52 protein-coding genes and 1 other annotated feature (1 of these 53 running past the window's edge) are annotated in these 57,671 nt (G+C 45.2%); of the genes, 6 read left to right on the top strand and 46 right to left on the bottom strand.

The annotated features are described in order from the left end of the window. From G588_RS21400 to rpmG, 18 genes are all read right to left on the bottom strand, one after another. Positions 1-591 carry the 5' portion of a GNAT family N-acetyltransferase gene (locus G588_RS21400; protein ID WP_022778073.1) on the bottom strand. It extends 336 nt beyond the left edge of the window, so only the first 591 of its 927 coding nucleotides appear in the window; the start codon lies at positions 589-591; its stop codon lies off the left edge, out of view. Between the two features lie 71 nt (positions 592-662). Beyond that, positions 663-1,220 (bottom strand): sce7726 family protein, encoded by a 558-nt coding sequence (locus G588_RS0107155; RefSeq protein WP_022778072.1) that lies wholly within the window; start codon positions 1,218-1,220, stop codon positions 663-665. Between the two features lie 336 nt (positions 1,221-1,556). Further along, positions 1,557-1,709: a hypothetical protein gene (locus G588_RS22445; RefSeq protein WP_022778071.1), complete on the bottom strand. Its 153-nt coding sequence runs from the start codon at positions 1,707-1,709 to the stop codon at positions 1,557-1,559. Positions 1,710-1,743: 34 nt separating this feature from the next. Continuing rightward, complete coding sequence (locus G588_RS0107145; RefSeq protein WP_022778070.1) at positions 1,744-2,208, bottom strand: HIT family protein; 465 nt, start codon at positions 2,206-2,208, stop codon at positions 1,744-1,746. 366 nt (positions 2,209-2,574) lie between these two features. Further along, positions 2,575-3,765 carry an elongation factor Tu gene (gene tuf / locus G588_RS0107140; RefSeq protein ID WP_022778069.1) on the bottom strand — a complete coding sequence of 397 codons (1,191 nt, stop codon included), beginning with the start codon at positions 3,763-3,765 and terminating at the stop codon, positions 2,575-2,577. A 137-nt stretch (positions 3,766-3,902) separates the two neighbouring features. After that, positions 3,903-6,020: an elongation factor G gene (gene fusA / locus G588_RS0107135; protein WP_022778068.1), complete on the bottom strand. Its 2,118-nt coding sequence runs from the start codon at positions 6,018-6,020 to the stop codon at positions 3,903-3,905. 57 nt (positions 6,021-6,077) lie between these two features. Then, the gene (rpsG, locus tag G588_RS0107130; protein ID WP_026516618.1) at positions 6,078-6,548 is read right to left on the bottom strand and encodes a 30S ribosomal protein S7; all 471 of its coding nucleotides are present in this window, start codon (positions 6,546-6,548) and stop codon (positions 6,078-6,080) included. A gap of 180 nt (positions 6,549-6,728) precedes the next feature. Continuing rightward, a complete protein-coding gene (gene rpsL, locus G588_RS0107125; RefSeq protein WP_022770014.1) occupies positions 6,729-7,151 on the bottom strand; it encodes a 30S ribosomal protein S12 in 423 nt (140 codons plus the stop codon). 206 nt (positions 7,152-7,357) lie between these two features. Then, a complete protein-coding gene (gene rpoC / locus G588_RS0107120) occupies positions 7,358-11,086 on the bottom strand; it encodes a DNA-directed RNA polymerase subunit beta' (protein ID WP_051139918.1) in 3,729 nt (1,242 codons plus the stop codon). Positions 11,087-11,138: 52 nt separating this feature from the next. Continuing rightward, positions 11,139-15,008 (bottom strand): DNA-directed RNA polymerase subunit beta, encoded by a 3,870-nt coding sequence (rpoB, locus tag G588_RS0107115; protein ID WP_026668640.1) that lies wholly within the window; start codon positions 15,006-15,008, stop codon positions 11,139-11,141. A gap of 415 nt (positions 15,009-15,423) precedes the next feature. Next, positions 15,424-15,798 carry a 50S ribosomal protein L7/L12 gene (rplL, locus tag G588_RS0107110; RefSeq protein WP_022778064.1) on the bottom strand — a complete coding sequence of 125 codons (375 nt, stop codon included), beginning with the start codon at positions 15,796-15,798 and terminating at the stop codon, positions 15,424-15,426. Positions 15,799-15,858: 60 nt separating this feature from the next. After that, a complete protein-coding gene (gene rplJ, locus G588_RS0107105; protein ID WP_022778063.1) occupies positions 15,859-16,434 on the bottom strand; it encodes a 50S ribosomal protein L10 in 576 nt (191 codons plus the stop codon). A 20-nt stretch (positions 16,435-16,454) separates the two neighbouring features. Next, positions 16,455-16,601 (bottom strand) — a sequence feature (ribosomal protein L10 leader region). Between the two features lie 42 nt (positions 16,602-16,643). Then, the gene (locus G588_RS0107100) at positions 16,644-17,924 is read right to left on the bottom strand and encodes a CapA family protein (RefSeq protein WP_196804960.1); all 1,281 of its coding nucleotides are present in this window, start codon (positions 17,922-17,924) and stop codon (positions 16,644-16,646) included. 98 nt (positions 17,925-18,022) lie between these two features. Then, on the bottom strand, positions 18,023-18,712 hold the full coding sequence (gene rplA / locus G588_RS0107095; protein WP_022778061.1) for a 50S ribosomal protein L1: 690 nt from the start codon (positions 18,710-18,712) through the stop codon (positions 18,023-18,025). A gap of 13 nt (positions 18,713-18,725) precedes the next feature. Further along, positions 18,726-19,151 carry a 50S ribosomal protein L11 gene (rplK, locus tag G588_RS0107090; protein WP_022778060.1) on the bottom strand — a complete coding sequence of 142 codons (426 nt, stop codon included), beginning with the start codon at positions 19,149-19,151 and terminating at the stop codon, positions 18,726-18,728. A 147-nt stretch (positions 19,152-19,298) separates the two neighbouring features. Then, positions 19,299-19,925: a transcription termination/antitermination protein NusG gene (gene nusG / locus G588_RS0107085; RefSeq protein ID WP_022778059.1), complete on the bottom strand. Its 627-nt coding sequence runs from the start codon at positions 19,923-19,925 to the stop codon at positions 19,299-19,301. Positions 19,926-19,941: 16 nt separating this feature from the next. After that, on the bottom strand, positions 19,942-20,223 hold the full coding sequence (secE, locus tag G588_RS23345; protein WP_022778058.1) for a preprotein translocase subunit SecE: 282 nt from the start codon (positions 20,221-20,223) through the stop codon (positions 19,942-19,944). Positions 20,224-20,254: 31 nt separating this feature from the next. After that, positions 20,255-20,404, bottom strand: coding sequence for a 50S ribosomal protein L33 (gene rpmG, locus G588_RS0107075; RefSeq protein WP_013281689.1), 150 nt, complete (start codon positions 20,402-20,404; stop codon positions 20,255-20,257). A gap of 417 nt (positions 20,405-20,821) precedes the next feature. Between rpmG and fliD the strand changes: the two genes are divergently transcribed. Then, positions 20,822-22,123, top strand: coding sequence for a flagellar filament capping protein FliD (gene fliD / locus G588_RS0107070; protein ID WP_022778057.1), 1,302 nt, complete (start codon positions 20,822-20,824; stop codon positions 22,121-22,123). Positions 22,124-22,262: 139 nt separating this feature from the next. Here fliD and glf read toward each other — a convergent pair whose 3' ends face one another. From glf to G588_RS19510, 9 genes are all read right to left on the bottom strand, one after another. Then, on the bottom strand, positions 22,263-23,429 hold the full coding sequence (glf, locus tag G588_RS0107065; RefSeq protein ID WP_022778056.1) for a UDP-galactopyranose mutase: 1,167 nt from the start codon (positions 23,427-23,429) through the stop codon (positions 22,263-22,265). 106 nt (positions 23,430-23,535) lie between these two features. Continuing rightward, positions 23,536-23,871 (bottom strand): hypothetical protein, encoded by a 336-nt coding sequence (locus G588_RS0107060; RefSeq protein WP_022778055.1) that lies wholly within the window; start codon positions 23,869-23,871, stop codon positions 23,536-23,538. A gap of 340 nt (positions 23,872-24,211) precedes the next feature. After that, complete coding sequence (locus G588_RS0107055; RefSeq protein ID WP_022778054.1) at positions 24,212-24,940, bottom strand: zinc ribbon domain-containing protein; 729 nt, start codon at positions 24,938-24,940, stop codon at positions 24,212-24,214. Then, entirely contained in the window at positions 24,937-26,475 is a 1,539-nt protein-coding gene (locus G588_RS0107050; protein ID WP_022778053.1) for a glycosyltransferase, read from the bottom strand. Before G588_RS0107050 ends, G588_RS0107055 begins: the two co-directional genes overlap by 4 nt. A 30-nt stretch (positions 26,476-26,505) precedes the next feature. After that, positions 26,506-27,396: an NAD-dependent epimerase/dehydratase family protein gene (locus tag G588_RS0107045; protein ID WP_022778052.1), complete on the bottom strand. Its 891-nt coding sequence runs from the start codon at positions 27,394-27,396 to the stop codon at positions 26,506-26,508. A gap of 117 nt (positions 27,397-27,513) precedes the next feature. Then, the gene (locus tag G588_RS0107040) at positions 27,514-28,980 is read right to left on the bottom strand and encodes a hypothetical protein (RefSeq protein WP_155830761.1); all 1,467 of its coding nucleotides are present in this window, start codon (positions 28,978-28,980) and stop codon (positions 27,514-27,516) included. Between the two features lie 99 nt (positions 28,981-29,079). Next, positions 29,080-30,450, bottom strand: coding sequence for a lipopolysaccharide biosynthesis protein RfbH (rfbH, locus tag G588_RS0107035; protein ID WP_022778050.1), 1,371 nt, complete (start codon positions 30,448-30,450; stop codon positions 29,080-29,082). Positions 30,451-30,518: 68 nt separating this feature from the next. Continuing rightward, on the bottom strand, positions 30,519-31,565 hold the full coding sequence (rfbG, locus tag G588_RS0107030) for a CDP-glucose 4,6-dehydratase (RefSeq protein WP_022778049.1): 1,047 nt from the start codon (positions 31,563-31,565) through the stop codon (positions 30,519-30,521). Positions 31,566-31,580: 15 nt separating this feature from the next. Beyond that, the gene (locus G588_RS19510; RefSeq protein ID WP_022778048.1) at positions 31,581-32,609 is read right to left on the bottom strand and encodes a glycosyltransferase; all 1,029 of its coding nucleotides are present in this window, start codon (positions 32,607-32,609) and stop codon (positions 31,581-31,583) included. Between the two features lie 198 nt (positions 32,610-32,807). Here G588_RS19510 and G588_RS19505 point away from each other — a divergent pair, with 198 nt between their 5' ends. Beyond that, positions 32,808-33,842, top strand: a complete 1,035-nt coding sequence (locus G588_RS19505; protein WP_196804959.1) for a hypothetical protein — start codon at positions 32,808-32,810, stop codon at positions 33,840-33,842. Between the two features lies 1 nt (position 33,843). Here G588_RS19505 and G588_RS0107015 read toward each other — a convergent pair whose 3' ends face one another. The 3 genes from G588_RS0107015 to G588_RS0107005 are packed head-to-tail and all read right to left on the bottom strand — an operon-like array spanning position 33,844 to position 37,156. Continuing rightward, positions 33,844-35,088 carry a hypothetical protein gene (locus G588_RS0107015; protein ID WP_022778046.1) on the bottom strand — a complete coding sequence of 415 codons (1,245 nt, stop codon included), beginning with the start codon at positions 35,086-35,088 and terminating at the stop codon, positions 33,844-33,846. Between the two features lie 8 nt (positions 35,089-35,096). Then, positions 35,097-36,218: a DUF58 domain-containing protein gene (locus G588_RS0107010; RefSeq protein WP_022778045.1), complete on the bottom strand. Its 1,122-nt coding sequence runs from the start codon at positions 36,216-36,218 to the stop codon at positions 35,097-35,099. Further along, the gene (locus G588_RS0107005; protein ID WP_022778044.1) at positions 36,218-37,156 is read right to left on the bottom strand and encodes an AAA family ATPase; all 939 of its coding nucleotides are present in this window, start codon (positions 37,154-37,156) and stop codon (positions 36,218-36,220) included. Before G588_RS0107005 ends, G588_RS0107010 begins: the two co-directional genes overlap by 1 nt. Before the next feature lie 162 nt (positions 37,157-37,318). Here G588_RS0107005 and G588_RS21395 point away from each other — a divergent pair, with 162 nt between their 5' ends. Beyond that, positions 37,319-38,401, top strand: coding sequence for a GGDEF domain-containing protein (locus G588_RS21395; protein WP_022778043.1), 1,083 nt, complete (start codon positions 37,319-37,321; stop codon positions 38,399-38,401). A 108-nt stretch (positions 38,402-38,509) separates the two neighbouring features. Here G588_RS21395 and prfB read toward each other — a convergent pair whose 3' ends face one another. Both prfB and secA read right to left on the bottom strand, forming a co-directional pair. Further along, positions 38,510-39,652, bottom strand: a complete 1,143-nt coding sequence (gene prfB, locus G588_RS0106995) for a peptide chain release factor 2 (protein ID WP_022778042.1) — start codon at positions 39,650-39,652, stop codon at positions 38,510-38,512. 176 nt (positions 39,653-39,828) lie between these two features. Continuing rightward, the gene (gene secA / locus G588_RS0106990) at positions 39,829-42,393 is read right to left on the bottom strand and encodes a preprotein translocase subunit SecA (RefSeq protein ID WP_022778041.1); all 2,565 of its coding nucleotides are present in this window, start codon (positions 42,391-42,393) and stop codon (positions 39,829-39,831) included. Positions 42,394-42,583: 190 nt separating this feature from the next. Between secA and G588_RS0106985 the strand changes: the two genes are divergently transcribed. Both G588_RS0106985 and G588_RS0106980 read left to right on the top strand, forming a co-directional pair. Next, entirely contained in the window at positions 42,584-43,006 is a 423-nt protein-coding gene (locus G588_RS0106985; RefSeq protein WP_022778040.1) for a hypothetical protein, read from the top strand. A gap of 31 nt (positions 43,007-43,037) precedes the next feature. Then, positions 43,038-44,123 carry a radical SAM/SPASM domain-containing protein gene (locus G588_RS0106980; protein WP_022778039.1) on the top strand — a complete coding sequence of 362 codons (1,086 nt, stop codon included), beginning with the start codon at positions 43,038-43,040 and terminating at the stop codon, positions 44,121-44,123. A 174-nt stretch (positions 44,124-44,297) separates the two neighbouring features. On the opposite strand, the gene buk is transcribed toward G588_RS0106980, so the two are convergent. The 3 genes from buk to G588_RS0106965 all read right to left on the bottom strand — a co-directional run bounded on the left by buk (position 44,298) and on the right by G588_RS0106965 (position 46,949). Next, positions 44,298-45,362, bottom strand: coding sequence for a butyrate kinase (gene buk / locus G588_RS0106975; protein WP_022778038.1), 1,065 nt, complete (start codon positions 45,360-45,362; stop codon positions 44,298-44,300). A gap of 2 nt (positions 45,363-45,364) precedes the next feature. Then, positions 45,365-46,285, bottom strand: coding sequence for a phosphate butyryltransferase (gene ptb / locus G588_RS0106970; protein ID WP_022778037.1), 921 nt, complete (start codon positions 46,283-46,285; stop codon positions 45,365-45,367). 157 nt (positions 46,286-46,442) lie between these two features. Further along, positions 46,443-46,949, bottom strand: a complete 507-nt coding sequence (locus tag G588_RS0106965) for an acyl-CoA thioesterase (RefSeq protein ID WP_022778036.1) — start codon at positions 46,947-46,949, stop codon at positions 46,443-46,445. Positions 46,950-47,099: 150 nt separating this feature from the next. On the opposite strand from G588_RS0106965, the gene G588_RS0106960 reads away from it, so the two are divergent. Then, positions 47,100-48,134 (top strand): glycosyltransferase family 2 protein, encoded by a 1,035-nt coding sequence (locus G588_RS0106960; RefSeq protein WP_022778035.1) that lies wholly within the window; start codon positions 47,100-47,102, stop codon positions 48,132-48,134. Here G588_RS0106960 and malQ read toward each other — a convergent pair. The 11 genes from malQ to G588_RS21385 all read right to left on the bottom strand — a co-directional run bounded on the left by malQ (position 48,131) and on the right by G588_RS21385 (position 57,605). Then, positions 48,131-49,654, bottom strand: coding sequence for a 4-alpha-glucanotransferase (gene malQ / locus G588_RS19495; protein WP_022778034.1), 1,524 nt, complete (start codon positions 49,652-49,654; stop codon positions 48,131-48,133). The two genes, G588_RS0106960 and malQ, sit on opposite strands and share 4 nt — an antisense overlap. 169 nt (positions 49,655-49,823) lie before the next feature. Further along, entirely contained in the window at positions 49,824-50,561 is a 738-nt protein-coding gene (locus tag G588_RS0106950) for a LytR/AlgR family response regulator transcription factor (RefSeq protein ID WP_022778033.1), read from the bottom strand. After that, positions 50,561-51,526, bottom strand: coding sequence for a flotillin-like protein FloA (gene floA / locus G588_RS0106945; RefSeq protein ID WP_022778032.1), 966 nt, complete (start codon positions 51,524-51,526; stop codon positions 50,561-50,563). Before floA ends, G588_RS0106950 begins: the two co-directional genes overlap by 1 nt. Before the next feature lies 1 nt (position 51,527). Then, positions 51,528-52,010: an NfeD family protein gene (locus G588_RS0106940; protein WP_022778031.1), complete on the bottom strand. Its 483-nt coding sequence runs from the start codon at positions 52,008-52,010 to the stop codon at positions 51,528-51,530. A 1-nt stretch (position 52,011) separates the two neighbouring features. Continuing rightward, positions 52,012-52,749 carry a sensor histidine kinase gene (locus tag G588_RS19490; RefSeq protein ID WP_022778030.1) on the bottom strand — a complete coding sequence of 246 codons (738 nt, stop codon included), beginning with the start codon at positions 52,747-52,749 and terminating at the stop codon, positions 52,012-52,014. A 97-nt stretch (positions 52,750-52,846) separates the two neighbouring features. Beyond that, positions 52,847-54,163: a tyrosine-protein phosphatase gene (locus G588_RS22970; protein ID WP_022778029.1), complete on the bottom strand. Its 1,317-nt coding sequence runs from the start codon at positions 54,161-54,163 to the stop codon at positions 52,847-52,849. Positions 54,164-54,201: 38 nt separating this feature from the next. Then, on the bottom strand, positions 54,202-55,206 hold the full coding sequence (locus G588_RS0106925) for a serine hydrolase domain-containing protein (RefSeq protein WP_022778028.1): 1,005 nt from the start codon (positions 55,204-55,206) through the stop codon (positions 54,202-54,204). Between the two features lie 125 nt (positions 55,207-55,331). Further along, the gene (locus G588_RS0106920; RefSeq protein ID WP_026668635.1) at positions 55,332-55,799 is read right to left on the bottom strand and encodes a GNAT family N-acetyltransferase; all 468 of its coding nucleotides are present in this window, start codon (positions 55,797-55,799) and stop codon (positions 55,332-55,334) included. A gap of 15 nt (positions 55,800-55,814) precedes the next feature. After that, positions 55,815-56,237 (bottom strand): nucleotidyltransferase domain-containing protein, encoded by a 423-nt coding sequence (locus G588_RS19480; protein WP_051139916.1) that lies wholly within the window; start codon positions 56,235-56,237, stop codon positions 55,815-55,817. 49 nt (positions 56,238-56,286) lie between these two features. Continuing rightward, a complete protein-coding gene (locus tag G588_RS0106910) occupies positions 56,287-57,312 on the bottom strand; it encodes a phosphotransferase enzyme family protein (protein ID WP_022778027.1) in 1,026 nt (341 codons plus the stop codon). Continuing rightward, the gene (locus tag G588_RS21385) at positions 57,312-57,605 is read right to left on the bottom strand and encodes a DNA glycosylase (RefSeq protein ID WP_022778026.1); all 294 of its coding nucleotides are present in this window, start codon (positions 57,603-57,605) and stop codon (positions 57,312-57,314) included. Before G588_RS21385 ends, G588_RS0106910 begins: the two co-directional genes overlap by 1 nt. Positions 57,606-57,671 lie beyond the last annotated feature (66 nt).

The following is a 57,671-nucleotide window of genomic DNA, read 5'->3' as shown; positions in this document are numbered from 1 at the left end:
ACTATGGAATCCGCTCATTTCTTCTACAAGAAGATATTTAATTGTCCCGTCTTCAACCGTATAAACTATCGCGCCACAAGACTTTTCAAACTTATTATAAAAATCATTTTTACGAAGTTCCATATAGGTATAAACCGCAGGATCTTCTCCCATAGCGATAACATACTCCGGCATTTCTTTCTGTACGAACCCCAGCCTACGGTACAGATTTAGCGCTTTAACATTGGATGGATGTGGATCAACCCACAGGTTTTCAGCCCCATGTTCGAACGCTTCCACGATAGAATTAAGCAGTGCCTGCTTTGCGATCCCACGGCCCCTTGCAAATTTAAACAGCTTGATGTCTAATGATGCATTTTTAGTTGCCTCATCTATGCGATACTGAGTCTCGCCGCAGTATTTGCCATCTTCAAATATTGAATAGTGATTTTGCATTGGTCTGGAATCTATAAATCTATCCAGCCACTGCCGTACACCCTCTTCTGTCTCCTGTAATCCTCCCGGCCAGATGTATTTCATAACATCTTCATCTGCCCAGAGGCTCTGTATATTCTTGATATCCTCGTATGTTGATTCTTTTATAGTTATCATTTATGCCTACATCCTCCCAACAAACACTTATTCAATACTTTTATAGAGTAAATCATTCAGAAATATCTTACCTAGTCCTCAAAAATAGAGTAATCCCTCTCAAAAAGGACTTCCAACATCTGCTTTCTAAGTAGTTCCTTATCCACGCTTGCTATAAGATACTTCTTGCGATACATCTTACTCTTATCAGAGTACTTGTACAGACCATTCTTCTCTTGCAATACGGCAAGTTCACTCCTCCACAGCAGTCCCATCTGGTTGTTCAGCTTTACCTTTGGACTGCGCTGGGGCATACGCATCTCGTAGCAGTCGAGCTTTCCACCGTCATCTTCAACAGTAATGATTCCCCAATGGTCCGGAACATGCTCCCTTATATGCCCTGCATGGCTGCTTCCCACGACAACATAGTTATAGTCAAAAAATCTGTCGTAGTCCCTGACCTGCCTAGTAAGCCTTTCATAGGTATCCGCATCGCTCTTAATCTCTATGCCATACAGCCCCTGATCTGTAACCATGACTATATCTGCTCTTGATCTGCCCATTGTGAGCTCTTCAAAGAAGCGTATCTTTCCATATTTTATTTCAAGATAGTCGCACAGACCATCTCTTATATCCGCATCACGGAGCATAACTCAAATACCTCATTACAATCTCTATCCAACCACTAAACTGCTTCTTGATTTATGCCTGAGACATACGAGATCAAGTTAAATGCATCTTTTAATATGCCTTGCAGATGGCTAAATCTCTTATATTTTAAGTTTTTCACTCACTTATGCATATGAAAACTTCAATTTTCTTCCTCTTCATATGCTTTCCGCCTTTCTCGATTCTCTCCCCAAGCTCTCCCCGGTCACATCCTGCATACTAAAGTCCTTATTAGATACACTTTCATATGCATGTACGCTCTGTAACAGTCCCGTTCTGCTCAGCTTAGCCTATGAAATGCATATTATTGGTTGGCTCTAGAAGTAATTCGTATGCATCAGACCAACTCTTTTGTTTTTATTATGATCCCCTGACATCAAATTAGTCAGCCCGTTTTCATCTACCGGCATATCCCTGACAAATTTCCATTCTTTTTCTGCATCTGTGTTTATCCCCTTTAATTCAAGCATACCAAGCCTCCATTACTATTTTATTATAATGTTATCAATTTAAAGATAAGAATTCTTTCATCCTGACATATATATTTTGCTTATCCTCATCAGTAATCTTACTAGGCTTCTTCAAAGCATAATGATGAGCAAACTCTTCATCGATATAACTGTTGTCACCAATTACTACCGGCTTACTGTATCTTGGTCGACAATGCAAATGAACATGCGGATTTGGATTATCATCTTTGTAGAAGTTATTCAGAAGACATGTCCAGTTACATAGATCTGCTCCAAGAATTGCCTTCAAGCAGGATTCTATCCTTTGAATAATTAGCCGCAAATCAGTCCACTCATCCTCACTAAGCTCTGACAAAGTGCCTACATGCCTCTTCAGTACAAGAATACACCTTCCAATGTAATCCTGTTCATCAGCAAGATATGCCGCCCAGTACTCATCCTCATACAATGTGTATTTTTTATCTTCATCAGATAGATTACACCACTCACAGTTACTCAATAGCGTCCTCCACTTTTGCTTTCTTAAGCATTAGTCCTCCTTACACCGGGGCTAAATAGTTCATCGTTGTTTAGAATAATAAATGAAATCATCATCACGTCTTACTTCCGAGTGTCCCATTTTTGTATAAAAGGAGTTAGTTCTGATACTCCAGATTGGTGTATCAAGCTCCTTTTAACCCCATAGAAAAAGCGGGTGTCTTACCCGCTTGTTGGTGGACCCGGGTCTTTCGACCAGCCCAGAAGGCGTTTGCCTTCTCCTTAATAGAATATTACCATTTTCCGCTTTTAAAAACAAATAAAAAAAGAGCCTCAAGCACAAGGCTTGAAGCTCTTTGAATTCAGTGTTTATGCAATCCGATAAGAATTACTCAACGATTGTAGCAACCTTACCTGATCCAACTGTACGTCCACCCTCACGGATAGCGAACTTAAGACCCTGCTCCATAGCGATAGGGTGAATAAGCTCGATAGACATTGTTACGTGGTCACCAGGCATGCACATCTCAACACCATCAGGGAGGTTGCAGACACCTGTAACGTCAGTTGTTCTGAAATAGAACTGAGGTCTGTAGTTTGTGAAGAAAGGTGTATGACGGCCACCCTCGTCCTTAGTAAGAACGTAAACCTCAGCAGTGAACTTCTTGTGGCAAGTTACTGTGCCGGGCTTTGTGATAACCTGACCTCTCTGGATTCCATCACGGTCAACACCACGAAGAAGAAGACCAACGTTGTCACCAGCCTCGCAGTAATCCATAGTCTTTCTGAACATCTCGATACCAGTACATACTGACTTAGATGTCTCTTCCTTGATTCCAACGATTTCGATTTCGTCGTTGAGGTTAAGGTGACCTCTCTCTACTCTACCAGTAGCAACTGTTCCACGTCCTGTGATTGTGAATACGTCCTCAACAGGCATAAGGAAAGGCTTATCTGTCTCACGAGTAGGTTCAGGGATATACTCATCAACTGTGTTCATGAGCTCGATGATCTTCTCACCCCACTCGGACTTAGGATCCTCAAGAGCCTTAAGAGCTGAACCACGGATGATAGGTGTGTCATCTCCAGGGAACTCATACTCTGTAAGAAGGTCTCTGATCTCCATCTCAACGAGGTCAAGAAGCTCAGGATCATCAACCATATCGCACTTGTTCATGAATACGATGATGTAAGGAACGCCTACCTGACGAGCAAGAAGAACGTGCTCCTTTGTCTGAGCCATAACACCATCAGTAGCAGCAACAACGAGGATTGATCCATCCATCTGAGCTGCACCAGTGATCATGTTCTTTACATAGTCAGCGTGGCCAGGGCAGTCAACGTGAGCATAGTGTCTGTGCTCTGTCTCGTACTCGATGTGAGCAGAGTTGATTGTGATTCCTCTTTCCTTCTCTTCAGGAGCCTTATCGATCTGATCGAATGCTACTGCAGGGCTGAATCCTCTGTCAGCAAGTACTGCTGTGATAGCAGCTGTAAGAGTTGTCTTACCATGGTCAACGTGTCCGATTGTACCAATGTTAACGTGCGGTTTGGTTCTGTCAAACTTAGCTTTTGCCATTTCTAAAAATCCTCCTTAAGTGAAATGTTACTTAAACATTTTCATACATAATTTAACCGACTATATCGATTATATTAAATGTTTGCCACTAAATCAAGCATTTTGCTTGATTTAAGCGGCTCACATTTACTTTTTTATCAGTTGCCCTTGTTAGAAAGGACTTTTTCCTGAACGTTCTTCGGAACAGGAGCATACTTCTCGAAGAACATTGAGTAGTTACCACGTCCCTGTGTTCTGGAACGAAGGTCTGTTGCATATCCGAACATCTCTGCAAGCGGTACATGTGCTCTAACGATCTTACCACCGCCAAGGTCGTCCATACCTTCAACCTGTCCACGACGAGAGTTAACGTCACCGATAACGTCCCCCATGTACTCCTCAGGCATAGTAACCTCAACCTTCATGATAGGCTCAAGAAGAACAGGTGCACCCTTCTGCATAGCATCCTTGAATGCCATAGATCCAGCGATGTGGAATGCCATTTCTGATGAGTCAACCTCATGGTATGATCCATCATAAACTGTAGCATGAACACCAACAACAGGATATCCACCAAGAGTTCCGGCCTTCATAGCCTCCTCGATACCTTCGCTGATAGGCTGGATGAATTCCTTAGGAATAGCACCGCCGACAACTTCGCTATCGAACTGGTAAAGATTATCTCCGTTAGCATCCATGGGCTCGAAACGAACCTTACAGTGACCGTACTGACCACGTCCACCGGACTGCTTAGCATACTTAGACTCAACGTCTACAGCCTTTGTGATAGCTTCTCTGTAAGCAACCTGAGGAGCACCAACGTTAGCCTCAACCTTGTACTCTCTAAGAAGTCTGTCAACGATGATATCAAGGTGAAGCTCACCCATACCAGCGATGATGGTCTGACCTGTCTCAGGGTTTGTATGAGCTCTGAAGGTAGGATCCTCTTCAGCGAGCTTCATAAGAGCCTCATCAAGCTTCTGCTGACCAGCCTTAGTCTTAGGCTCGATAGCAAGCTCGATAACGGGATCAGGGAACTCCATAGACTCAAGGATTACAGGGTTCTTCTCATCACAGAGTGTATCACCTGTAACTGTGTTCTTAAGACCAACAGCTGCCGCGATATCACCTGAATAAACCTTCTCAAGGTCTGAACGCTTGTTAGCGTGCATCTGAAGGATACGTCCAAGACGTTCCTTGCTATCCTTTGTACTGTTAAGTACATAAGATCCGGAATTAGCTGTACCACGATATACACGGAAGAATGCAAGCTTTCCTACGAAAGGATCGCTGACAATCTTGAATGCGAGAGCTGCGAAGGGGCCATCATCTGTTGACTCAACCTCAATCTCGTTGCCATCCATATCTGTTCCCTTACAAGCAGGGATATCAAGAGGTGAAGGCATGAATTCGATAACAGCATCGATAAGCTTCTGGATACCTCTGTTCTTGTGGGCTGAACCACAGCAAACAGGGAATGCCTTACACTCACATGTAGCCTTACGAAGAGCTGCCTTAAGGTCAGCAACTGACGGCTCTTCACCCTCAAGGTACTGCATCATAAGGTCCTCATCAAGATCGCAGATCTTCTCAACGAGCTCTGAGTGATAAAGCTCAGCATCATCCTTGAGGTCAGCAGGAATCTCACCAATCTGAACATCCTCGCCCTTATCACCGTTATAGATGTAAGCCTGCATCTCGAAAAGATCTATAACTCCCATGAACTGATCCTCAGCTCCGATAGGAATCTCGATCATAATAGCATTTTTCTTAAGTCTATTGCGAATCTGCTCAACAGCTCCGAAATAGTTTGCTCCAATGATATCCATCTTGTTGATGAATGCCATACGAGGAACATTAAATCCGTCAGCCTGACGCCAAACGTTCTCAGACTGAGGCTCAACGCCTTCCTTCGCACTGAATACGCCTACGGCGCCATCAAGTACACGAAGTGAACGCTCAACCTCAACGGTAAAGTCAACGTGACCGGGTGTATCAATGATGTTGATACGGTGCTCTAAAGCGCCGGGCTTTGTCTTTCCGTTTTCCTGAAGTGTCCAGTGGCAAGTTGTAGCTGCGGATGTGATTGTGATACCTCTCTCCTGCTCCTGAGCCATGTAGTCCATGGTAGCAGTTCCTTCGTAGGTCTCACCAATCTTATAGTTAACACCGGTATAGTAAAGAATACGCTCAGTAAGAGTAGTCTTTCCTGCATCGATATGAGCCATGATACCAATGTTTCTGGTTCTCTCCAATGGGTATTGTCTCTCAGCCAAAGGTTCTTCCTCCTAAATTATTAAATGAAGCTTAACCTGATAATTCCCAAGTACAGATTAGAATCTGTAGTGTGAGAATGCCTTGTTTGCTTCTGCCATCTTGTGCATGTCTTCTTTTCTCTTTACAGCTGCACCAGTGTTATTGTATGCATCCATAATCTCAGAAGCGAGTCTGTCAACCATAGTCTTCTCGCCTCTTGCACGTGAAAAGTTTACAAGCCAACGAAGTGCAAGAGCCTGACGTCTATCAGGTCTTACCTCGATAGGAACCTGGTAAGTAGCACCACCAATACGTCTAGCTTTTACTTCGAGAGCGGGCATGATGTTGTTCATAGCTCCCTCGAATATTTCAAGAGCAGGCTTACCAGCCTTCTCCTCTACCTGTGCGAATGCTCCGTATACGATCTTCTGAGCAACACCCTTCTTGCCATCAAGCATAACTGTGTTGACAAGCTTGGTTACAACCTTGTTATCGTATAAAGGATCCGCTAATACGTCACGTTTTACAATATGTCCTTTACGCGGCACGGTTCTTCCCTCCTTTAGAATTGCAATGATAGTAATAAAATCACTGCTTACTACAATCATCGGTACTCACTAATTAGTGTTCGTGCGGTTTTCTAACTAATTACTATATTTATAGAATAGAACAGAATCCCAACACTTATTAAATTAGTACTGTTAATAGTTCTGTAATTAAATAATTAATTACTTCTTGGCTGCCTTAGGTCTCTTAGCGCCATACTTAGAACGAGCCTGTTTTCTGTCGGCTACGCCTGCTGTATCAAGAGTACCTCTGATGATGTGGTATCTTGTACCAGGCAGATCCTTAACTCTTCCACCACGGATGAGAACAACGCTGTGCTCCTGAAGGTTGTGTCCCTCACCAGGAATGTAGCTTGTTACCTCAATACCGTTAGAAAGACGTACTCTGGCGATTTTTCTCAGAGCAGAGTTAGGCTTCTTAGGTGTAGCTGTCTTAACAGCTGTGCAGACACCACGCTTCTGAGGAGAAGCTGTAGCAGTTGCCTTCTTGTGAAGAGAGTTGAAACCCTTCTGAAGAGCAGGTGCTGTAGACTTCTTAACAGATGTCTGACGACCCTTTCTAACTAACTGGTTAAATGTTGGCATTCTTCTTACCTCCTATTTTGATAAAAAACTTGAGCATAAAACGCTCATATATGCCCTGTTTCAGAGCATATAGTTATATATGCATACAACAAAGGGGCATAATTTCACCCCTTTGTCGATACACGCAATTATGAATTATAAATACTAACATTTGGGTTGTCAACTAAATTTTTCATTAATATGTACCCAAATCATGCGAATAATAATTATTCCTCGTCGTCGGTAACAACTACTTCATCATCAACAAGATCGATGTCCTCGTCCTCACTGATGAAATCATCATCGAAGTTTCTTCTCTTCTTGAGAATAAGCTTATCAGGATCCTTGAAGTTAGCGTCGGTATTAAGAGCTGTGTTTCTGTATCTCTTCATACCTGTTCCGGCAGGAATCAGCTTACCGATAATAACGTTTTCCTTAAGACCGATAAGTGGATCAACCTTACCCTTGATAGCTGCATCTGTAAGAACCTTGGTTGTCTCCTGGAAGGAAGCAGCTGAAAGGAATGAGTTGGTAGCAAGGGCTGCCTTGGTGATACCAAGGATTACCTGCTTGCCTTCAGCGGGCTTCTTGCCGTCAGAGATAAGTTCTTCGTTGCTGTCCTCGAAATCAAGAACATCTACAAGAGTTCCGGGAAGGAAATCTGTATCGCCGCTCTCGTCGATTCTTACTTTCTTAAGCATCTGACGAACGATAACTTCGATATGCTTATCGCAGATATCAACACCCTGCAGACGATATACTCTCTGAACCTCTCTAAGGAGATAGTCCTGAACGGCTCTGATTCCCTTGATCTTAAGAAGATCATGAGGGTTAACTGAACCTTCTGTAAGTTCATCACCGGCTTCAATTGTTACGCCGTCCTGAACCTTGATACGTGATCCGTAAGGAATAAGGTATGCCTTAGACTCTCCGGTCTCATCGTTGGTAACGATTACTTCACGTTTCTTCTTTGTATCTCTGATCTCAACCTTTCCATCAAGCTCGGAGATGATGGCAAGTCCCTTAGGCTTTCTTGCCTCGAAAAGCTCCTCTACACGGGGAAGACCCTGTGTGATATCGCCACCGGCAACACCACCGGTATGGAAGGTTCTCATTGTAAGCTGTGTTCCGGGCTCACCGATTGACTGAGCAGCGATGATACCAACTGCCTCGCCGACCTGAACAGCCTCACCTGTTGCCATGTTTGCACCGTAGCACTTAGCGCAGATACCGTTGTGTGAACGGCAGGTAAGTATTGTACGGATCTTAACAGCTTCAATAGGCTGACCCTTTGCGTTAACACCAACTGAAAGGATCTTAGCAGCACGTGAAGGTGTGATCATGTGGTTCTTCTTAACGATCACATTTCCATCTTTATCCTTGATAGTCTCGCAGGAATATCTTCCTGTAATTCTGTCCTTCAAAGGCTCGATAGTTTCCTTGCCGTCCATGAATGCCTTAACGGTCATTCCGGGGATAACTTCCTTGTCTGCACAGCAGTCGATGTCACGGATGATAAGTTCCTGTGATACGTCTACCATTCGACGTGTAAGGTATCCTGAGTCGGCAGTACGAAGAGCTGTATCTGACAGTCCCTTACGAGCTCCGTGAGCTGACATGAAGTACTCCAGTACGTCAAGACCTTCACGGAAGTTTGACTTGATAGGAAGCTCGATGGTACGTCCGGTTGTGTCGGCCATAAGTCCACGCATACCGGCCAGCTGCTTGATCTGCTGGTTACTACCACGGGCACCGGAGTCAGCCATCATGTAGATGTTGTTGTACTTATCAAGTCCCTTAAGCAATTCTTCTGTAAGCTGTTTATCTGTCTCCATCCAGGTATCAACAACCGCACGATAACGCTCTTCGTCGGTAATAAGACCACGACGGTAGTTAGCTGCGATTCTATCAACTGTTGCCTGTGCTTCGTCGAGCATTTCCTGCTTCTGCTTAGGCACGGTCATGTCTGCGATAGAAACGGTCATGGCAGCACGTGTTGAGTAGTGATAACCTGTTGATTTGATCTTATCCAGAACTTCTGCTGTAGCAAATGTTCCGTGGGTATTTATCATAGCAGTTACGATATTCTTAAGCTGCTTCTTACCAACCATGAAGTCTACCTCAAGCTTGAAGTAGTTCTCAGGGTTGCTTCTGTCTACAAATCCAAGATCCTGAGGGATGATCTCATTAAAGAGGAATCTTCCGAGAGTGGACTCTACGATACCGTTAACAATCTCTCCATCGGGAGTTGTTCTGTCCATTCTGATCTTGATTCTTGTCTGGAGTGTGAGGTAGCCGTTCTCATAAGCAAGAATTGCCTCGTCAACACTCTTGAAGAACTTGCCCTCTCCAAGGGCTCCGGGTCTCTCCTGTGTAAGATAGTAGATACCAAGTACCATATCCTGTGTAGGAACGTTAACCGGACCACCGTCTGAAGGCTTAAGCAGGTTGTTGGGTGCAAGCATAAGGAATCTGCACTCAGCCTGTGCCTCTACTGACAGAGGAAGGTGTACAGCCATCTGGTCACCGTCGAAGTCGGCGTTGAAAGGTGTACATACAAGAGGATGAAGCTTAATAGCTTTACCTTCTACAAGGATGGGCTCAAATGCCTGAATACCAAGTCTGTGAAGTGTGGGAGCACGGTTAAGCATAACAGGATGCTCCTTGATAACATCTTCAAGTACGTCCCATACCTGCTCGTCAAGTCTCTCAACGAGCTTCTTAGCATTCTTGATATTCTGTGAGATTCCTCTGGAAACAAGCTCTTTCATAACAAAAGGCTTGAACAGCTCAATAGCCATTTCCTTAGGAAGGCCGCACTGATAAATCTTAAGTTCAGGTCCTACGACGATAACTGAACGTCCTGAGTAGTCTACACGCTTACCAAGAAGGTTCTGACGGAAACGTCCTGACTTACCCTTGAGCATGTCTGAAAGTGACTTAAGTGCTCTGTTACCGGGTCCTGTTACAGGTCTTCCTCTTCTGCCGTTATCGATAAGGGCATCAACAGCCTCCTGGAGCATTCTCTTCTCGTTGCGAACGATGATGTCCGGCGCACCGAGATCGATAAGTCTCTTAAGTCGGTTGTTTCTGTTGATAATTCTTCTGTAAAGATCGTTAAGATCTGATGTAGCAAAACGTCCACCATCAAGCTGTACCATAGGACGAAGATCCGGAGGAATAACCGGGATGCAATCCATGATCATCCATTCAGGAAGGTTTCCTGACTCTCTGAAGGCTTCTACAACTTCGAGTCTCTTGATGATTCTTGCTCTCTTCTGTCCGCTGGAGGTATCAAGACCTTCTTTTAACTCCTTGTACTCAGCTTCAAGGTCGATATCATGAAGGAGCTCTTTGATAGACTCAGCTCCCATTCCGGCGCGGAATCTTCCGCCCCACTCTTCTCTTGCATCCTGATACTCTTTCTCAGAAAGAACCTGCTTGTACTCAAGGTTGGTCTCTCCGGGATCAAGTACGATGTATGATGCAAAGTAAAGAACCTTCTCAAGTACACGGGGAGAGAGGTCAAGGATAAGACCCATTCTGCTGGGAATTCCCTTGAAGTACCAGATATGTGATACAGGAGCAGCAAGCTCGATGTATCCCATTCTCTCACGACGTACACTTGACTTGGTGATCTCTACGCCGCAACGGTCGCAGACAACACCCTTATATCTAATCTTCTTATACTTACCACAGTGACATTCCCAGTCCTTGGTAGGTCCAAATATCTTCTCGCAGAACAGACCGTCTCTCTCAGGCTTAAGTGTTCTGTAGTTGATTGTCTCAGGCTTAGTAACCTCTCCACTGTGTGGATCATTATCAATTCTGTGAGCCCAGCTTCTGATCTTCTCAGGAGAAGCAAGGCCGATCTTGATGGAGTCAAAAGTCATGGGCTGATAAGTCTGCTGCTGAGTAGATCTTCCGCTTGAAGCTTCATTTATTGCTTTATTCATAGTTGAATCAGACATTCGTAACCTCTTTTCTGTGCGTTAATAGTTACAATAATTACTCTTCATCTGAACCGAAATCGTCTTCAAATGAATCATCTGAACCGAAATCATCAGCTGCTTCTTCATCGGATACAAGCTCGCCGCTCTCGTCGAAGTGCTGCTCTGTATATCCGTTAGCTCCGAATGACTCCTGACTGTAATCACGTCCTGATGTATCACCCTCGATCTCGAAGCGATAATCAGAATCTGTATAATCAACGCTTTCCATAATCTCTACTTCTGTGTTGTCCTCACGAAGCACCTTGATATCAAGACCAAGTGACTGAAGCTCCTTCAAGAGAACCTTGAATGACTCAGGTACACCGGGTTCAGGGATGTTGTCACCCTTGATGATTGCTTCATATGTCTTAACACGTCCTACAACGTCATCAGACTTAACTGTAAGGATTTCCTGAAGTGTATAAGCAGCACCGTAAGCTTCCAGCGCCCAAACTTCCATTTCTCCGAAACGCTGTCCACCGAACTGTGCCTTACCTCCAAGAGGCTGCTGTGTAACCAGTGAGTAAGGGCCGGTTGAACGTGCATGGATCTTATCATCAACCAGATGGTGCAGCTTGAGGTAATGCATGTGACCAATGGTTGTAGGTGAATCAAACTTCTGACCGGTTCTACCGTCGCGAAGCTGAACCTTTCCGTCTGACTTGATCGGAACGCCCTTCCAAAGCTCTCTGTGGTCTCTGTTATCATACAGATACTGCATAATATCGGGATCTACAAGATCCTTATACTTAGCCTCGAACTCATCCCATGTAGAATTTACATAGTCGTTAGCGAGTTCAAGAGTATCCTGAATGTCAATCTCGTTAGCACCGTCGAAAATAGGTGTAGCGATGTTAAATCCAAGTGCCTTTGCTGCAAGAGAAAGGTGAATCTCCAGGACCTGTCCGATATTCATACGGGAAGGTACGCCCAAAGGATTAAGCACGATATCAAGAGGTCTGCCGTTAGGAAGATAAGGCATATCTTCGATAGGAAGTACTCTTGAAACGACACCCTTGTTACCGTGACGGCCGGCCATCTTATCACCTACAGAAATCTTTCTCTTCTGTGCGATGTAGATACGAACAGCCTGGTTAACTCCGGGTGAAAGCTCATCTCCGTTGTCTCTTGTGAATACTTTGGCATCAACAACGATACCATACTCTCCGTGAGGAACCTTAAGAGATGTATCACGAACCTCTCTAGCCTTCTCACCGAAGATTGCTCTAAGGAGTCTCTCCTCAGCAGTAAGCTCGGTCTCACCCTTAGGTGTAACCTTACCTACAAGAATATCACCGGCACGAACCTCTGCACCGATACGGATGATTCCGCGATCGTCAAGGTCCTTAAGGGCATCATCACCAACACCGGGAACGTCACGAGTAATCTCTTCAGGTCCAAGCTTGGTCTCACGAGCCTCTGCCTCGTATTCCTCAATATGAACAGATGTATAAACATCGTCACGTACAAGTCTCTCTGAAAGAAGAACAGCGTCCTCGTAGTTGTAACCTTCCCAGGTCATGAAACCGATAAGAGGGTTCTTACCAAGACCAAGTTCTCCCTGTGATGTTGAAGGACCATCTGCGATAACCTGTCCTGCCTCAACGTGATCACCCTTGAATACGATAGGTCTCTGGTTGTAGCAGTTACTCTGGTTGGATCTCTGGAACTTGATCAGGTGGAATTCTTCCTTCTCTCCATCATCATATGTCATCTGGATGAGCTTACTGTCAACGAAATCGATGGTTCCTGCTTTTCTTGCAACTACGCAGACACCTGAGTCAACAGCAGCCTTTCTCTCCATACCTGTTCCTACTGCAGGAGCTTCTGTTGTAAGAAGCGGCACAGCCTGACGCTGCATGTTTGAACCCATCAGCGCACGGTTAGCATCGTCGTTCTCAAGGAACGGGATAAGTGCTGTAGCAACTGAGAATACCATTCTCGGAGATACGTCCATATATTCAAAAGCTGTCTTAGGATAAGCTGATGTCTCATCCTTGAAACGGCCTGATACGGTCTTCTTCTTGAAGTATCCGTTCTCATCAAGAGGAGTATTAGCCTGAGCTACATGGTAATTATCCTCTTCATCCGCTGTAAGGTACTCAACCTCGTCAGTAACCCTTGGATTCTCAGGATCTGACTGGTCTACCTTACGATAAGGAGCCTCTACGAAACCATAGTCGTTAACCCTTGCATAACTTGCAAGTGAGTTGATAAGTCCGATGTTAGGACCTTCGGGAGTCTCGATAGGGCACATACGTCCATAGTGAGTATAGTGAACGTCTCGAACCTCGAATCCGGCTCTGTCTCTTGAAAGACCACCGGGACCAAGAGCCGAAAGACGTCTCTTATGAGTAAGCTCACCAAGAGGGTTGTTCTGATCCATGAACTGTGACAGCTGTGAAGATCCGAAGAACTCCTTAACAGCAGCCTGTACAGGCTTGATGTTGATAAGAGCCTGAGGAGAAACCTCCTCTGTATCATGGGTTGTCATTCTCTCACGAACAACTCTCTCAAGTCTTGAAAGACCGATACGATACTGGTTCTGAAGAAGTTCGCCCACGCAACGGATACGTCTGTTTCCTAAGTGGTCGATATCATCATCGTTACCGATACCATACTCAAGATGAATATTGTAGTTGATGGATGCGATGATATCCTCTTTGGTAATGTGCTTAGGAATAAGCTCATGAACACGCTTCTTGATTGTATCAGCAAGTCCCTCAGGATCGTTCTTGGCAGTGTACTCGTCAAGGATCTCCTTAAGAACAGGATAATATACGTTCTCATTGATTCCGAGCTCAGCAGGATCACACTCGATAAAGCTGGTGATATCTACCATCATGTTGGAAAGAACCTTGATGTTTCTCTCCTCACCCTGAATAAGAACATAAGGAATAGCCGCATTCTGAATCTCTGTTGCAAGAGCGCGGTCCACCTTAGTTCCGGCTGATGCGATCATCTCGCCTGTTGTCTCATCAACAACGTCCTCAGCAAGAACATGTCCGTTGATACGGTTCTTGAAATGAAGCTTCTTATTAAATTTATATCTTCCAACCTTGGCAAGGTCATATCTTCTGGGGTCGAAGAACATAGCGTTGATAAGGCTCTCTGCACTCTCAACACTAAGAGGCTCTCCGGGACGGATCTTTCTGTAAAGTTCAAGAAGTCCGCTCTGATAATCGGTAGAAGAATCCTTGGAGAAGCTTCCCTGAATCTTGGGCTCGTCGCCGAAGAGTTCAAGAATCTCCTCATTGGTACCAATGCCGAGTGCTCTGATAAGAACGGTTACGGGAACCTTTCTTGTTCTATCAACTCGGACATAGAATACATCGTTAGGATCTGTCTCGTACTCAAGCCATGCACCTCTGTTAGGTATAACGGTACATGCCATAAGCTCCTTACCGATCTTATCGTATGTAATATCGTAATAGATACCGGGTGAACGAACCAACTGGCTGACAATAACACGCTCAGCACCGTTGATTACGAAGGTTCCTGTTGCAGTCATGAGAGGAAGATCACCCATGAAAATTTCATGCTCAGTGATCTCGTCCTTCTCCTTATTATGAAGACGAACCTTAACTTTCAAAGGCGCAGCAAATGTAGCATCTCTTTCTTTACATTTCTCAATCGTGTTCTTGTTCTTGTCGATCTCATCTTCGCAAAGCTTGAAATCAACAAAGTCCAGACTGAGTTTGCCGCTGTAGTCCTCAATTGGAGAAATATCGTCGAAGACTTCTTTTAAGCCTTCGTCAAGAAACCACTGATAAGAGTTCTTCTGAACTTCAATCAGGTTCGGCATCTCCAGGACTTCCTTCTGGCGCTGGAAACTCATTCGAATGTTTTTACCAGAGCCGGTAGGATGTAATCTGTTTTTTTCCATTGACATTCACCCCGTTCTTAATATTTTGTATTCTACTGCAAGGTCCGCAAAACAAGTAAAAAGCGGCAACTGCAGTGAAGAATCGTTGGTAATTTTGGGCATGCGCAAAAAAGGGCGCAAAAGAACCCACTACACCACAATAGTGCACCCTATATCCTATCATCAAATTTTTGGTATGTCAAGAAGTTTTTTGGATTTCTTATATAAAGACAATCGACTCGGAATTGCAAGCAATTGTGATGCCCACTACATGTAATTGATATACGAATTGCTTCGCAAAAAGCGCTCTCGCAATTCTACATATATTCGAAATCCGTGCTATTGCACTACTTCCTCATATATGTTACGGTCAAAAATAAAAGGCCTATCACACGCAAGCATGTGATAAGCCTTTTGCTTTTGACACGTATATCAATTACTTAAGAGTAACCTTAGCGCCCTCAGCCTCAACCTTAGCCTTGATGTCATCAGCCTCAGCCTTAGAAGCGTTCTCCTTGATCATCTTAGGAGCGTTGTCTACGAGATCCTTTGCTTCCTTAAGTCCAAGACCTGTGATCTCACGAACAACCTTGATAACCTTAACCTTGTTAGGGCCAACCTCTGTGAGCTCTACGTTGAACTCAGTCTTCTCCTCGCCAGCTGCTGCTGCGCCGGGAGCTGCTGCTACTACAACGCCTGCTGCTGCAGATACGCCGAACTCTTCCTCACAAGCCTTTACAAGATCATTTAACTCGAGCACTGTAAGCTCTTTGATAGCATCGATAAATTCTGCTGTTGTTAACTTTGCCATTATAATATACCTCCATTTAGTATAATTAAATTTGTTTTTAATAGATAATCAGTAAATAAATTACTCAGCTGCAGGTGCTTCTGCAGGAGCCTCTTCTGTAGCAGGTGCCTCTGCTGTCTCAGCAGGTGCTTCCTCTGCGGCAGGAGCTGCCTCGCCATCCTTCTCTGCGATCTGATTAAGAACACGAGCGAAGTTGGTGATAGGTGACTGCATAGAACCAAGCAATCTGGAAAGAAGAACTTCCTTTGAAGGGATTGTAGCGATCTCAGTCATAGCGTCTGCGTCATAGAACTTACCTTCTATAACACCACCCTTAATCTCGAGAGCCTTAGCTTTCTTTGCAAACTCATAAAGAACACGTGCAGGTGCAGCGGGATCTGTTGTAGAAACAGCCATTGCGCTGGGTCCGTTGAGGAGATCTTTCATCTGCTCGAAATCTGTTCCCTGGAATGCGAAGTTCATCATCGTATTCTTGTAAACCTTATATGATACGCCTTCTTCACGAAGTTTCTTACGAAGCTCAGTGTCCTGTGCTACTGTAAGTCCGCGGTGATCTACAAGTACGACTGCCTGTGCGTCTTTAATCTTTTCAGAAATCTCTTCTACTACAGGCTTCTTCAATTCAACCTTTGCCATCTTTTTACCTCCTTATAGAATTTACCGCCGAAAAAAACCTCACGAAGACATCGTGAGGCAAAAAGTCTGAATTAAACTTTTCCTCGGCAGGCGACTGTGTTACTCAGATGTCATTATGTTCATCAGTGATGAACACCTGCTGTCTTCGGCTTGTTGTCATTTAGTTTATTCGACAACATTTGATAATTTATCATATTATCTCTTAAGTGTCAAGAGGTAATATACCCATTTCCGTCAATTTTTATTCCGGGTGACATTTGATTCATTTCATTAATTATCCGCATGTACTCAGATCCGGTCGCTTCATTGACGCGGCAGTCACTCTGAATCGCAGGCACAAAACGAATATTAACAGCGCCATCCTTATGTATCGTAGTAAGTATAAGACAGGTATCCTGAGTCTTGGAATTAAAGATATAATTTCCCAAACTGTAAAACACAGGAACTCCGTCAATAAATTCTATCTTCTGCAAAACATGGGGATGTGCACCGACTATCATATTGGCTCCGGCTTCAACTATCTCTCTTGCCTGCCTGGTCTGATACTGATCTATCTCGGTGGTACTCTCTGTTCCCCAGTGAATAAATACTATGACAAAAGCGCCTTTTTCTCTGGCTTCGCTTACTTTCTCAAGAAGAAGTGTATCGTCCATGCATCTGAATACACCGGGTGAAGTATCCGTGGCGCCTCTCGTATCAGGATTGGATATTCTCTCAATCTGTGTTGCGCAGATAAATGCAAGCTTCATGCCGTTATCTGTTATATAGTAGACAGGGTGGGATGCCTCTTCCAGATTGGCTCCGGCACCGACATATTCCACTCCCGCATTTTTGATCGTAGTAAGTGAATCCAGAAAAGCTGTCTCTCCATAATCAAAACAGTGGTTATTGGCAAAGCCGACGATGTCAACTCCCATCTCACCGAGAATAGATACTGTCTCAGGTCTGGCACGAAAGGTATACGCCTTTCCCTCCTTGGGCTCTCCTCTGTCGGAATATGGGAATTCGTTATTAACCATCATTATATCGACACCCTTCATCTGTTCAAGAAGGCTGTCTCCTATTACTCCGTAGGGAGAATTCCCCCGGAGTTTGAAGGAATTGCCTGCGGCGTAATTATCATCAAAAAGAATATCTCCCGCAAACCCAAGTGTTACTGCATCATCAGAGGCTGTACCTATAATATGTGTATAATCCTCATCTCCCTCGGAAATTGTTATTCCGCTTCTGGTCTGACTCTCGTCCACTACGATATTCTCAGCCACAGTAGCTTCCGGTATCAGTTCCCAATTTGCAAAAAGAGGCTTTTCCTCTTTAACTTTACCGGTCTTGATATTACTGAGTGCAATAATAGAAGGTATTCCCACAACCAGGATTGTGCTTAAGGTAAGCACAAATGCTATGACAGCAGGATTCCGGCGACGGATTCTTTCTTCATAATCGTCTCTATTGTTTTTTCTGTAATCATCCAGATAATCTCGTTTCCCCATAGGGTACATTTTATCAATCGAGTAGGGGACGGTCAAGTCAACCGCACATAAAGAAAAGCGAGCCGCAAAAGCGACTCGCTTTGAAAGTTTAATGCAAATTAATACTTGTTTGAAACAACCTTTACGCCAGGGCCCATTGTTGTTGCAAGAGTAATGCTCTTGAGGTACTGACCCTTAACTGATGAAGGTCTAGCCTTTGTAATAGCATCCATAAGAGCGTTGAAGTTCTGCTCAAGCTGCTCCTCTGAGAATGATGCCTTACCAACAGGAACGTGGATGATGTTAGCCTTGTCAAGTCTGTACTCAATCTTACCAGCCTTGATATCGTTAATAGCCTTTGTAACATCCATAGTAACTGTGCCGGCCTTAGGGTTAGGCATAAGTCCCTTAGGACCAAGTACCTTACCAAGACGTCCAACAACACCCATCATATCAGGTGTAGCTACTACTACGTCAAAGTCAAGCCATCCCTCGTTCTGGATCTTAGGAATAAGCTCCTCGCCACCAACGTGGTCAGCTCCGGCTGCCTGAGCCTCATCAAGCTTTGTTCCCTTAGCGAAAACAAGAACCTTAACAGTCTTACCTGTTCCGTTAGGAAGAACAACAGCGCCTCTGATCTGCTGATCAGCGTGACGTCCGTCACAACCGGTTCTAATATGAACTTCTACGGTCTCATCAAATTTTGCAGTAGCTGACTTCTTAACAAGAGCTATTGCATCTGCGGCTTCATACTGCTGAGTCTTATCGATAAGCTTAGCAGCTTCTAAGTATTTCTTTCCGTGTTTCATCTCTCATCCTCCGTCAGTCTTCTACTACGATTCCCATGCTGCGTGCTGTACCAGCGATCATGCTCATAGCACCCTCGATGTCAACAGCGTTAAGGTCAGGCATCTTTGTCTCTGCAATCTTTCTGATATCTTCCTTAGAAACGGTTGCAACCTTAGTCTTGTTAGGTACGCCTGATCCCTTCTGGATCTTAGCTGCCTTCTTAAGAAGAACTGCTGCAGGTGGAGTCTTTGTGATGAATGTGAAACTTCTGTCTGCATAAACTGTGATAACAACAGGGATGATGAGATCACCCTTATCTGCTGTCTGAGCGTTGAACTGCTTAGTGAATTCAACGATGTTTACACCGTGCTGACCAAGTGCGGGTCCAACCGGTGGTGCTGGTGTTGCTTTACCAGCCTGGATCTGTAACTTAATGTATCCTTCGACTTTCTTTGCCATTATGGCACCTCCTGAAAATATGTGGTCGGCGCAATACCATCACCAGCCATAATGTGGCCGGCTGGTTTGCTCCCACTCAGCGGTTACGTGCAGCCTAAGCTGCTATATATTCACGCACTCTCGTGCAGGAATATCAAAACTTATTATTTATGAATCAATCTTTCTAACTTCAGCGAAGCTGATCTCAACCGGTGTCTCTCTGCCGAACAGATCAACATTGATGGTAGCTGTCTGCTTACCAAAGTCCATTCTCTGAACAACACCTGCTGTATCCTTCCAAACTCCGGCGATAACAGCGATCTCGTCGCCCACACCAAAGTTAACGGAAACAGTGTCAGTCTTGATGCCAAGAGGTTTGATCTCAGCATCTGTCAGCGGAACGGGCTTGCTTCCGGGTCCTACGAAGCCGGTAACACCACGAGTATTGCGGACAACATACCAGGTTTCATCATTCATGTCCATGTTAACAAGGACATAACCGGGAAACATCTTTCTCTGTACCTTCTTATGAGCGCCGTTCTTAACCTCAACAACATCCTGAAGAGGAATACGAACTTCAAGGATCTGATTCTCGAGATGTCTGTTTTCAATTGTCTTCTCAAGATTGTCCTTAACCTTATTCTCATAACCGGAATATGTATGAACAACGTACCAATGAGCATTCTCATTAGCGCTGGCGCCGGCATTCTCGGTATCAGCTACATTCTCTGCAGAAGTGTCTGCATCTGATAAGTTCTCATCAGATACCAGATCTTTTTCCATTTCTTCTGACATATTATCTCCTTTTAAATTAGAATAGGGATGTGATGAAATTCATTCCATATTCAAACGCTATGTCCAGTACAGCAATCAAGGCGCAGCAAATAATAGACACAACAACAACTGCTGTTGTCTGCTTAACAATGTCATCCCTTGTTGGCCATATGATCTTCCCAAACTCTGCCTTAACGCCGGTAAAGAAATCACCGATCTTGGAAAATACAGTGTCATTACCTTTCTTGCCTGACTTCTTGGCAGAAGTTTCTTTCTTAGAAGTTGCGGAACTGTTATCTACTACCTTGGTTTCTTCCATACCCGTAGCCTCCCTCCTCTTTTAAGGATGATTATTTTGTTTCCTTATGTAATGTATGCTTCTTGCAGAAAGGGCAATACTTCTTCATCTCAACACGATCGGGATGTGTCTTCTTATCCTTAGTTGTGTCATAGTTACGGTTCTTGCAATCTGTGCATGCCAGTGTAATTCTTGTACGCATTATTTCTCACCTCCGCGCGTTTTCTACAGTTTATACATTTCGCGCCACATTTCAATTATTTTTTTGCATAAAAAAAAGACCTAAATTTCATGTCGCTTGTCTACTATAACACAGCGGAGCGAGCTCGTCAATTCTTTTTTTCAATTATTATATTTTTATAAAGCGTAACACTATAGCAAAACACATTTTGTATTACCCACATTAATTATATACCATATATTGGAAAAAATACATCATATCTTAATAATATAATGAAAGAACGCCATTTTTATATGATAATACCGCTTGACATTTGACCAAAAACTGTTAATATGAAAGTAACTAAACGTGGCTACTAATGCCCTCGTGCGACTGATGCCAATGGAATGGCAGAAGATCCAACTCGCATGTTATCAAGGAAGAAAGGAGGGGCATATTATGGCAGGCATTTCTCTAAATGGCGCTTATAACCATTTCATACAGGATTACGTATCCAAGGATGTTACACAGGCAGACGCACATCGTAAGGATGAGCTGCGTGATGTATACAAATCAATAGCAAGACTCAACAAGAAGTCCCCTCTATATCTTTTAACGGATGACGATAAGTCTCGCAACGAGGCTATAGATATAAAAGAGCGAGCAAGACAGCTCCAGGGAAGCATTATCGGTTTGAACAACCAGACCGGCAAGTCTTCTCTTAATCACTCGTCTGCATATACCAGCGACGAAGATAAAGTTCTTGCTTCTTATATAGGTAAGACTCCCGAAGAGGATGTCGGAAATATCGGCTTCGACATCAACGTCACGCAACTGGCCACACCTCAGACCAATACAGGAAGATATCTTCCCAAGGATTCAACGGGACTTCCCGCCGGCAACTACGCTTTTGACGTAAGGATCGGCCAACAGGATTTCGAGTTCCAGTTCAGCATCTACAACGGTGACAGGAACATAGATATTCAGGACAAGCTTGAAAAACTCATTAACAAAGCCGGCATAGGACTCAGCGCCAATATTATAGAAGAAGGCGGACGTTCAGCACTGCAGATCTCTTCCACCAAGACAGGTCTTCGCTCCGGTGAAATGAGCCAGTTCGAGATCTTTGAGAATAACCCGGATCTCCAAAAAGGAGCCGTTTCCTACCTGGGACTTGATCAGGTATCCGCTCCCGCCACCAACGCACACTTTTCACTTAATGGAGAGGAAAAGATTTCCATCTCCAACAAGTTTACCGTCGGCGGCAAATTCGAACTCCAGCTCAAGGACACCACCGAATTCGGAAGTACTATTCACGTAGGTGTGCAGAACGATAATGAAGCTCTCAAGAAACACATACATTCCCTCGTGGATAATTACAATGATTTCGTAAAAGAGGCTTCAGGAGCCCATGTAGAGAAATTCAAGAGTGACAAACTCAAATCCGACACCGTAGGGCTTGCGATCCAGCACATGTCGGGCATAGAAGATATCGGTATCAAGCTTGAATCCGACGGAACACTTTCTATAGATGACGAGCTTCTGTCCCAGGCCATATCGGGACCCGGAAGCAAGGAAGCACTGGCACCCATCAATAATTTCTCGGATGCCCTTATAGAGAAGACCAAAGAGATATCCATAGATCCCATGAAATATGTGGACAGACCTGTTGTCAACTATCGCAACCCCGACAGCAGAGATACCTCTTCACCGTACATTACCAGCGAGTATTCCGGAATGATGTTCAACAACTACTGTTAAAGAAGTTTTTTCTACGTCATTTCGGCTTCGGTCACTTTGCTGCAGCATCGTGACTTGAAATAATATATGCCGCTATGCGGCAAAAGAACCGGCGCATGCCAAATTGCGCCGGTTCTTTTCGTTCTCTTCTATTAAACAATTATTTCTCTGCTGCGACCATATCAAGTGCAGCTCTTATCACCTGATCCATATTGTAGTACTTGTACTGTCCAAGTCTTCCTCCGAACAGGACATTACCAAACTCCTCGGCCAGCTCTTTGTACTTGGCATAGAGTTCATTATTTTTATCATCGTTCATTGGATAGTAAGGCTCATCACCATACTTCCACTCAGCAGGGTATTCCCTTGTGATTATGGTTCCCTTGCCCTGTCCATACTCAAAATGCTTGTGCTCGATAATTCTTGTGTAGGGAACTTCTCTTTCTGTATAATTCACAACCGCATTACCCTGATAGTTGTCCACATCCTCAAGGTCCTCAGTCTCAAATCTCAAGGATCTGTATTCCAGTGTTCCCAGCTTGTAGCCAAAGAACTCATCTATCATTCCGGTGAAAAGAATCTTGCCGAATCTGTCACCTGCCACAGATTCAAAAGGTTCTGCAGGGACATTTCCTTCCATCTTAACGAAATCATAGTAATCGACACCGGTCTTAACTGTAATTCCGTCAAGCATCTTATTAACCATTTCTGTATAGCCACCCATGGGAATTCCCTGATATCTGTCGTTGAAATAGTTATTGTCGTAGATAAATCTCATGGGAAGACGTCTTATGATAAAAGCAGGAAGCTGCTTGCAATCTCTGCCCCACTGCTTCTCGGTATATCCTTTTACCAGTTTCTCGTATATGTCTCTTCCTGCGAGACTAAGAGCCTGTTCCTCAAGGTTCTCGGCCTCAAAGGTTTCAGTTCCCTTTTCCTTACGGATTCTGTCCTTCTCAGCTTCTGCCTGCTTCTCGATAATTGCCCTGGCCTGCGCGGGAGTCTTGATGCCCCACATCTTGCTGAAAGTGTTCATGTTAAAAGGAAGGTTGTACAATTCATCCTTGTATACAGCCACAGGCGAATTGATGTAGTTGTTAAACTCAGCGAATCTGCAGGCATACTCCCAGACCTCCTTGTCGGAAGTGTGAAAAATATGTGCTCCGTACTTATGGACATTGATGCCCATGCGGCTTTCTGTGTAAATATTGCCGGCTATGTGATCTCTCTTATCTATCACAAGAACCTTTTTCCCAAGATCCGTCATTTCTCTTGCAAAAACAGCACCGAAGAGTCCTGCCCCAACTATCAGATAATCATAGTGCATATCAGTATTTCCTTTCCAATACATATAAAATAATGCAAAAAAAATCTTTGCGGTTGCTATTATAACAAATCCGCAAAGATTTTAATACTTTTATGTTGACCGGTTATCAGTCTGCCTGATACTTGTCAAGCTGAGAGAAGTCTCCCATCATGTCAAGGATCTTCTTGCGTCCGGCTTTGTTAAGCTTAACATACTGCTGCATAACACGATTCTCAACGATCTTCTTGCCAAGGTCTGTGCCCTGCTCAAGTGTTGAAAAATCAACCGGATTCAGATTTAAACGATCGCACATTTTAATAACTGTTCCGTAAGCCATTCCCTCGATCCCCCTATCTAAAGCTGTTACAAGTGTGCTGTATGGAATAGACATATCTATTGCAAACTGTCTGACACTCTTATACTGCTGTAAGATTTCCTTCTTTAAAATCTCTGCTTTTGTCATGACTCTTTCCTCCTACGTACTTCAAAATCTTGTGAAATCTTTCTTTTTGCATTGAATAGTCTACCACATAGACGGTTTTTCGTCATTCACTTTTTAGGGGAATTTTCAACTAAAATTTTATCAAGATTAACAAGTGATTTTTGGCATTTTAACGAAAGTGCGTTTGTGCACAAGAATTTGCGAAAGTGTTCACACTTTTTTCACAATTCATTGTTAAAATAAAAGACTTTTTAACGTTAATGCCGATATATCGTGAATTAATTTACTTCGAAAATTCTCATACTAATTAACGAAAAAACAAACAGTACCGCAGTACTGTTTGTCATATGGCGTAAAGCCGCTATTCATCGGCATTTATAGCTTCCAGATGATTGGTCAAATATGCCATAACCTCATTGTAGCTATCTTTCGGAATACTATAAACTTTATGTATTTTTCCCGCACATTCAAAGTCTATAGAGCCCATTTTTCTGCTGATTTTCAGCACATTCTTGTACTCGGTTATATCAACCTTGAAGTCCGCTTCGCATTTAAACTCGCAGCGCTCCGCAAAAAGGCTTAAAGTCCCTTCCTTGAACCCGCTGCTGGCCTTGATCTCGTAGTCCGGACCATCCTTGTCAATATTCGAGATTTCCCACTTTTTATTGTCTGAGGTAAGCACAGGCTCACTGATAAAGATGTCCTCAAATTCAGCCTGATTGTCTGGGTCCGTCATATCGTCAATGCCGCTTACGCTGGTCTCAATAAGACTTGTAAGGGAATTGTAGTTGACCTTGATAACATAGTTACTAAGGAGCTGGATCTGAATCAGTTTGGTCCTAATCTTATGTCTGAACTTAAGCGTGTGGTAACCGGCCTTGGCGGAAAAACAGATAACCTCGCCGGGCCTTACTTCATAGAGCTTCTCATCATCCACAAACACCTTCATCACGCTCTTATCATCATCTCTGTGGCCCTGACAGCTGATCTTGATAAGGAACTCTTTACTGTCCTCGAAGACTTTTTTACCGCAAAAAGGGCAAAAGTTCATATTTGTTTTTAGAATACCACCGCAATTGGGACATTTCATAAAAGCTTCACCCCTTCTTCGTTAATATATATTCCACCGCTCACAATAAACTGCTGCACTCTTGTAAGGCAGACCCTTTCCTTGGAGGCAATGACCACGTCAAAAGATCTGTCTTTCCAGGGAAGTTCACAGAGATTGGGATCTCCCCAGGTCACCTCATCGGCCATATGCCCCGCGATTGCCGCCGCAAAAGAATTAAGGCACACACCTGCTACAAAGGAATCCGGCAGGATCTGTTTAATTCTCGAGGCCGTGGCTCCAAGGCCGCACTCAAGATCAAGTATTCTCAAGGGTCTTTTTTTATCAAAATAGTAATCCGTAACAGGAGGAATTACCTCCTCCCAGTAGCTGACATAGCTCCAGGCATCAAAGCCCCATTTCTCCCGGAACCTCTCCCGGTTAACCTCCATGGCATCGCTGTGCCCCGCAAAGCCACCGCCGCCGTTATGGTACACGAAGGCATTTGTGCAAAGATACTGATCAAAGCCTGCCAGCGCTAAACGTATGCCCAGATCATCGTCCTCGAAATATCCGGGATAGAATCTTTCGTCAAAGACCTTGTTATCGGGACAGGCCGCCCTGATGGCATCCCCGGAAACAAGGACTGCAAAGCCTATCAGCTTGTATCTTCTGACCAGCGAATTAACGGCCAGCCGTACATTGGACATTGCTGTCCTCTCAAAAATATCAAGACTCCTGCCAAGTTCAAGGCTCTTATGCCAGTTATCTTCAAGCGCGGTGCCTGCTGCCTTCTCGAAAAAGGAAGGCCCCATGTCCTGTCCCTGAGCTGAGTTGGAAACAGCCCCTACGGCGCCCACGTTTCTGTCCTCATACAAGCCCATCCGCAGCCAGAAGATGGCATTAGGAGTCACCACAGCATCATTGTTCAAAAAGAATATATCGTTGCCTTCCTCTGCCATGGAAGCCCCGAAATTACAGCCGGCGGCAAAGCCCAGGTTTTTGTCCAGAAGAGCCAGCTTGAAATGTCCGCTGTTTTCCTCTTCTTTGCCGCGAAGGTACTCATAAACGCCCTCTTCCTGAGATGCGTTGTCCACAACCACTATCTCGTAGCTTCCCTCGGGCTGATACCTTTCTATTGCAGATATGCATTCCTTCATGATCTCAAGATCGTTATAGGAAAGCACCATAATACTCACATTTCTGACTCTCAGCGCCGTATCGGCCTCTACATCCTTAAGCTGCGCAAGAATCACCTGCCTGTCTTCCTCGTTATCGCAGTAATGAGCCGCCATCTCAAAACACAGATAGGCTTTGTTAATATTTATGTTGCGATAATAGACTCCAAGCATGTAAAAGAGCTCATAGTTTCTTCCATTATGATTAAACCCCTTTTCAATGGCGCCAAGCTCCGCATTGCCGTCGCCAAGCTGTTCCCAGATACTGGCTTCAAGCACACACAAAGATGCTGCATCCTCAGGGGTCAGATCTTCAATATGCACATATTCTTCCTGCAGCTCATACAGGGCCTCCTCCATGTCGCCCCCGGCTATCAGATCCTTAAGCTTATCGAACATCTATGTGCTCCCGAATAATTATTAACTAAATTATATCATATTTTTGATCGTCTCCTCAAAGGAGATTGATGCTCTCCAGCCTGTATCCCTATAAATCTTGTCCACGGAGGGCTTAAGGGATACGAAGGGCTTTGGCCTGTCTCCGTAAGTTATAAGTTCAGGGTCAGCCAAAAGAACTTTTGCAGTCCTTTCGGTAAACTCTTTTAAAGGCCTGTAATCGCCGTTTGCTATGTTATAGATATTTTGGTCCAGTCCCCTCTCTAAAAGGGCTAAAATCGCCTCTGCAGCGTCTTCTGCGTCCAAATAATCCCAATACTGTTCGCAGGAACTAAGTATCATTCCCTCGCCCTTTTTGAGTCTTGAAACAAGATCCGGAAACATTCTTCCAGAAGGCTCATATTTGCCGATGAGACTGAATATCCTGCCCCAGATAAATTCCATATTATATTCACGGGCTTTTTGACCAAGAAGCTCGTAAGCCTTAACTTTGCACCTTCCATAGGCGCTGAAGGGCGAGGGAGGAAGGTCCTCTGTAATAATTCCATCCTTTATCCCATACTCTGCCTGAGAACCTATTCCGACAAATCTTTTCACGCCCATTTCATGAGCTGCCTCCATGAGGTCAAGAGAAGCCTTCACATTGGCTTCCTGGGCTGCTTCATCATCTCGTCCGCCGCCCCAGGCAAGGTGGATCACCGCGTCCGGGAACTCTCCCCCTTTTTCCCGAAGGATTCCGGGAAGGTCGCCATAATTCTCCATCTCGCAGTAAACAGGAACCACATTCTTAAGCCCCTTACATCTGTTGTTATGAGAAGAACCCTCCCTTCCAAGGGCAAAAACCAAATAGCTGTCCCCCGACATATGTTCCACAAGATTAGCCCCGGCAAATCCGAAGGCACCTGTCACCAGTACTTTTTTCATACCACCGCTCCTTACGCAGTCTATTAAATAAGCCTTAGCTGCTCCGTCCTAATTCGTAAGCAGCCAAGGCTCCAATTTCGTTTCTTAAATCTCACCGATGCCGGGCACCGGTCCTTGTCAGCCGTTGTCGTCTATTATCAGTTCTTCAAGTTCCGTTTGCTGCTCCTCATCGGCGGGTGTTCCTTCCGTCTCCGTATTCACATTGTTTTCAGGTGCAGCGTTTATTCCATCGAGAGCTTCCTGATACAGCCTCTCGAACTCTTCTCTTACAAGCTCCTCAAGCCTTTCTTCTATGAGTTCCTGAAGTTTCTGCTCCTTGAGCTCTTCCAGTTTCTCACGGCGGAGCCTTTCCAGCTTGTCCTCTTCAAGTGTGAGTCTTCGCTTGGGTTCTTCCTTTGGATCATCACTTTCGGGATTATCCTCATCTTCAGTCAGTTCCAGAACCTCCATGGTTTCTCCGTCAGAAATATCCTCATCAGAATTTTCTTCAGCAGAATTGCCCTCATCAGAATTGCTTTCACCGGAAGTCATTTCATCAGCATCTGCAGAACTTACGTCTGTAGCTTCATCAGAAGTTTTTTCCTTTGCTTGCTTCATAGCCTCCCGAAGTTCATCCTCATCAAGAACCATTGTGCTCCAGGACACCACAATCGAAGGCCTTGAAGTCGTATTTCCCCAGTTGCCGTTTGCATTACATGCACCGGTCAGCGCAAAGGAATATGCCTCATAAGAATCCTCCCCGTCTCCGGTCTCCTTAGCTTCATACTGCCCGGACTCTTCATTCCAGACGTAGGTCGGGCCCTTCCTTGAAGGTGCCTGCAATATCGACTCAAGCACAACGTCTTTGCCAGGGGTTACGGGAATTTCGTTTCCATCATTGTCTATAAGTGCAAGATACAGTTCCGGATTGACTGAGTCTGCAAATTCCTTGTTGCCGTTCATTATAAAAGAGTCTGCGTTCATAATTGACGCTTTTATGATAACCTTAACCGGAATCGTGCCTTTATTCTTGATCGCAAGGAAATCACTGGTGGATGAAAAGAGATACTCACCGTCTGAATTCTTAAACAGAACCGTAGCACTTTCTTCAACCTTACCCCCACCGTACTTGGCTGCGCTTGTCTGATAAACCAGCTTCATGGGGTCCATGATAAAATCAAATACATCTTTATTATCAGTAACAGGAAACTCTACTTTGGCAACTCCCTCCGGCAGCTCTTCCACCGGCGCATCAAGGGTGATCACCCCTGACTGAGCTCCATTATCTGCCTCAGGATTCTCTTCCTTTTGCTGTGCTTCTTCCGCTTCCCTGCGGGCAAGTTCCTCTCTAAGCTCGTCCTCATCTATCTGTGCAAGGAGCTCCTCCTCATCAATGAGACCCTTGAGTTCCTCCACATCTATGGTGGCTCTGAGCTTATCTCTGTCTATACTGTCATATATAGCCTGAACATCTATCCCTTCGCCATAGACTTCTTCCAATTCCGCATTTTCAGAAGCCATCGCCGTCACAGGAGAAATAGCAAGAAGCGCAGCAACAAACAAAGCCATGAATCGTAGGTAAACATGTCTTTTGTCTAACATCATTCTGCCTCCTTTGCATTAATTTTGAGAAAAAAACCTGATATCTCAATTTCTTTTTCGGCAAAAGAGGCTGAAACCTTTAGCGCCAACGCAAAAATATTTTTATTTTCCGCAGGCTTTTATTATGACTTCTGACATGTAATCAATCTTCCTGTCGGAAAGTCCGGGATAAACACCGATCCAGAAAGCATCCCTCATGATCTTGTCGGTGGTATCGAGACTTCCGCTAACCCTGTAGGCATCGGTATCCCTGTACTCATCAAAGCAAGGATGCTTAATGATATTTCCGCTAAAAAGAAGTCTCGTCTGAATATTGTTCTTCTCAAGAGCAGCAGTTATAGCATTTCTTGTGATTGCCTGTCCGTCAGGCGTTACAGCACCGTCCTTCACGCACAGGATAAAGCCAAACCAGGAAGGATTACTACCCTCCTCGGGCTCAGGAAGAACAAGCACATCTGAGAGACATTCAAGATTACCCCTAAGCCTCTTCCAGTTCTTTCTTCTGCTCTCGGCAAAAGAAGTAAGCTTATCCAGCTGAGCTACGCCCACTGCAGCCTGCATATCGGTAGCCTTGAGGTTGTAACCAAGGTGGCTGTATACATACTTGTGATCATAGCCATCAGGGAGCTGACCAAAGTGTCCGTCAAATCTCCTGCCGCAGAAATTGTCCTTGCCGGGAGGGCAGATGCAGTCTCTTCCCCAGTCCCTGAAGCTTCTGACAAGTCTGTGAAGAAGAGGATTGTCGGTGTATACACAGCCGCCCTCTCCCATGGTGATGTGATGAGGGGGATAGAAGCTGGAGGTCCCGATATCTCCCCAGGTTCCAGTATATCTGGTCTCCCCGTCAATCTCGTACTCTGATCCCAGGCTGTCGCAGTTATCCTCCACAAGCCAGAGATTGTGCTCTGTGCAGAACTTCTTAACTTCCCTGAGGTTAAAGGGATTGCCCAGAGTGTGAGCTATCATGACTGCCTTGGTCTTATCTGACAGTGCTCCTTCCAGTCTTGTTACATCGATGTTGTAGCAAGGAAGCGCCACGTCAACGAATACAGGCACAGCCCCGTACTGAAGTATGGGCGCTACCGTTGTGGGGAATCCACAGGCAACTGTAATTACCTCATCCCCTCTCTTTATCTGCCTCTCCTTAAGTTCCGGCGCTGTAAGAGCCATGAATGCAATAAGGTTGGCAGAGGATCCGCTGTTTACAAGGCTTGCGAACTTAACTCCAAGGAGCTTCGCAAACTTCTCCTCAAACTCATCTGTATATCTTCCGGCTGTGAGCCAGAAATCCAGTGAAGAATCCACCAGATTAACAACTTCTTTCTCGTCAAACACGCGTCCCGCATAGGGAATCCTGTCCCCTTCCGAGAACTCCTCTTTATCCGTCTTCAAGAACTTCTCATAATACTCTTTGGTAAGTCTCTTAATCTCTTCTCTTGCGGCCTTCTCAGCCTCTCTGTCAAAACTTGTCATATTTCATCCTTTACATACAAATAATTATATGATGTAGGTGTCAAAAGTACCTTTTGGCACCCATATCATTATATTAAGCCAAAGTACTCACGTACCTGCTTCTCCAGACACTCATTGGCACTTCCGTCAAAATAAGCCTTGGTCCATTCCACGGTTTTCTCGATGGCGGTATCGATGTTCCACACAGGAGCCCATCCGAGCCTCACCTTGATCTTGGAACAATCCAGTTTGAGGTAGTTGGCCTCATGGGGGCCTCCGTCACTTTTTTCCTCAAAAGTAAATCCTTCACCCCACTTATCCCCAAAGAGCTCCGCCAGTCTCCTTGCGGTCACGGCATCGCTTTCATCAGGTCCGACGTTGTAATATCCCGCCTTGGACCTGTCTGTATACTGCTCCTTGCACAGAAGAAGGTATGCTGACAGCGCCTCAAGAACATGCTGAAAAGGCCTTGTGGAATAGGGGTTACGAAGTACGAGGCTGCGCCCCTCCCTAACTGCCCTAACGCAGTCAGGCACTATCCTGTCCGCAGCAAAATCTCCGCCGCCAATTACATTACCGGCTCTGGCAGTTGATACCGCGATATTCATCTCATTAAAAAAGGAATTGATATAAGAATGTGTCACCAGCTCCGAGCAGGATTTGCTGTTGGAATAGGGATCGTAGCCGTCCAGCTTCTCATCCTCTCTGTAGCCCCACTCCCACTCGTTGTTCTGATAGACCTTATCCGTGGTCACATTAAGAAAAGACCTGACACAGCTACTGTTTCTTACGCACTCGCAGATATTGACTGTGCCCATAACATTGGTCTCATAGGTATAACGGGGATTTCTGTAGCTCTCCCTGACAATGGGCTGAGCCGCAAGATGTATCACAATCTCGGGCTGCGCCTCATCAAAAAAGCTCTTAAGCGCATCCATATCACGAATATCCCCGATTCGCGACGTGATCTTTTTCTCCACTTTGGATATGTCAAAGAGATTCTCTTTCTCCTGGGGTTTCAAGGCATATCCATAAACTTGTGCGCCTGCCATCACAAGTATATTGCAAAGCCAGGCGCCCTTAAATCCGGTATGACCGGTTATAAATACTTTTTTGTTTTTGTAAAAATCCAGCATTATTACTCCAAAACGCTATTCAATATAATTGTCCGCCACCTGCTGAGCCTCTCGCTCGTAGTCCCTGGCCTGTTCCTCGTTGCCAAGCTCTCTGTAGCACCTAGCCAGTGCAAGCCTTGGAAGTTCGCGGCTCTTCTTGATATCAAGAATGCTCGTGCATTCATAGGCGGCATTAAAGTACCAGATAACTGCTTCGTCCAGATCTCTCTTTTTGTAATAATAATCTCCGAGATCATAGCACATCTCACTGCTCATGTCAGTTATGGCATCCTTAAGAGTATACTTCAAAAGTGTCTCCGCGTCATCCTCAATTACAGCAGCATGGGCAACAACGCAGCAGGCCTGCTTGACCTCATCTATGCTTCTGTTATTGTCCTTAACGGAGGCGGCAAAAAACTCTTTGGCCTTGATAAAATCATCATCGGTACCCGCAAGAAACAGCTCCCTTGCGTACATTCCGTGAAGCCTGTTGGATATGGCTCTGCCCTCCGATATAGCTTTTCTGAAGGAGGCGAGATCTCTTCCTGCGTGATTCTCCCTGGGTCTGTGAATGATCTCCACATCACTGTTGCAGATTACCGGATCCAGTGAAACCATCTCATGGATGGGATCGACCCACTTGAAGGTACGGATTCTCTTAAATAGTTTGGGGCGAAGTTCCCTGTCATAGTTGTAGACGGTATTAAATGCAAGCTGATTGCAGTAATACATCTGGACAATATCGATGTTGAGCTCATCAATGTCACCTTTGAGCTTCAAGAATCTCTTGCGATTGTCCTCGTCCAGTTCCTCATCCGCATCGGCGGCGTAGATATAGTCGCATTTTGCCAGTGAAAATGAATAGTTCCTGGCATCGCTGAAGTCCCCTGTCCACTCAAAATCGTAGACAGTAGCGCCGTTTTCCCGGGCTATCTCCTTGGTTCTGTCAGTAGAGCCGGTATCAACAACGATCATCTCATCAACTATGCCCTGAAGACTCTTTAAGCATGTTCCAAGGCACGCTTCTTCATTCTTAACTATCATGCACAGACTAATCGTAACCATATTGGCACCTCCGCATATATTAATGTTATCTTTTTATCTGCTTTTTTTCAACTGTTTGAAATTTCACGGCTGGAAATTTTACCGGCGGAAGAATACAATATTATAGTTAAAAAAAATTAATCCACGAGGACTATTGTGATCAGAGTAAGTAACAGATTAAATAGATTAAAAAATATCAAAACATATACAGCACCAATATTGGCATTGTTATTGGGCCTGAGCCTATGCTCCTGCGAACTAAACACTGGCAGGCAGGAAAGTTCTGCTGTCCCCGCCTACGACGGCAAGGACTATGTGGAGATCTCAACCATCACCGCAGAAGGCGAGAATCCCGAAGAGTTCGCAGCCACCTACGAGCCGATGCAGAACTTTGACTCAGAACTCAGCGTCCCCACCTACGTCACCAAGGTCGACGATACCTATTTCATTGTGGACTGCTATCACAACCGTATCATCTACAGCACTGAAATGGGCATCCCTCTGAATCAGTGGCATATAATGTCATCGAATCTCACACAGCCCCATACTCTGGCAAGTGATGGCAAGGTATATATCGCAGACGACACAGAGAACAACAGAATACTGGTATTTGAGAAATTTGACGGCAAATTCATCAATACCCAGTCTCTCTACAACGTAGGCAGCAGGCCGCACTACACCGTCTATGACAAACAGACCGACACCTTCTATGTATGGAGCTCCGTCACCGGTGAGCTGTACTGCTTCAGACACCCCGCGGATTCTTCAAGAATATACCTCACTGAGATCAAGAAGATCCCGGAACTTGATGGAATCTACGTAAGATCCTTTTCCATAATCGACGGAGATATCTTTTTTGTCTCAGGAGTATCCCAGTCCGGCCAGGCTCCCAAGATCTACAGATGCAATCTCCAGGATCTTAGCATCAAGGAAAGCGTAGACATCCCTGAACAGATCGCGGGAATGGCTCAGATAACCACCATCGGTGATTATTATTACATAACGGTTTCCACAGACCTTTCAGGAGATCAGAATGCTGCGACCATAATAAGAACCGGAGATCTTCATGAGCTCTCTTCCGGAAACTACGAAGATATCTACTCCGACTACTTTATAGGCGGCGGAACCCCCTATTACATTTCAGAGGTTGACGGAACCTATTACCTCACAGAACATCGACTTAAGGGTCACGGCGTATGGAATTTCACCTGCGACGAACACGGCAACATAACAAATGTCACGGCAGTTTATTAAGCTACCGTGACATTTTTCTCATCCGCCTTACATCCTCAGAGGATATCTCCTCTTTACTGTATCTTGCTTTTTCATATAATTTTCTGATATCCTGACTATTTCCCGTTTCGCTATAGGCGGCCCTTAGCTGCTCTTCCGGGGTATGGCTGGAGCGAACATCCTCAAAGCCTGCACCCTTTTTTACAAATCTCTTGTACAAAAGTCTTACCTGGCCCCTGTTCGAAAGCCTTGCTGCAAGCGGAATTCGATTCTCTTTTCTACCGTCTCTGTCACCGGTTTCCTCCTGAAAAGCGGGCTTAAGATACTCCACCTTATCCCTCGAGAGCCTGTCCCTTATCCCTATGCGTCCCTCGTTGAAATATCTGATAAAAAACATTACAGCCTTAACCATGGCAATAACAAAGCCTATGGCCACCACTATCGTCAGCATACCAAAAAGCACATCCCAAAGTATCCTGATATATGAGTCGTCATAGCCCATTGGATGAAGCGCCAATTCTCCCTGTCCCTGGGCCGGCGGAGGAAGATACTCTTCCTCCATGATGGTGTAATCAAACAGTGAAAACAGCCACTTAAGGAACCTGATCATAACCGCTCCCACTGCGTCCATTATCTCTTTTCCATAGTCCAAAAAGACACAGAGAGCCATAAACACCATGCTGATACCGATATATATCACCAGCATCAGACGATTGGTCCCAAGTATGGATTCATAGGGAACTCTCGCCCTCTCCTTAAACACTGACACCGCTGCTGCCGTCTGCCTGGTATTATAAAAGATCACCGCCAGGATTCCCCAGAATATCTCGCACAGAAGCACCATCAGCTCCGCATCCCCAGCCTTGGCCAGCTTGCAGGCTATCATCATCGCCACAAACAAAAATGCCTCAGGCATAGCCGGATAGAAATACACGCCCTTTCCCAGCTTGGCGTTGATGGCAATAACTGTTATCGCTACCATGATAATCGCTCTGACAATCGTAAAGCCCATATTCTGGGTTCCCGATGCCACCGACAAATAGGTGCACAGCACTATTCCCGCCCCGTGTCCCAGGAAGAACGGCACGATGCCTGAAAAAAGGTACTGCACCAGCTCGCTTATCAGCACGAATACAGTCAATAGCAGATTGCCTGCATACATAGCGGTGCTTCCCTCCATTCCCGTGGCCCTGAACAGAACACTCGCCATAACAAAGGGAAGCATCATATTATTTAAAATTCTAAGTATCTCCAGTTTCTTATTCATCTATAGTCTCACTCATGAATAAACATTCTAAGATCAATTCTCTTATCACCTATGGGAGTATTGTCCATATCCCTTGTTATTGGGCATATCCATAGCAAATGCCCCTTCTTGTCGCATAGTGTCTGTGCAGCTGAAACAGCGCCTTCTCTTCTACTGGTGGAGATAAAACAGTAGGTTGTTCTGTCATTATCCTCTTTTTCCACGTTGCGTTTAATAATCTCCCTCAGATCATCCTTGTCCTTGGTAAGGTCAATCCTTGCAAGGGCTCTTAAAAAGCTGGTGACATGATCCTTGGACGCTCCTGCGGACAGAGTAACCGTCTCTCCGGTGACCTTGTCCTTCCCGTTGGTTAGTAGCGAAACGGGAATGCCTTTTTTGATCAGTTCATCAGCCAGAGACATACATATCCTGATGCTGTCCTCAAGAAGTTCTGTCTCAAACAATATCCTTGGTTCCTCCACATTAAGCACCAGTGTGATCTCAGGACTTGAGGTATAGTCATGAATGTTGACCTTCATCTGCCCCGTCCTTGCAGTCGCCTTCCAGTTGATGCTTCCCATGGGGTCTGTGGGCACATATTCCCTTATTCCTCTGAAGGTAAAATTGTCTTCGTAGAGAATGCGCCTTGTCACCACCTCCCCGCAGAGCTGCAGCATTAGCGGCTCTATCCTGGCAAAGGGAAGAAGCCTTGGATAAACATATAAACTTGTTCTCTGCTTTCTCATTGCATAATGAATATCCGGGCTGAAAAAATCCGAAGCATTGATACTGGTCTGAAGGATGCTGTAATACCCCCTCTGCGGGCAATGAACCGGCAAAGTCCTGGTAATCCTGGAATAAAAGCGAAGGCTGAACACATCCAGAACATTAACCCTGTCCGACACCGTCACATTGGTCTCATCATCAAAGGCCAGACCTATATCAGTCTGAAAGCCCACCTGAAGGATATGAAGCGGAATGAAGTTCCTGTTGGTGACAACCTCCGTCAGGGATGTCTCTTCCCCCTCCACCACGGCGCTTTTGTCAAAACCAAGCTCCACCTCCAGATTCCTCTCCCAATACCTTGCAAAAAGATATTTCTCCAGCTGATACAGCAGATATAAAATAATTGGAATCAGTATTATAGGCATCAGAATACCTCTGTAGGTACCGGGACCTCATTTAATATCTCATCGATTATCTCCCTGCCGCTTCTGACAGAGCCGAAGCTTACGCCAACATACAATCTGTGGGCAAGAACAGGTCCCGCCAGCTTCTTGACATCCTCGGGAGTTACATAGTCCCTTCCCTGAATATAACTGTAGGCCTGGGCACTGTTCATAAGTGCAAGGCTTCCTCTGGGGCTCACACCTGCTGCCACGTCATCTCTTTTTCTTGTGGCAACCGCAATGTCTGCGATGTATTCCCTTATCTGAGGATGCACCTGTACTTTCAGAGCCTCAGCCTTCATGGTCTCTATATCATTCATGCTTGCAACAGGCTCAAGGCTCTCCAGCAGTGCGTTTTTCTTCTCACCAAGAAACCTCTCCAATATGCCCGCTTCCTCATCTCTTCCGGGAAGCCCCATGGAGAGCTTCATGATAAATCTGTCCAGCTGCGCCTCGGGAAGAGGAAAAGTTCCGCTGGTCTCAATGGGGTTCTGAGTAGCTATTACAAAAAAGGGCTCGGCAAGCCGTCTGGTGACACCGTCTATGGTGACCTGTCTCTCCTCCATACACTCAAGAAGTCCGGCCTGAGTTCTGGGAGTTGCCCTGTTTATCTCGTCTGCGAGAAGGATATTGCAAAAAACCGGTCCCTCGTTAAAGACAAACTCGCCCTTACCCGCTTGGTATACGTTTAGTCCCGTAATATCAGATGGCAGCAGGTCCGGTGTAAACTGAATCCTGTTATATGAAGCATCGATGGATCTGGCCAGCGCCTTAGCCAGCATAGTCTTACCGGTTCCCGGAACGTCCTCCAGGAGCACATGTCCCCCCGCCAGAATGGCCGTCAGCACCATAGTTATCGTCTCATCTTTTCCTATAATGACTTTTCCTATATTTTCTTTTATATCCGTAATCTTTCCCATGTGGACCTCCCAATCCTCCAAAAGCCTTATATCCTCTATTCTGCAATATTTTTCCCAAAACATCCACACCCAAAAATAACCTTTCAGGGCAATTATTAGAATATCAAAAATACACTTTCGTTATTTCGCAAAAGCATGTACAATGATTTAGGGGGTTACATCATGAATCTTATTCACGGAGCAAAGACGCTCATCGAATTACGAAAAGACTATTGCAGCATGAATCCTGAAGAAAAAAAGGATTTCTATGAGGCAAAATGCAGGTATTATCAGAACTATGTGGCTGTGATAACGATTGCATCAGCTTTATTATCCATGCTGTATCTTATTCCGGATTATCTGATAAACGGTTCCATTATTCCCACCCTGCTTCCAAGGCTGTTCGCATTTATCGCAGCGGCAGTGTTTCTTATCGTCACCGGTCGTTGCAAAAAACGCAGCGTTCTTGTATTTATGGATCAATTTTTGGTCCACGCCATAGCTCTTAGTGCTATCTGTACTGTTTTCAGGCTCGAGGACAACACCTATGCAGGAGAGGGTTTTATTGTAATTTATCTCGTATTTATGCTGACAGGTTTTGCATCCAAGCCATTGGAGTCACTTTTTTCCTGCATTTTGTTTATTTTGGAAGTCATTATATCCACAACGGTCATCACATACTCGGATCTTGAATGTATCATTGTCCCCATGTGTCTATGCACCATTGGAATCTTTATCTCCCATATGCTCCTTACGCTTTTTTACCTGGATCATTACAGAATAATGCAGAGGCTGGAGCTTGCCATGGTAACAGACCCGCTTACCCAGGTATATAACAGACATCTCCTGGAGAGGATAATCACCCAGAATACTCTGAAGGATATAAACGGCCCCGTCGCAGTTGCAATGCTGGATATTGACTATTTCAAGCAGGTCAACGACGAACACGGACACTACACCGGAGATCTGACCCTTCTCTATATCGGCCAGAAGCTTTCAAATGAGACCCACGACGATGACTTTGTTATCAGATTTGGCGGCGAAGAATTCATCATTATACTGAAAAACTGTGATGTAAACAACGCCTGCGCCAGAATGGAACAGTTCAGGCGCGATATAGAAGCCGCAACGGACATTCCTGTTCCGGTCACAGTATCCATCGGCGTTTCAAGATATACCGGAGACTTCAGCAAGACCATCCAGAATGTAGATAATGCACTGTACAAAGCCAAGAACACCGGCAGAAACAAGGTGGTTGTATATTAAGAGCAAATAATATTCGAAAAAAAGCCTGAAGGAAATACCGACTACTCACCGGTAAGCCTTCAGGCTTAAATATTGTCTGTAATTACTCTTAAATGAGATTATTCCCAATTACTCCTCAGAGGTATCTCCAACAGGCTTACCACCTGTAGCAAGCCACTTAAGATAAGCATTGATAAAGGGATCAAGATCTCCGTCAAGAACTCCGTCGGCATTGGATGCCTTGAAGCCTGTACGTGTATCGTTAACCATTGTATATGGCTGAAGTACGTAGGATCTGATCTGGCTGCCCCAGGCGTTATCCATAACCTCACCTCTGATGCCGGCAAGCTTGGCAGCCTGCTCTTCCTGCTTCATGATAAAGAGTTTGGCCTTCAGCATCTGCATAGCCTTGTCCTTGTTCTGGAACTGTGAACGCTCATTCTGGCAGGCAACAACAACGCCGGTAGGGATATGAGTGATACGTACAGCTGATGAAGTCTTGTTGATGTGCTGTCCGCCGGCACCACTTGAACGATAAGTATCAATTCTAAGATCATCGGGATTGATGTCGATATCAACATCCTCCTCGATATCAGGCATCACGTCGCAGGATACGAAGGATGTCTGTCTCTTGGCCTGCGCATTGAAGGGACTGATACGAACAAGTCTGTGTACGCCGTGCTCTGACTTAAGAAGTCCGTAAGCATTGGTTCCTGTGATCTGGAAAGTAACTGACTTGATTCCGGCTTCGTCTCCGTCAAGAAGGTCAAGAACCTCTGTGGTGAAGCCCTTTCTCTCTGCCCATCTTGTGTACATACGATACAGCATGCTTGCCCAGTCACAGGCCTCTGTACCGCCTGCACCGGCGTTAAGGCGAAGGATTACATCATATTTGTCATAGGGCTGGTTCAGAAGGTTGCTGATACGGATATTCTCAAGGGTTGTCTCGAAATCATCCAGCTCAGATCTGATCTCAGCTGCCATATCCTCATCATCAACACCCTCTGCGTTCTGCATATCGATAAGATCGATGATGTCGCCGTACTGGTTATTGAGTCTTTCAATGTTCTCCACAAGGTCCTGCATGTTCTTAAGATCCTTGGTCTTCTTGTTGGCCTTCTCTGCGTTGTCCCAGAAGTTAGGCTCCTCCATCTCTCTTGAAAGCTCTTCGATTATCTTTTTCTTAGTGTCAAGGTCCAGGGAAGCTGTGACCTCTTTAAGTGTATCCTGAAGGTTCTGAATCTCAACCTTCATCTGATCTAAAACTACCATTATTCTAACTCCTATACATATAAACGAGCGATACGGACTGCTCCGCTTCGCTCCCGCACTCCTACGTACATTCGTAATCCGCACTACCGTGCTGCTTACTCATGTACGTTCAGTCCTATCAAAACCACAATGCTCTGTGCAAGCACAGCATTGTGGTTTCTCAGTCCTTATATCGCTCATACCCTGCCGTGGCAGTTCTTGTACTTCTTGCCGCTTCCGCATGGGCATGGATCATTGGGATAAACCTTGGCTTCAACTCTCTTAACGGGAGCCTTGGCAACTGAGTCATCCTTGTTTGTTCCCGTAACCTTGGCAACCTGCTCACGCTCAACCTTCTCCTCGATGTGAACGTGGAACAGAAGTCTTACGGTATCCTCCTTGATGTTCTTGGTCATCTCATCGAACATCTCATAACCTGAGAGCTTGTACTCAATCTTGGGATCTCTCTGGCCGTAAGCCTGAAGTCCGATACCCTGCCTTAACTGATCCATATCATCGATGTGGTCCATCCACTTTCTGTCGATAACCTTAAGAAGGATGACACGCTCAATCTCTCTTATGGTCTCAGGCTCAGGGAACTCTGCCTCTTTTGCCTCATAGAGTCTTACAGCCTCTTCCTTGAGCTGCTGTGTAAGGCCGGACTTGGTAAGCTTATCAATACGTCCTCTTGTGATCTTCTTAAGAGGAATAGTAGGTAAAAGAAGTTCATTGAGCTCCTTGAGATTCCAGTTGTCAGCATCATTCTCCTCGCCCACAACGGTCTCTACGGATGCCTCAACAATATCTGTGATCATCTTGTAGATGGAATCACGCATGGAGTCACCGTCAAGAACCTTCTTACGCTCTGTGTAGATGATCTCTCTCTGCTCATTGTTAACCTGGTCGTACTCAAGAAGGTTCTTTCTGATTCCGTAGTTGTTGGACTCGATCTTCTTCTGAGCTGACTCGATGGCCTTGGAAAGAGATGCGTGCTCAATCTCCTGGCCCTCAGGTATCTTAAGTGTATTGAACATTGCAATGAGTCTCTCTGAACCAAAGAGTCTCATAAGGTTATCTTCAAGTGAAAGATAGAATTTGGACTCACCGGGATCTCCCTGACGTCCTGAACGTCCACGGAGCTGGTTATCGATACGTCTTGATTCATGTCTCTCAGTACCGATGATCTTAAGTCCTCCGGCTGCTCTTGCATCCTCGTCAAGCTTGATATCGGTACCACGGCCTGCCATGTTGGTGGCGATGGTAACGGCGCCCTTTCTTCCGGCCTCTGCTACGATCTCAGCCTCCATCTCATGGAACTTGGCGTTCAGTACGTGGTGCTGAATTCCTCTCTTCTTAAGAAGCTTACTGATTTCCTCTGAGGACTCAATGGTGATGGTACCTACAAGAACGGGCTGGCCCTTCTCATGGGATGCCACAACTGCGTCGCAGATAGCATTGAGTTTCTCCTTCTTGGTCTTGTATACAGCATCCTGAAGATCCTTACGGATAACAGGCTCGTTGGTAGGAATCTCGATAACATCAAGTCCGTAAATATCACGGAACTCTCTCTCCTCTGTAAGAGCTGTACCGGTCATACCGCACTTCTTGTCGAACTTGTTGAAGAAGTTCTGGAAGGTGATGGTAGCAAGAGTCTTGGACTCTCTCTTAACCTTAACATGCTCCTTAGCCTCGATGGCCTGATGGAGGCCGTCAGAATAACGACGTCCGGGCATGATACGTCCTGTGAACTCGTCTACGATAAGTACCTCATCATCCTTGACGATATAGTCATGGTCTCTCTGCATAAGGTTGTTAGCACGAAGAGCCAGGATGATGTTGTGCTGGATCTCAAGGTTCTCGGGATCAGCCAGGTTCTCTATACGGAAGAATCTCTCAACCTTGGCAACACCCTGCTCTGTAAGGTTGACTATCTTATCCTTCTCATTAACGATGAAATCACCGGTCTCTTCTCTCTCGACACCCATGATAGCATCCATCTTGGTGAGCTCTTCCTGATCCTCACCACGGGTCATCTGCTTGGCCAGAATATCGCAGGCCTCATAGAGCTTGGTTGATTTATCGCTCTGACCGGAAATGATAAGAGGAGTTCTTGCTTCGTCGATAAGGATTGAGTCTATCTCATCGATGATGGCATAGTTAAGTCCGCGAAGAACGCACTGCTCCTTGTAGATGGCCATGTTGTCACGAAGATAATCAAAACCAAGTTCGTTATTGGTAACATAAGTGATATCGCAGTTGTAGGCAGCCTTTCTCTCCTCGGAGGTCATGCTGTTAAGTACAACACCGACAGTAAGTCCCAAGAATTCATGGATCTTACCCATCCACTCAGCGTCACGCTTAGCCAGGTAATCGTTGACTGTTACGACATGAACACCTTTGCCTGCAAGAGCGTCAAGATATGAAGGGAGTGTAGCCACAAGGGTCTTACCTTCACCGGTTTTCATCTCGGCGATACGGCCCTGATGGAGGATAACACCACCAATAAGCTGAACTCTGAAGTGTTCCATACCGAGAACTCTCTTACCGGCCTCTCTAACTACCGCATATGCCTCAGGCATAATGTCGTCGAGAGTTTCGCCATCGGCAAGTCTCTTCTTAAACTCATCTGTCTTGGCCCTGAGTTCCTCATCGGAAAGAGCCTGCATCTTGGGTCTCATTGCTTCGATTGAATCAACGGTTCCTCTGATCCTGCGAAGCTCCCTTTCACTGTGTGTTCCAATAATCTTATCAATAATACTCATTCTTCTATTCTCCAATTTGGGGCATAGGTCCCCAATTTTTAGTCAAAGTACGGGAACTATTTTAGCAGATTTGCGTAAAATGTTCAACCGCCATATGTTGTGAATAGATAGCTTCTTTCCCCCCAAAAAAGAAATTGAAAAGATTCCCGCATTTGTTTATTATGTATGTAATTCTATGGAGGAATTAAGTATGAAAAAAATGACCAAAAAAGTTGTTATAGCAACCACAACCGGTCTTGCAAGCATGATTCTAAATGCAGCTTGCGGCTACGGCCCGCCGGTAGAATATGAAGGTCCCGGCAGCGCCTACGGTATTTCAGCCGAGGATGCATCTGCAATGGACTCTGCGGCAGATGCTGCATCAAAGTCTTCCGTTTCAGATACAGATACCCAGTATAGTTCTTTCGATGCTTCATCCGAGAGTTCAATAGAAATAAGTGCAGATGAGAGCACCGCAGCACCATCCGAGGACATAATTATGGAAGAGGTTCCTTCAGAAGCTACAAGCCTTCCTGATTCATCGGAAGATAATCTTGTGGATCCGGGTGATTCCGACAATTACAAGATTCCGTCGATCCCCGCAGTATACGGACCACCAACAGTAGATGGCTGATATGAATAAGACGCATTAAGGATATATAGATATGAACAAAGCCAAAATGAAATTATCACACCTTGACCTGCAGCATGACCTGCGGGTCAAGTTCTTTAAAAAGCCCAAACTCCAGCAGCTTTTTTTCGAGCTCACTCTTAACTGCAACGAGCATTGCCGCCACTGCGGCTCAAGATGCGGAGAGGTAAGCGCCGCCGAGATGAGCGCCGCTTCCTGGAAGAATATACTGGATCAGTTAAAAGAGGATTATAAGGACTCTCTTCCCCAGATCAACGTAACCGGAGGAGAGCCCCTTTTGTATAAGGACTTTGAAGAGGTTATGAGCTATGCTCACTCCCTGGGATTCAAGTGGGGAATGACCTCCAACGCCATCCTGATAACGCCGGAAGTAGCACAGATGCTGAAGAGATGCGGAATGAACACAATTTCCGTAAGTATCGACGGCCTTCCCGACACCCATGATGAGATCCGCGGCCTTCCCGGCGCCTACCGCAGAGCCATGGAGGGCATTCAGAATCTGATAGATCTTAACTGCTTTGACCAGATCATGGTCACAACGGTGGTCAATCATCAGACCATAAGTCAGCTGGAGCCGCTGTATGAGATAATGAGCGGCATTGATATCGACAGCTGGCGTGTCATGGGCATTGAGCCCATAGGAAGAGCCCTTGAACATCCCGAGCTCCTTCTCACCGATGAAGACCACAAGACAATCATGGATTTCATCCGCAGCAAAAGAGCTGACAATGATCCTGTCACCTACGGCTGCTGCCACTATCTCGGTCTTGACTATGAAAGAGAAGTAAGAGACTGGTACTTCTTCTGCATGGCGGGAATTACCGTTGCCAGCATCACAGTAACCGGAGACGTAATGGGATGCCTTGATATCGACAGAACCCAGAAGGGCGTAGTTCAGGGCAATATAGGAAGCAGGCGTTTCTCCGATATCTGGGAGAATGAATTCAAAGATTATCGCTATGATAAAGGCGAAGACGATGAGAAATGCAAGAACTGCAAGAGCAGAAAATACTGCATGGGCGGCGCCTTCCACACCTGGGATCTGGAGGCCGGCACCCAGCGCCTCTGCCTCAGAAATGCGCTGTTTCCTGATAAATGATGATATACGGATTGCTTCGTTTCTTCGAAACTGTCGCAATCCTACAAGAATTCGGAAATCGCCATGCTCATTTCATTCGCATGTCTTTTTTCCTCATTCTTGTTAAGCTCATAAATAATTAAGGCTAACCATGCAAGCATGGTTAGCCTTATTGCTTATTCGCTTATATCATCATTAATACTGCTGAGCTTTCTCTTCTCCGGTCATAACACGGATAGCGCCCTGTGCAAGAGCAAGAAGCTCGTCCTCACCGGGATATACGGTAACGGGGCAGATCCAGTCAACGCGCTCTTTGATCTTGTCTGTGATAACCTGACCGTATGCGATACCGCCTGTAAGAATGATCTGGTCAACCTTGCCCTTAAGAACTGTAGCGCAGGCACCTATGTTCTTGCAGATCTGATAGATGAAAGCTTCACGAACAAGGATTGCCTTCTCGTTGCCTTCCTCGCACATCTTGTTAACTTCTCTCATATCGTTGGTTCCAAGGTAAGCGTTAAGTCCGCCGTAGCCAACGATCTTCTTTTTCATCTCGTCGTAGCTGTACTTGCCGGAGAAACACATATCTACAAGAGCCTTGGCAGGAATGCCGTTTGCTCTCTCGGGAGAGAATGCTCCGTCGCCGTTAAGTGCTGCGTATACATCAACCATCTTGCCGTTCTTGTGAACGCCTGTGGATGTGCCCCCGCCCATGTGAACTACGATAACGCTGATCTCGTCATACTTTTTGCCAATCTCCTTAGCATAGCGTCTTGCAACAGCCTTCTGGTTAAGAGGATGGTCGATGGAAACACGCTCAATCTCAGGCACACCTGAAATGCGGGCAACGGGCTCCATCTCGTCAACTACTACGGGGTCAACGATGTAGGAAGGAACGCCGATCTCATCGCCAATCTCTCTTGCAAGGATACCGCCAAGGTTGGATGCGTGCTGTCCCTGAACGCCCTTTCTGAGGTCCTCTAACAGTGCATCTGTGCACTCATAGGTGCCACCGGGAATGGGACGAAGAAGTCCGCCTCTTCCTACGATCACGTTGAAGGACTTGATATCGATGCTCTCCTTTTTAAGGAAATCAAGGATAATGTTCTTACGGAAATCCTTCTGATCGATAATTGATGCATAGGACTCGATTTCCTCAGTGCTGTGTCTTAAGGTTTCCTCTTTTACAAGAGTCTCGTCCTCAAAAATACCAACCTTTGTAGATGTGGAACCGGGATTAATGATCAAACTTTTAATCATGATTATTCTCCTTTATTCTGAGCTGCTACAACTGCGGCAAGTGCGATTGAATTAACCTTAACCTCAACGGAATCAGATCTGGAGGTAAGGATAACAGGTGCCTTGGTACCTGTAAGGATGTTGCCGTTCTTAACCTGTGCAAGACGAACGATGGTCTTGTAGGTAAGGTTACCTGCGTGAATATCAGGGAAAAGAAGGATGTCGGCGTCGCCTACGATCTTTCTGTCAAGAGCGCCTGCTTTGTGCTTGGCAGCCTCAGGATCAATTGCAAGGTCCATGGAAAGAGGTCCGTCAACGATGCAGTTCTTGATCTCACCGGCTTCGTTAAGTCTTGTGAGCTCTGCTGCCTCGAGAGTTACGGGCATCTTGGGGTTAACAACCTCAACTGCTGCCAGAGGAGCAACCTTAGGGCACTCAACGCCGCAAGCTCTTGCTACATCCACTGTATATTCAATGATAACCTTTTTGTCCTCAAGTGTGGGATATGGCATGAAAGCAACGTCTGTAAGGAATAAAAGACGATCAATGCCGGGAATTTCAAATACACAAACATGTGAAAGAGGACGGCCTGTGCGAAGTCCTACTTCCTTATCAAGAACGCTCTTAAGGAAATCCTTGGATTCAAGAGCACCCTTCATATAGATATCAGCCTTGCCGCTAGATACAAGAGATACTGCAGTGCGGGCAGCCTCAATTGTGTCCTTGACATCAATGATCTCGTAGTCAGCGGGATTCATTGAATACTCGCCCATGATCTCCTCGATCTTGTCCTTGTCACCAACGAGAATGGGATCAACGATTCCTCTCTCCTTAGCAATCTTAACCGCCTCAAGTACATGTGAGTCCTGGGCTACAGCAACAGACATCTTCTTGGTGCTGGCTGTTTTAAGTTTTGCAAGAATGTCATCAAAGTTCTTACTCATCTATATAACCTCCATTTTTTAATTTACATCGCCATATGACAAAATTTTAACACTTCAATGTTTCAGGTGCAAGTATTTATCTAGGCTGAGTAGCCCAAACCAAAAGCCGGCAGCGAAGTTTTTCGCCACCGGCCTGTGCCATTTCATAAGTAATATTCTAGAAGCCTTCCATACGTCTCTGACGGCGAAGTTCGCGGCGTTTAACGGCACCTTCCCACTCAGCCTTCTCATTCTCTGTGCGGATGTTAAGTCCATAGGGAACAGTAACAGGAGTTCCGTCGTCATCCACGCACACCTCGGTGAGATATGCTCTGTTGAGCACATGTCTCATACCGGTTCTGATATCTTCAACATAGGTATCTACTCTGACTTCCATGGAAGTCTTTCCAACATATGTAATTTTTCCGATAATAACAAGAACGTCTCCGAGAACCGCGCCCTGCTTGAACTGCATGTTGTCAACAGCAGCGGTTGCAATGGGATTACCCGAATGTCTTATGGCAACAGTGCCTGCCACCTCGTCGATCCACGCCATGAGCTGTCCGCCAAAGAGTCTGTTCTGAGCATTAATCTCATCATACTTAACTACCTTGGTCCACTCTGTTATGGAGTCTTCAACATTCTTGTTGGCAATCTGCTTATCTACATGAAAAACCTTGCCCATTCACTCACCTCCAAAGAGATTTTTATACTACCTATTTTACCCTATTATCCACATATGTGCCATATGGATTTACCCGCCGCTTCTTCCATCTCCCCTGTATTTATGTTAACATTGGGTTTGTAATATTCTGATAAAAAAGGAGCTCTCGCCATGACTTTGGAGCCAAAGGTAAGCGTAATAATACCGGTCTACAACACAGCTGCATATCTCAAGGAATGCATGAAGTCTGTACTTGAACAGACTTTTTCCGATATCGAGATCATATTGGTGGACGATGGTTCAACGGATGGAATCAGTCCCAAGATGTGTGATGATTACGCATCCTCAGACCAGAGAGTCAGGGTACTTCACAAGGAAAACGGAGGCCTCATGTCCGCCTGGATTGCAGGCACCAGGCAGGCTCTTGCCCCTTATGTCTGCTACATCGACAGCGACGACTGGGTTGACACCGACATGATTGAGAAGCTCTATTCACATATTTCTGCAGACAACATCGACTGCGAGATCATCTCCGGTAACTATATTGTAGAAAAAGCAGGTGAACGAAGGAAGGAAACCCAGGGGCTCATCCCTGGCGTCTACACCGCTGAGCAGCTATCCTCAATCAGAAGAAGGCTCCTTGGCGAAGAGACAAGACCCGTCACCATGTCCCGCTGTATGAAGCTCATCTCCAGACAGCTCGTTCTTGATAACCTCAGCTTTTGTAATACAAATATATCCATGAGCGAAGATGTGAACATTATTCTGCCCTGTCTTCTTGACTGCAGGCGCCTTGTAATTGTGAAGGATGGGTATTTCTACCATTATCGTTCGAATGCAAGCTCCATAGTCCACAGCTACAACCCTAAGCTCCTGTCTAATCTGGAACTTACCGACAAGACCTTTAGAGAGATTTTCAGGGCAAAAGGCATCAAAAACGGCAACGAACAAATGGACCGCGAGTTTATCATCATACTTCACCTGGTCCTCAAAAACGAACTGCGCTGCCAGAGCGGAAAAGTTGTTAAAAGAGTCCGGGATATCTTTCTTCGCGATGATATCAGAAAGAAAGTCCAGAGTACTCCCCTTTCCATCAGTGGCAGCGCCAATAAGCTTATTTACTTTTGCATCAGACATCCCAACACCCCGGTAATCCTTGTTACCAAGGCAATACTTACAGCCTACGACAGGAAGACCAACAGTTAATCTTTTGCTGCTATGGAAGGCACCTCCGGCGCCTTAGGAATTCGGCTGTAGGTCTCGGTCATAAGGCGGATGCTCCTTGCCAGGTCCTGTGACAGGTAATTAGGAGTAAGTCTCCACATCCAGTTGCCCTCGGAGGTTCCGGGAGTATTGATCCTGGCCTCTCTTCCCTTGCAGAGGTAATCCTGAAGCGGAACTACGCACAGGTCTGCCACAGAGCGGTAGGCCTCTCTTATTATATCCCACACAAGAGCACCGTAATCGGTGTTGATGGAATTCACATAACGTCTTGTAAAATCCCTTTCACCGTCATTTATCTCCTGTACCCATGCAAAGGTGGGTGTATTATCATGTGTTCCCGTATACACCACAGCATTTCTCTCGTGCCTGTGGGTCACATATATGCTGTCCCAGCTGGTGAATCCGAACTGAAGGACCTTCATTCCGGGGAACCCTGTATCCTCAAGGAGTTTGACATTTTCCTCGGTGTAGTTTCCAAGGTCTTCTGCTATCATGTTAAGCTCCCCTATCTCCTTCTTAAGAGCCTTGAAGAGGTCCATTCCGGGGCCTTTTTTGAGCTTGCCCTTCTCAGCGGTCTTATCCCCAAAGGGAATCTCATAGTATTCGTTGAATCCGTGGAAATGATCGATACGTATCACATCAAACCACTCATAGTTTCGCTTAATTCTCTTAGTCCACCAATCGAAGTCCTTCTTTTTAAGAGCTTCCCAATCATACACGGGATTGCCCCAGAGCTGACCTGTGGGTGAAAAAGCATCCGGCGGACACCCGGCAACTGCCTTTGGACACAGATCCTTATCCATCTCGAACACTTCGGGATGAGACCAGGCATCGGCGCTGTCCATGGCCACGTAAAAGGGAAGGTCTCCGATGATCTTCACATTCTTTTTTCTTGCGTATTCATGGATCTCACTCCACTGCTTGTCGAACATGAATTGTTCAAAGTATATTAATTCCAGCTCTTTTTCGTTCTCTTTTTTAACTTTATCAAGAGCCGCCTTTTTGTGGAGTCTTAGCTCATCGTCCCATTCAAGCCAGGATTTTCCTTCCTGAAGCTTTTTGATAATGACATAGAGGGCATAGTCAGGAAGCCAGTAATCGTTGTCCTTGAGATACTTCTTAAGCTCCTTCTTATCCTCTTTTTCCAGGAAATTCTCGTAGGCCTTACGAAGGACTGCTGGTCTGTTCTCGTAGAGCTTGCCGTAATCCACAGCTTCAAGATTGCTGCCAAAGTCCACGCCATTTACGTCATCCCAGGCAAGAAGACCTTCCTCTATAAGCTTTTCCGGTGATATAAAGTATGGATTGCCCGCAAAGGCAGAAAGAGGCTGATAGGGCGAATTGCCAAAGCCCGTGGGTCCTAATGGCAACACCTGCCAGTAGCCCTGTCCGGAGCTCTCCAGAAAGTCCACAAAGTCGAAGGCCTCTTTTGAAAAACAACCTATGCCAAACTTGGAAGCCAGTGAGAACACCGGCATAAGAATTCCGCTTTCCCTGTTCATAATCTCTCCTCCTCTTCTGTAAAAATCACAAGATAGATATAATTATACACTAAATATCGATACTGTGCTTCAAATGAATTTGTATGCAAGCATCCATTCGCTTGCCGGTCTTGTGCAACAAAAATGGCTGCTGCCTGGGCAACAACCATTGTCGTGTATTCATATGTAGTTAAAACAATAGATTCTGCTTCATCTCATTGTATTTCTCAGAGGTCATAAGAGCCGTCTCTGAGGTATCCTTCAGAGTTACAGTATAAGTCCATCTGCCATAGACTTCAAGTTTCCTGACTGCGCTGAGCCTGATAATATAGGACTTATGGCAACGCATGAACTGCGACGGGTCAAGCTTTTCCTGTATTGCTGTGAGCGAGGTAGCTGTCAGAAAGACTTCGTCCTTCGTAACTATCCTGCACATACCGTCGGCTCTCTCAACCATGATGATGTCTTTGGTATCGATGAGGTTTATCTCTTCTTTTCCCCTGATGACGAGCTTTTCATAGGACTGCTCCGACTTGCTATCGGAATTCTCAGTTTCTTTGACATCGCCCTGAGCCTTGATCCTCTCAAGAGTCTTGGTGATCCTCTCCAGGTCAAAAGGCTTGACCAGATAGTCGAAGGCGTAGATCTCAAAGGCATTGGCCATGTACTCGCTGTGGGCGGTGGCGAAGATAATCTTGACCTTCGGGTCCACCTCTGTGATGGCTTTGGCGCAGTCAAGACCGCTCTCTCCCGCCAGATCTATATCCATAAAGACAACATCCGGGCGAACCTTGATAAATTCACTGATGGCCGACGCAAAGTTCCCGCAGGAAGCCACAACGCTGCAATCAGAGGTCCTCTCTATCATCTTCTTCAGGATGCCGCGGATCTGCTCCTCATCCTCAACTATCATTACCTTGATCATCATTACTTTTTATCCTTCTTGGTCTCAACATATTCTGCAATGCTGTTTCCGATGTCGTTCTTCATCTTGGTGTCGGCCTGGACATTCTTGAGATTGTAGTAATCAAGAACTCCTAAGTTGCCTGATCTTAAGGCCTCTGCCATGGCTCTTGGGATATCGGCCTCTGCCTTAACAACCTCTGCCTTCATCTCCTGTTCAAGGGCAACCGCCATTGCTCTTCTCTCCTCGGCCTTGGCCTGAGCGATCTTGGTGTTGGCCTCAGCCTGAAGGCTCTGAAGGTTGGCTCCGATGTTTCTTCCTATGTCGATATCGGCGATATCAATTGACATGATCTCATAGGCTGTGCCTGAATCAAGGCCTTTTTCCAGAACCACCTTGGAGATGTCGTCAGGGTTCTCCAGAACGCTGCTGTGAGTGATCGCGGAACCAACAGTGGTTACGATACCTTCACCGACTCTGGCAAGAACTGTTGCTTCGCCGGCACCACCGATGAGCTGATCGATGTTGGTCCTTACTGTGACACGTGCCTTAACAAGAAGCTCAATTCCGTCCTTGGCTACAGCAGAGATCTGAGGTGTCTCGATAACCTTGGGTGTAACACTCATGGTAACGGCTTCGAATACGTCACGTCCTGCAAGGTCGATGGCTGAAGCCTGCTCAAAGGACAGGTTCATGCTGGCTCTCTCTGCGGCAATAAGAGCATTTACAACGCTGTCTACATTTCCGCCTGCAAGGTAATGAGCCTCAAGCTGGTTGGTGGTCACATCGATTCCTGCCTTGGTTGCCTTGATGAGTGGTCCAACGATCTTAGCAGGTCTTACGCGGCGAAGCTTCATTCCAACAAGTGTAAAGATACTGATCTTGACTCCGCTGGCGATGGCTGAGATCCACATGCCCACGGGAATTACTGTACAGAAAACTATGAGTAAAACAATTATCAGAGCTGCTACTATTATAGGTGTAAACATATTATTTTTCCTCCTCAACAATTATCCTGTTGTTTTTTACTTCGGTAATCACCAGCGCTGCACCTCTTTTTATGTAGTAATTACCGGATAGAATATCAAACTTTACTCCGTCAAACTCACCTTTGCCCGAAGGCTTAAGATCCGTCACTGCCACTCCCTTTTTTCCGATGAGATATTCCATGTCCTGTTCATCGATAAAAAGATTCTTGCCGGGCAGGTCCGTATCCAGCTTGATCGGCGACTTTATCTTTTTAGAGCTGAATACCAGAATGCTTACAACCAGCATCACAGCTATTATTACCACTGCGATGACGCCTACCATTATCCTCTCTGAGGCATTCCTGCCGGTTAAAAAAATGCCTGCTGCGGTGAAGATGATCCCTGCTATCCCGGGGATTCCAAAGCCCGGAAGGATGAACTCAACTCCCACCAGGACAATCCCCACCAGCAGGACTATCAATCCCAATATCTGGACTGTTCCCATATTACTCTCCTTTGCCAAAACTTACTGAAAACACTGTTTCCTCTTCGTCTGAATCAAGCTCCAGACTTCCCTTGTTCTTACTTACAATTTCGGAGACGATGGCAAGGCCCATTCCGTGACCCTCATCCTTCTTGGTGGTAAAGCCTCTTTTGAAGATCTTATCTCTGATATCCTCAGGAATCTTGGGACCGTTATCCTCAACGCTGAAGATGTATCTTTCTTTGGTCTCGGTGATATCTACACGAATCTTCTTCTCTTCCAGGTCGCTATCCTCAAGAGCTCTAATAGCATTGTCTATCAGATTGGATAAAACTTTGCAGAGCTCCCAGTCTTCGATGCATAGGTTCTTCAGATCAGATTTTACTTCGATGACAAAGTCGATGACCTTAGCCTCGGCCTCTGCTGTTTTAGCGGCAAGGAGTGCATTTATGGCAGGCTTTGACGTCTTTACAGCTTTGCCTGTTTTCAGCAGCTCCTTGTAGACCTTCTTAAGGTATGAGTTCATCTCGTCATATTCCTCAAGCTCCATGAGCCCGTATACGATCTGAAGATGATTAAGGTAATCATGCCTGTCCATTCTGAGCTTGTCATTGAGCCTGCACAGATTGTCTATGCTCTCACTTAGGGCATCGTTTCTGTTTATCAGCTTAATGTAGTTCCTTGCCAGAAGGATCACACATACAACAAGTATGACCACCAGCGCGACACAAAAGATCAGGTATATTGATGTATCTCCCACAACCGCCTCCGTGTTATTTTCTATAATCAAATATTATCATCTGTATTTTTAAGAACAACTCATATTCTCCCAACTATACAAAATCGGAGCTGAAATGTCATAAACACATTTTCTCTGTGATTCGCTGCTGAATATCCGTTGTGATTCCTATAGCTGTGAAGTAGTTCTGAACAGTTCCATGAGCATCTTCAAGTATTTCCATAAACCTTGTCATATTATTTTCATTGGGAATAACGATGTTCATATCAAGATCAGGAAAGTTCTTGTGTATCAGCTCAAAGCGTTCACTGTCATTCTCCTTGGTCCTCATATAATCGTAGACAATGTCGCTCTTCCTGACGCCGCAGAGCCACAATAAAAGTGCGGATACAACTCCGGACCTGTCTTTTCCCGCAGAACAGTTGAACATAACTCCTGCCTCTGATCCGGCAATTGTCCTGAATACTTCTGCCAGTTTAGGCGCATGCGCTATTTTGAAATAGCTGCCCGGAACGGCCTCCACACTTTCAGGAACTCCGCTGCCCTCATCTATGGTAATGTCGTGATAATGGAAGCCTTCCAGATTCGCAAGGCCATGGGGCTTTCTCTCTTTTTCCTCCGCAGATCTCATATCGATAATAGTTGTAATATGGGAATTCTGTAAAAAAGCGATATCCTTCTCGGAAGGGTAATTAGCCACATCGCTTCTTATGACTCTGCCATACTGAGTATAGTTCTCAGTCCCATCAATCCTGTATCCGCCCAGATCTCTGGTGTTCAGGGTTGTCTCCAGTAACGAATAGGGTTTGTTTCCCCAGGCATTGTCGTAGCTCTCTATCATGCCTTCCCCTGTTTCCAGTGCTTTCAGCTCCTTAAGGCACAGCTCCACCGCTTCTGCAATGAACTCATCAGCCATCTCCTTAGTGAAAAAGAAAATGTCCCCCTCCGGCACAGGAACAAAATAATCAGCCATTGACTTCATGAGCCAGGGCACATCAAAGACGCTGAGGCTCGCCAGCTGCTCTTTATCAAAATCAGCAGGAGCTTCAATGTCGTTCTTTAATTCATATTTGTAAATCACATAAGAATTGATTATTGAATAATCCTTATGAAGCTTCTCAACATTTCCGGGAATCGTGGGATTCCACTTATATTTATCATAGACAAAATGCCTGTAGCAGATATCCTGTACAAGGTGAAGATAATAGCCAAGATACAGATCATCGCTCTTCATCAGCTCCCCGTAGTCAGCTCTGAAGCGCTCAAAGTCATATACTCTTTTGTTTAATCCCCAAACAGCCTTTTTTAAATGACTGTCCTTTCCCCTTCCCGCGTCCGGAAGGATTGCCCCGAACTTAAGCCTGTTCTCATCCTTGAATTTATATCTCTTAGTCAGTTCTTTTGTAACCGCCAGATGTATTATACTTGATGCCATAAATTCCCCGTCCTCCAACTAACTTTTTTATACTATCCTCAATTTAAGGCGTTTCTGATGTCCCTGGCTATCTTCCAGACATTATCGCCGTAATTACTTACATACACTGAGATCATGTTTTTGTTTGGATTGTACTCCGAGATAAAGCTAACTCCGGGATCGCAGCCCTGAAAGTATGGAATATCCTCTCCGCCATTGCCATCAATGATCCATACTCCGTATCCGTAGTATCCTTCTTCCGGATCATCACCTTCTCCGCTATGTTTTTTTAACATAGAAGCTGTCATTTCTGTAGACAGAAGCTTACCTTCAAGCAGACCTTTCCAAAAGTTCGCTATATCCTTTACCGTGATAAATGCTCCTCCGGCACCTGTTCCTTTTGCATCCACACAGAAAATGTTCGTCCTAAGATCCTCCGCACTGTTACACCACACATAGTTAACCGCGCATTTTGCAGGTAACCTGTCCAGTTCATAATACCCTGTGCCCGACATATTACAAGGCTCAAAAACATTTTCTCTTAGATACTCGTCAAAAGGCTGCCTTGTTAACCGCTCAATGATCATTGCAAGAACCACATAGCCGGTATTGTTGTATTGGAACTTAGTTCCCTTAGGATACATCATTGGCTTATCGATGAACAGAGGTAGCAGATCATCATTTTGTCTGATCTTGTAATTCGGATAATCTACCCAGAGCTCCTCGTACTCCTCCATGACCGTCTCATCAAAATAGTCCGGAATCCCAGATGTATGCTGCAATAGCTGCTCCACCGTTATCCCCGGATCAATATCTTTCCAGTCAATCCGAATCAGCTCACCTATTGTGTCCTCGAACCTTAGCATACCTTTTTCAATCAGCTGCAAAATACCTACAGCCACGAATACTTTTCCCGCTGAAGCGCTGGCAAACTTAGTATCAATGGTATTGGGCAATTCATTGGCATAATCTCTGCAACCGCCGGCATATTCCAATACCACTTCATCATTCCTGAGTACATATGCAACCCCCCTGAAGCTTGGAGCTATCAGTTCTTCATACATCTATTCTGCCTCCTATTCGTCTCTGATCACACGCCACTACTCTGTAAGCCGCTCTATATTCCAGGCTGCATTAGCGGGGCTCGTTGAGGGAAGACACAGGGCCTTTCTGTTTATTATTAGCTACCTCAATCTTTCTCATAGAAAACAATATCCATACAGTCGCTTATCTTATCAATCTTGCCGGTCTGATGGTAGCCAAGTTTCTCATATAGATGAAGGTTGCACTTCTCTTGTAGTATCGTGTCCAGGCACCAATTATCCGGTCCGTATATCTTCTCTGCCTCAAGGATTGCCTGCTGGGCATATCCTTTATTCCTATGCTCCGACATGATCCATATTGGTGAGATGCGTTTTCTGCTACCGTCTTTTTTATCTACTATGCGGATAGCACCAACCTTTTCATCATCTGCCATGATGAAAAAGTAAGTAGTCCAGGGCTGCTCAAACCTTGCCATCACTTTATCCATGCCTTCCGCAGCCGGACTCAAATCGTAATCATGATATTTCTCCAACAGCCCTGAGAATCCCTCTATCTGCATCTTCCATAGTATTTCAACATCATCTCGTTCTATGGTTTTCAACGTTATACTCATGTGCTGATCCCCCAATCATAGCTTTCCTCTTTTACCAATAAGTGTAAAATGCGCTGCCAGATTCTTGTCTGTTCCCTTCATCTTCCGAACATAATCCTGCGGATCATCCTTGTACCACCCAAGATGCATTTCGGAAAAATGCAGCTCAAAGGGAGTTGGATAAACAAAGGGCTTGCAAACATCTTTCGTTACAATGCTCATCTCAATGCCCTTTGCCGGGCCAGCCTCATTGACTTCTATAACCATATTCATGAACTTGCGCTTCACATCATCCTGCAAAGGTTCGTTCACTACCACAATAAGATCCAGATCACTCTTTTCCGGATTGAAACATCCCATCACAGCTGAGCCATGCAAATAAATGCCGGTAAAATTGTCCTTCAGGATTTCCTGGGATTCCTTAACGAATTTATTTATTACGTTTTCTGTTTCTATCATATTCTGCCTCAAATTTTCAGTCTGTCTATTCAATTCCTGTACCGCTAATTCAAACTAGTTGCAATAATTCCCTAGATATGGCATCAGCGTTCCTATATATTTTTCTGCATATATCCGTGCGCCAAAATGCAAACTCCAGCAAAGCATCCCTGTTTTCTGTTTTTGTAATCAGATATTCCTCGTACCCATAGGCACTGCGGGATAGCTGAAAAAGATAAACATAGGGCATAGCTTCCAGATCTCTTTTGGATAGCGGCGCATACTTCATATATTCCTTCACGTACTGCGCAAAATCCCCGAGATCCAAAGCTTCTCCATTACGACAAGCTCCTGCCTGGATATACGACCGCATTATCTCCCATACAGCAGGGAGCTTCGCCGCTGATGCAAAGTCTATTACCGCCTTCACATGATCTTCGTCGCATATTAACTGACAAGACGTATAATCCCCATGGCTCGGAGTATATGTAATGCCCTTAAAGTAGCCTTTCATATCCTCAATATGGCAAAAGAGCTCTTTCTTGAATAAAAAATCCTCTTTAATCCTGCTGTAATTTGGATCACTACTCTCTTTTTCCAAAGCCTCAAGTAGCCTATCATATTTCGCATTCACTGCACCCACCGAAATACTCTCAGCCCACTTTTCATCAAGGCTCGATTCCATTGGATAATCCTTAAGTACGGAATGTAATATCCCCAGGTACTTTGCACTGTCCTTCAAAAGATTATGTGGCAGATCGTTCAGATATGACTTCCCTTCCAGATATTCCTGAACGCTGATCACATGGCCTTCGTACAAAATACAGCTCTTCCCGCTTATGGTCTTGATAAACCTTGCCACAGGAAAGTCCTTTGAATACAAGTAATCCACAAGCTCTGTCTCTCTTTCTACAGCCTGCAGAGTAAACTCTTTCTGATATTCTTTGAAAAAATATGTTCCTTCCTCGCACCTAACCTTATAGCAATTCGCTGTACCAAATTGAAGATGCCTGCTCTCTTCCAGATGAAAGCCATATTCCTGCGATAGGAGCGCCTGCATCTTCTCACCGTCAAAAACACTTTTTTCTATTGCCATTAAAAATACTCCCCTGAAACCTTCTCTGATTTGACAGCTCTTATTGTATCAATTACGCTCCATTCTTGCACTAGTCGTTCCAGATTCCATGCGGCATTTGCCGGACTTGTGGAGGGAAGACACACTGCTTTTGTGTTTATTGTTTTCTCAATATACTTCTTATAGTATTTCTCAGCTGTTTTCCCGTTTACAAAAATAGCTTCCCGTGACTTAAACGACGGGAAGCTTCCCAAAATCAATACTCTTGATTCACTATCAAAAACCGGCTCAATAGGATGATCTTTCATTTCCATGAACTACCCTCACCGACTCTGCGTCGGAAAGGGTTTCTGTTACGCCGCTTCGCGGCATGAACCTGC

It is taken from the genome of Butyrivibrio sp. AE3009 (genome assembly GCF_000420845.1).
Lineage (GTDB): Bacteria > Bacillota > Clostridia > Lachnospirales > Lachnospiraceae > Butyrivibrio.
This window is presented reverse-complemented; position numbering and strand designations above follow the sequence as displayed.

Excerpts from the sequence above, each read along its gene's own strand:
- G588_RS0107155 (WP_022778072.1), bottom strand. The coding sequence starts at position 1,220 with ATGCTCCGTGATGCGGATATAAGAGATGGTCTGTGCGACTATCTTGAA.
- G588_RS22445 (WP_022778071.1), bottom strand. The coding sequence starts at position 1,709 with ATGCTTGAATTAAAGGGGATAAACACAGATGCAGAAAAAGAATGGAAA.
- tuf (WP_022778069.1), bottom strand. The coding sequence starts at position 3,765 with ATGGCAAAAGCTAAGTTTGACAGAACCAAACCGCACGTTAACATTGGT.
- rpsL (WP_022770014.1), bottom strand. The coding sequence starts at position 7,151 with ATGCCAACATTTAACCAGTTAGTTAGAAAGGGTCGTCAGACATCTGTT.
- rpoC (WP_051139918.1), bottom strand. The coding sequence starts at position 11,086 with ATGAATAAAGCAATAAATGAAGCTTCAAGCGGAAGATCTACTCAGCAG.
- rpoB (WP_026668640.1), bottom strand. The coding sequence starts at position 15,008 with ATGGAAAAAAACAGATTACATCCTACCGGCTCTGGTAAAAACATTCGA.
- rplL (WP_022778064.1), bottom strand. The coding sequence starts at position 15,798 with ATGGCAAAGTTAACAACAGCAGAATTTATCGATGCTATCAAAGAGCTT.
- rplJ (WP_022778063.1), bottom strand. The coding sequence starts at position 16,434 with ATGGCAAAGGTTGAATTGAAGAAGCCTGTAGTAGAAGAGATTTCTGAA.
- G588_RS0107100 (WP_196804960.1), bottom strand. The coding sequence starts at position 17,924 with ATGGGGAAACGAGATTATCTGGATGATTACAGAAAAAACAATAGAGAC.
- rplA (WP_022778061.1), bottom strand. The coding sequence starts at position 18,712 with ATGAAACACGGAAAGAAATACTTAGAAGCTGCTAAGCTTATCGATAAG.
- rplK (WP_022778060.1), bottom strand. The coding sequence starts at position 19,151 with ATGGCAAAGAAAGTCGAAGGATACATTAAGTTACAGATCCAGGCTGGT.
- nusG (WP_022778059.1), bottom strand. The coding sequence starts at position 19,925 with ATGTCAGAAGAAATGGAAAAAGATCTGGTATCTGATGAGAACTTATCA.
- secE (WP_022778058.1), bottom strand. The coding sequence starts at position 20,223 with ATGGAAGAAACCAAGGTAGTAGATAACAGTTCCGCAACTTCTAAGAAA.
- rpmG (WP_013281689.1), bottom strand. The coding sequence starts at position 20,404 with ATGCGTACAAGAATTACACTGGCATGCACAGATTGCAAGAACCGTAAC.
- fliD (WP_022778057.1), top strand. The coding sequence starts at position 20,822 with ATGGCAGGCATTTCTCTAAATGGCGCTTATAACCATTTCATACAGGAT.
- glf (WP_022778056.1), bottom strand. The coding sequence starts at position 23,429 with ATGCACTATGATTATCTGATAGTTGGGGCAGGACTCTTCGGTGCTGTT.
- G588_RS0107060 (WP_022778055.1), bottom strand. The coding sequence starts at position 23,871 with ATGACAAAAGCAGAGATTTTAAAGAAGGAAATCTTACAGCAGTATAAG.
- G588_RS0107055 (WP_022778054.1), bottom strand. The coding sequence starts at position 24,940 with ATGAAATGTCCCAATTGCGGTGGTATTCTAAAAACAAATATGAACTTT.
- G588_RS0107050 (WP_022778053.1), bottom strand. The coding sequence starts at position 26,475 with ATGTTCGATAAGCTTAAGGATCTGATAGCCGGGGGCGACATGGAGGAG.
- G588_RS0107045 (WP_022778052.1), bottom strand. The coding sequence starts at position 27,396 with ATGAAAAAAGTACTGGTGACAGGTGCCTTCGGATTTGCCGGGGCTAAT.
- G588_RS0107040 (WP_155830761.1), bottom strand. The coding sequence starts at position 28,980 with ATGATGTTAGACAAAAGACATGTTTACCTACGATTCATGGCTTTGTTT.
- rfbH (WP_022778050.1), bottom strand. The coding sequence starts at position 30,450 with ATGACAAGTTTTGACAGAGAGGCTGAGAAGGCCGCAAGAGAAGAGATT.
- rfbG (WP_022778049.1), bottom strand. The coding sequence starts at position 31,565 with ATGCTGGATTTTTACAAAAACAAAAAAGTATTTATAACCGGTCATACC.
- G588_RS19510 (WP_022778048.1), bottom strand. The coding sequence starts at position 32,609 with ATGGTTACGATTAGTCTGTGCATGATAGTTAAGAATGAAGAAGCGTGC.
- G588_RS0107015 (WP_022778046.1), bottom strand. The coding sequence starts at position 35,088 with ATGAATAAGAAACTGGAGATACTTAGAATTTTAAATAATATGATGCTT.
- G588_RS0107010 (WP_022778045.1), bottom strand. The coding sequence starts at position 36,218 with ATGCCTATAATACTGATTCCAATTATTTTATATCTGCTGTATCAGCTG.
- G588_RS0107005 (WP_022778044.1), bottom strand. The coding sequence starts at position 37,156 with ATGGGAAAGATTACGGATATAAAAGAAAATATAGGAAAAGTCATTATA.
- G588_RS21395 (WP_022778043.1), top strand. The coding sequence starts at position 37,319 with ATGAATCTTATTCACGGAGCAAAGACGCTCATCGAATTACGAAAAGAC.
- prfB (WP_022778042.1), bottom strand. The coding sequence starts at position 39,652 with ATGGTAGTTTTAGATCAGATGAAGGTTGAGATTCAGAACCTTCAGGAT.
- secA (WP_022778041.1), bottom strand. The coding sequence starts at position 42,393 with ATGAGTATTATTGATAAGATTATTGGAACACACAGTGAAAGGGAGCTT.
- G588_RS0106985 (WP_022778040.1), top strand. The coding sequence starts at position 42,584 with ATGAAAAAAATGACCAAAAAAGTTGTTATAGCAACCACAACCGGTCTT.
- G588_RS0106980 (WP_022778039.1), top strand. The coding sequence starts at position 43,038 with ATGAACAAAGCCAAAATGAAATTATCACACCTTGACCTGCAGCATGAC.
- buk (WP_022778038.1), bottom strand. The coding sequence starts at position 45,362 with ATGATTAAAAGTTTGATCATTAATCCCGGTTCCACATCTACAAAGGTT.
- ptb (WP_022778037.1), bottom strand. The coding sequence starts at position 46,285 with ATGAGTAAGAACTTTGATGACATTCTTGCAAAACTTAAAACAGCCAGC.
- G588_RS0106965 (WP_022778036.1), bottom strand. The coding sequence starts at position 46,949 with ATGGGCAAGGTTTTTCATGTAGATAAGCAGATTGCCAACAAGAATGTT.
- G588_RS0106960 (WP_022778035.1), top strand. The coding sequence starts at position 47,100 with ATGACTTTGGAGCCAAAGGTAAGCGTAATAATACCGGTCTACAACACA.
- malQ (WP_022778034.1), bottom strand. The coding sequence starts at position 49,654 with ATGAACAGGGAAAGCGGAATTCTTATGCCGGTGTTCTCACTGGCTTCC.
- G588_RS0106950 (WP_022778033.1), bottom strand. The coding sequence starts at position 50,561 with ATGATGATCAAGGTAATGATAGTTGAGGATGAGGAGCAGATCCGCGGC.
- floA (WP_022778032.1), bottom strand. The coding sequence starts at position 51,526 with ATGTTTACACCTATAATAGTAGCAGCTCTGATAATTGTTTTACTCATA.
- G588_RS0106940 (WP_022778031.1), bottom strand. The coding sequence starts at position 52,010 with ATGGGAACAGTCCAGATATTGGGATTGATAGTCCTGCTGGTGGGGATT.
- G588_RS22970 (WP_022778029.1), bottom strand. The coding sequence starts at position 54,163 with ATGGCATCAAGTATAATACATCTGGCGGTTACAAAAGAACTGACTAAG.
- G588_RS0106925 (WP_022778028.1), bottom strand. The coding sequence starts at position 55,206 with ATGTATGAAGAACTGATAGCTCCAAGCTTCAGGGGGGTTGCATATGTA.
- G588_RS0106920 (WP_026668635.1), bottom strand. The coding sequence starts at position 55,799 with ATGAGTATAACGTTGAAAACCATAGAACGAGATGATGTTGAAATACTA.
- G588_RS19480 (WP_051139916.1), bottom strand. The coding sequence starts at position 56,237 with ATGATAGAAACAGAAAACGTAATAAATAAATTCGTTAAGGAATCCCAG.
- G588_RS0106910 (WP_022778027.1), bottom strand. The coding sequence starts at position 57,312 with ATGGCAATAGAAAAAAGTGTTTTTGACGGTGAGAAGATGCAGGCGCTC.
- G588_RS21385 (WP_022778026.1), bottom strand. The coding sequence starts at position 57,605 with ATGGAAATGAAAGATCATCCTATTGAGCCGGTTTTTGATAGTGAATCA.